Here is a 57671-nt window from a genome sequence, read left to right as displayed (position 1 = left end):
AAATGTTCCATTCTCACTCGCAATCCCTTTGCAAAATAACCCAAAGAGAGCTGCAACAGGTCACTTGCTCACAACCTGTCGTAGCCCTCCAACCCGCGTCCGAAGCGGCTTCAAGCCTATTTCTCCTCACCCTTAGCAATCGGGTTCTCTTCCCAACTGATCCAGTCGCTCCAGCTTCCGCTGTAGAGCTTCACGTTATCAAAGCCCGCTTCGCTGAGGCCCAGCACGTTCGGGCACGCCGTCACGCCCGAGCCGCAATAGACGATGATTTCATCAGCGTCACGCAGTGCGGCAAAATGCTGTTCCTGCTCCGCAGCTGACAACCAAGCGCCGTTCTCGCCGAGAACGCCTTTCCAGAAGAAGTTACGCGCGCCTGGGATGTGGCCAGCCACCGCATCGATTGGCTCTTCCAAGCCGAGGTAGCGACGCTCCTCGCGCGAATCGACAAGCACGGTGCCTGGGCGACCGAGCTTGTCCTTCACTTCGTCCATGCTCGCTAGCATGGACCGGTGCACCTTCGGTGAGAAGGTGCGCGGGAATACCGCAGGCACTTCAGCCGTGACCGGGTACCCCGCGGATTTCCATGCCGTGTATCCTTGATCCAAAACGTAGACCTCGGAGTGGCCGAGGAATTTCAACATCCACCACAAGCGTGATGCCATAGCTCCGCCTTGATCGTCATAAGCAACGACGGTCTTCGTGCCGTCAATGCCGAGACTGCCAACGAGGATCGAGAACGCACCTAGATCCGGAAGCGGATGTCGTCCGCCATGCGCCATCAACGCACCGGATAAGTCCTTTTCTAAATCGACATACACCGCTCCTTCAATATGACCCTGCTCATACTGTTCACGGCCTGATTCAGGCTTGCCCAGTGCAAAACGACAATCAACTATTACGATATTTGCATCCCCTATCTGCCCTAGCAGCCAACTCTGACTAACGATATTCTCCACGGTTTCTGCCACCTTCCCCAACCTACATTTAATCTCCCATCCCACTTGTGGGATTTGCGGAGTACGATTGCCAATTGCTTCGATCTCCACCCATTTTATCGTAAAATGCTTGCGCACGTAAGTTATCTTGTGCGGTTACCCACGATAAATTGGCATATCCGTGTCTAGCCGAGTATCCTTTACAAGCAGCAAAAAGCTTTGCCGCCGCACCATGTCCACGCTCCGCTTCTACAACAAACAAATCGTTCATCACCGCAACTTTGGAGGCACGCAGCGTGCTGAAGGTAAAATATAAGGTCGCAAAGCCAACCAACGCTCCTTCCTCGGTCTCAGCAACAAACTGAATGCCCACTTTCTGTTCGAGAAGTTCATGAATTAAAGCGTTCAGTTTCTCGTCATCAGGTTGTCGGTACTCATAAAAATCCACAATATAAGCGAGCATTAAAGTTTTGAGCTGGGGGATATCAGACATTACGGCTTCACGAATGGTCACTTGTGTCATCACGGGTGCCCTCCTTATTCTTTATTAGGTATGGTATAACTAAAATGGGAATCTGATCTTGAGTTATCAAACAATGGATACTTCATCGTTACACATACTTGCCTATAGAAAGGTTGCCCCTAATATGCCTCAACCTATTACCTTAACTTTACCATGGTACGTGGTTCCATTAACGGAAACAGCTTGTCAGGAGCTATGTACGTGGCGATATCCGGCTCCTTATGCCATTTACAACTGGCCATCTTGGGAAACCATGCTCGACAACCAATCGGAATTCGCTGATCCCCTTATCAGAGACGAGCAATATCGCGGTGTAGTGGATATAAACGGCACACTACTGGGATTCGTTCAATTCTTCCCGATCGTTGGCGTCACGCGGCTAGGCCTTGGGCTTCGACCGGATCTTTGCGGACAAGGCGGGGCTAACAAGCGTGGACTCGGTACGCAATTTGTTCAGCTGCTCGTAGCCGAGGCCCAACGCCGCTCCCCTGAGCAAGAAATCGACCTCGAGGTACTCGTCTGGAACGAGCGAGCGATACGCGCCTACCAGCGCGCTGGCTTCACCATGACAGACAACTACGAGAAATGGACACCAACTGGCCCCGCAGACTTCCACTGCATGGTCTATACCGGTCCAACCATCCTCTTAGCGCGTTAGCTGGGCATACGCCTGATCAAACTTCGCAGCGGTCCGAAAATCGAGTTCGGTCAAACCGCCAGCACTCCATGAGGTCAGGCGCAGCGTAACCATTTTATAATCAATCGCAATCATTGGATGGTGGTTCAAGGCTTCAGACAGTTGAGCGACTTCATTCACGAAAGCGATCGCTTGCAGAAAAGTTGCAAACCGATACTTCCGTACGATCCACTTGCTCTCCTCCGCTTCAAGGAACCACGTCCCCAAAGCGGCCAATTGCGTATCAATAGTCCCCCGCTCTAACTTATCCCTCTCCATCCGCTTCGCTCCCTCACTCGAACTCATACGCAACCGAGCCCATGTCACTCTCTCCCGCATACGTGCGAAGAAGCTCCAAGAACGGCTTCCCGTAGTTCCGGTATTTGACCTCACCGACCCCTTTGATGCGCAGCATTGCGGCTTCGGTCGTCGGGCAGCTCTCACTCATCTCACGCAGCGTGCTATCGGCGAAAATAATATAAGGCGGCACCTTTTCGCGCGCAGCCATTTCACGACGCAGCAGTCGCAGCTGCTCGAACAACGTATTGTCCATCGCAGCGACAGCGCGAACGGGTTGTTTGCGTACCTTTTGATTCACGGACAACTTCCCCTGTAGCACTTCTGCAGCAGGTTGCATTAACCGCACAACTGGATACTGCCCATCGGACAACTGCAAGAAACCTTCGGAAATCAGCACATTGATCAACTCGGCGATCTCTTTCTCAGGCAGGTTGCTCATAATGCCATGCGTCGGCAAGCGATCAAAGCGATATTCCATGATCTTCTTCGCCTTGGAGCCCTTCAAAACAGAAGCGACCATCGAAATCCCGAACCGCTCGTTCATGCGCCGGATACAGGAGAAAATCTTTTGCGCCTCAACGGTAATATCGACCGTTTCCCGATCGTCCTTGCAGGAGGAGCAGTTCCCGCAGGTGTCTTGAATATTTTGCTCATCAAAATAATGTAAAATGGCATTCCGCAAACAACGCGGCGAATAGCAGTAGTCGATCATGGTTTGGAGCTTCTTATACTCATTCGCTTTGCGCTCGGGCGAAAGCTGATTCTGCTCAATCAGGAATTTCTGCGTCATAATATCCTGCGCACTGAACAGCAGAATACACTCACTTGGCTCACCGTCACGCCCTGCACGACCGGCTTCCTGGTAATAAGCTTCCATATTTTTCGGCATATTGTAGTGAATTACGTACCGGACGTTCGATTTATCGATACCCATTCCAAAAGCGTTCGTCGCGATCATCACGCGAATATCATCGTAGAGAAACGCCTCCTGCATGTAGGAGCGCTCATCATCCGAAAGCCCAGCATGATACTTGCCGGCGGCGAAGCCTTTTTTACGCAACGTTTCGTATAAATCCTCAACATCCTTACGCGTTGCAGCGTAAATAATGCCAGGTTGATGCGTGTGTTCCTTCACGTAATTCTGTATGTAATCCCGCTTATTCTCACCGCGAAGAATGGTCAATTCCAAATTATCACGGGAGAAGCCATTGATGAAAATCCCGGCCCCATCCAAGTCCAACAGCCTAGCAATGTCCGCTGTCACCTCAGCGGTAGCCGTTGCCGTGAACGCCGCCACAATCGGCCGATTCGGCAGTTGACGAATAAACGGCGCAATCGAGACGTAGCTCGGTCGGAAATCATGTCCCCACTGCGAGACACAGTGCGCCTCATCAATCGCGACCAGAGGCAGATTCAACGCCGCCATCCGCGCACGAAACCGTTCCGATTCCAAGCGCTCAGGCGCTATATAAAGCAACTTATACTTACCTTGCATAGCTCCCTGCATGCGCTGTTCCACTTCTCTAGCTTCCAACGTACTATTAATGAATGTGGCAGAAACTCCGAGCGCACCAAGCGCATCCACCTGATCCTTCATTAAGGAGATGAGAGGGGAAATGACCAAAGTCACGCCCTCCATCAACATGGCTGGCACTTGGTAGCAGATCGATTTCCCACCGCCTGTTGGCATAATGCCTAAGGTGTCCTTCCCTTCGAGAAGGTTCGAAATAATATTTTTCTGGCCCTCTCGAAACTCGGGATACCCGTATACCTGTTGCAGAACCTTTCTTGCTCCATCCAACATAGCTTCTTTACACCTTTCTATATCACAGTTCTGCCTGTTTTAGACCAGATAGATGACCGAAACTAACTTTTCGCCATCATGTACCTTGAGCACGTGATTACCTGCATCATGTTTAACTGAACCCGCTCCAACCTGCATGACCGGTGAACTGCCTAGTCCATAGAATATATCGTCAGCCAGCGTACGCAGGCATTCTTCCTGTTCACTCGCATCAAGCTGCTGCCAGTCTTCTGCATTCATCTCCAGCAGCTCGTAGAATCCATTCACCATTTCGATCCCACGTACAAAATCAGTCACAATGTCCTTATATTCACGCCCAAATTTAATACCCACTCGCGCAGTCTCCCTTCAAGAAGCATTTCTTATAGCTTCACTTTATCATATTCTAGGTGAGAATGCAGGGTTAACCCCTTTCGGCACGGATTAAAAATATCACCTTTGGCATAAACTGTGGAAATGGGCAATTTCGGAAAAAATCTGTTACTATGGAAGAAGGAATGCGCCGCTCGGAGGGTAGGAACGATCACATGTTGAAACTTCAAATTCCCAAAAATCGAATGAACTACCTCATTAAGCAAATCCCGCTTCACTTCGACGCCACCCGTCTGGAGCAAGGCTGGGAGTATTATCATAAAGGCCGCGTGACCGAGGTTGATCTCAAAGGGCTTAGTGTTCTAGCCACCGTCGCAGGCAAGGTGATCCACACAGCAGAAGTTCATTTAGAAAATTTCGCAGCGAGTACCTGCACTTGCTCCTTTGAGGGCTTCTGTCAGCATATTGGTGCTGCATTTTTCAGCTTATACGCCACTTACGGCCGTCCAGAGCTAGTGTTACAACAGTTGAAACAACAAATCCATACACGGAAGAAACCAGCTCGCGGTGCCGCAGCCTCAGTTATTCAAGAACGCAAAGCGGCTGCACAGGCGAACGTGCCTTTGGAAGAGAGTATGCCTAGTGAATGGCATCGTTTTTTTGAAGGGAAATTCCACGGTTTCTCCATTTCTCATCAGCATTCCATTGAAACCTTTTATGAGTCCGCCTTGGAATCGCTGCCGCCTTTTGCAGCGAACTGGCGCGATACGACGCGTGAGCTCTACATGTTCCACATTGTGCTATTCATGATGCGGAAGATTGAACAATTTTATCAAGAAACGAAAAGCTCCTATCTGTCTTACTATCATGAAAATGGGTGCAAAATCGCCGCCAAAAACTGCGAAGATAAACTTGTCGTGTTCGTAGATCAAATCGATGTGAATCGTTCTTTCCTTGCGGAACCGAAAACCTGGCTTTCAACGATGAAGATGGTCGGAGAATCCGCCCTGCAAGGCAAGGATAGCCCTGTAGATTGGCTGTTTGTGTACCGTTTCATCTGGTGGAAGCTAACCGATCAGCTTAGCGCACAAAAAGAGGAAGTTACCCGTCTTGATAACCTTTTGGCCAAGAAGGAACTGCTTCCGAAGAAGAAAGATACGCTTATTGCGGCTAGGGCTCATTTTGATATTATGCAGGGGCATACCGAGCAAGCTTTCGAACGCCTTGGACAGCTGGCTCATCCGCAGGCGAAGGATTTTTTTCTTTATTTAAATAAATTTGCGAGTGATGGACAGTGGGATCAGATGCTGATCTGGCTGCGCCATCTATTCCCTTCGATTACGAATGCGAACCACGATGACTTCCGGACCTTCTGCCAATATTGGCTGGATACGACGAAGCACTTGGCGAACGACAGCGAATGGGTGCAAGTTATGGAGTCCCTACTGCCTCGTTCTTACTACTATTACACAGCTTATTTATTGCAAACGAAGCGCTACCGGCAGTGGGTGGATTTGCAGCTTGCGAATCGTATTTCGCCCCTAAATCTATATGGGATGGAGCTGAAAGCGATCGAGGAGCATGATTCCGCGCTGCTGCTTCCGCTCTATCATCAAGCAGCCGAACGGGCTGTTCTGGAGAAAAATAGGGCTTCTTACAAGACGGCAGTCCGTCTCCTTAAGAAGCTGCATAGCATTTATAAACACATCGGCCAGGATGACCGCTGGGAGCACTATATCTACCGCTTAGCGGATAAGTTCTCGCGTTTGCGTGCTTTCCAAGAAGAGCTCAAGAAAGGAAAATGGATTCGATGATCGAAACCAGCGCGCTGACCGTTCACGTTAGTTCCTTACCTAACGGGTCATTATTTCTATGGGGTTCCCGTGAAAACGGCGGTATTTGGGATGCTCTTGATTTAAAACATATGCTTTTCGCCTGGCATCGCGCCTCTTTCTTCGGCACCTTCATGGAACCGAGTGAATGGCAAAATCGGGAGGGCATCGAGCTGCAGCCACTGGAGGCTCTCGACTATTTCAGTGAACCGCAGCCGGTTCAGCACTTACAACTAAAGTGGCATGCTTCTAGCGCAGATGTGATTGCACTAGCTCCTGCTATTCGTGAGTCGCTGGCGACAGGCCGCTTCATGCCGGACTACGAGAAATGGAAGTCCGGCGAGATCGGCTGGAAATTGCAGCTGCCAGAAGAGCTGCAATTATTAGAGACGCCAGCGATATCCCGCTGGATTCATGCACTGATCCCGGAGTGGGTCGATGCCGACGGGATCATGAAGGACAATTTACGCAAGCTGGAGGCTGCGTATCCGCTCATACGCCGCGGCGATGTCAGCGGCGAGGTGTGGCTGGACGAGGAAGACTGGCTCGTCAGCATTGGTTGGCGTCAGGATCGGACGCCGATGCGGACGTGCCTGCAGCTCGTGGAGCCCGACCTGGCGCATGGCGCAGGCTGGCAGCTACGCGTGCTGCTGCAGGACCGGCTGGCGCCGGAGGTGCTGCGCACCGTGACGACCGTCGGCGAGCCGGTCGCTGGTGAACAGCCACTGCCGGAGGCGTGGCTGCCCGAGATTAGCCGTGTCGAGCGCGACACGGCGAAGTGGGTACGCATCCTGCCGTGGCTGGATGCGGGCGAAGGCGTCCTCCGTCAGTCGGTGACGGAGGAGGAGGCTTGGCGCTTCCTCGCAGAGGGAAGCGTCCGACTGGTTGAGGCAGGAACGAGCGTGTTCCTGCCAGCGTGGTGGGATCGCATCCGCAAGATGCGGCCGAAGCTGCGCGCGAAGATCAAGTCTTCCGTCGGTTCTGGACGGGAGACGATGTTCGGGCTAACCCAGCTGATGCAATTTGACTGGAAGCTGGCTGTTGGGGATTTGGAGCTGACGGAAGAGGAATTCCGTCAGCTGCTGGAGGAGAAGCGCAAGCTGATCCAGATTCGAGGCAACTGGATTCAACTCGACCCTCGTTTCATGGCGCAGGTCGAACAGATTATGAAGCAAGTACACAAGAAGCAGGGACTTTCGTTCCGCGATGTGCTGGAGCTGCATTTTGCTGGTGATGCAGGCGGATTATTACCTGCTGAGGATGATCCGGATGCTGCGCGCTACCTCGACATGGAAGTCGAGTTAAACGAACAACTTCGCCACATGATCGACCAGCTGACGCAAACCTCAGCGATTCCGACGATTGAGCCCCCGCCTAGCTTTCATGGCTCATTGCGCCATTATCAAGTGGATGGCATTTCGTGGCTGTTATTCTTACGTAGATTTGGTCTTGGCGGCTGCTTAGCCGATGACATGGGTCTCGGGAAAACGATCCAATGGATCACCTACTTACTAACGGTTATGGAGAATGAGAAGCCAGATACACCGTCCTTGCTCGTTTGTCCAACATCTGTGCTGGGGAACTGGCAGATGGAGCTGAAACGATTTGCGCCTTCACTGCGCGTCCATCTTCACTACGGACCTCAACGGTTAAAAGGGCCCGCGTTCAGCGAGAAAATCGTCGGCAACTACGATTTGGTACTGACCTCCTACACGCTTTCCCATCTGGATGAGAGTGAACTTGGCGCTATTGCGTGGAACTCGATCTGTTTGGACGAAGCTCAAAATATCAAGAACGCTTATACCAAGCAAGCTACGGCGATTCGCCGTTTAAATGGCTTTCATCGCATTGCCTTAACAGGAACGCCGATTGAGAATCGCTTAACGGAGCTGTGGTCGATTTTTGACTTCGCGAATCCGGGCTATCTCGGCACCGTGCGTGAATTCACACACCGCTATGTGAACGCCATTGAGAAGACGCGCGATGAAGCGACGATTGGCAAGGTTCAAAAGTTGATCCGACCGTTCTTGCTGCGGCGTGAAAAGAAGGATCCCGCTATTCAGCTGGATCTGCCGGAGAAAAATGAGTCCAAAACGTTCATCTCACTCACAGCGGAGCAAGGCTCGTTGTACGAAAACTACATCCAGGACATGTTCGATCGCCTGGATAAGCTTTCTGCGATGGAGCGGCGTGGGTTGATCCTTGCTGCTTTGACGAAGCTGAAGCAGGTGTGCAACCACCCTGCTTTATTGCTCAAAGAAGGGCTCGGCGCCCCATGGAGCGGACGCTCCAACAAGCTAGAGCGCTTGCTCGAGATGGTGCAGGAGCTGCGCCAAGAAGGCGACAAATGCTTGATCTTCACGCAATTTGTCGAGACCGGCAACCTGCTGCAGCATGTGCTTCAGCAGGAGCTTGGCGAAAAGGTGCTGTTCCTGCACGGCGGAACATCCAAGAATGGGCGCGATGAAATGATCGCGCACTTCCAAAACCCCGATGACCAGCCGGTCGACGAGCAGCGAAATGTGTTTATTCTTTCGCTGAAGGCCGGGGGCATCGGGCTCAACCTGACGGCGGCGAATCATGTGTTCCACTACGATCGCTGGTGGAATCCCGCCGTCGAGAATCAAGCGACGGACCGTGCCTTCCGGATTGGCCAGACGCGTCACGTGCAGGTGCACAAGTTCGTGACGCTTGGCACGTTAGAGGAGCGCATCGACGAGATGATCGAGCGCAAGCTCGGCCTCAGCCAGCAGATCGTCGGCTCTGGCGAGAACTGGATCACGGAGCTGTCGACCGACGAGCTGCGCGATCTGTTCTCGCTCCGCCGCGAGTGGGTCGAGGCGTAGGGTCTCGGCTTCAAACACAAAAGAGGTTATCCCAAGCTTCACCTGGGGTAACCTCTTTTGTGCTCCATGCGTATCCTTTATGTTCTCTCTTTAGCTAAGTTTTGTTTATCTCTGCCCAGCTATTTACTCTACTCTCTCCGCCTCATCTAACATGCTTGCTTCAAATTCTATCTACTCTTGTCCAATCCGCCGTCACACACTACATTTCTCCTCACCCTTTTGCGCTTACCGTGTCTAATTTCGGTTTTTAAGTAGCTAGCTCTTCAGCATCCTCTGTGCTCCCTCTGATGTACCTCCTGTATGCCAGCGCTGACTCTACGCCAGCTATCAAATTAACTGTAAAAACTACAGTTATTGACGTCGACATTTCGTGAATTTACCAACTAACTGGAAAAAATACATCTATTTTTATTGTTTTCGAAGATTTGGGGTGAAATGGCTGAAATTAACTGTAAGTTTTCCAGCTAAACGCATCAAAACGTCTTGTTCAGCAAAATTACCTGTAGGTTTTCCATCTATCCGTGCGGCAACCGGGTTGTGAGTCAGATTTGCGGTCTGCGGTCTGCGGTCTGCGGTCTGCGGTCTGCGGTCTGCGGTCTGCGGTCTGCGGTCTGCGGTCTGCGGTCTGCGGTCTGCGGTCTGCTGCTCTGTCATCTACTGGTCCGCCTTATGCTACTATGCCTTCTACTGCTCTGCCTTTGCTTCCCTGCCTTCACCTGCTCTGCCTTATGCTGCTCCGCCTTCTGCCACCAACACTACATCCATCCCCTGCCCCTCAGATCACCAAATCCAAAAACAAATAATACCCCTCACCCATCGCACAAGAGTAAGTCTGAATTTGGTGTGAGGTATCTAGGTCGGTGTAGACTTGGGAGAGAATCCCTTGCCTCTGCAGGTTCATCATGAGGATATTAGAGATGAAATAGGGCCGCCAGGTCCAGTTTGCTTGACGATAGCTCTCATCTTTGCTCCACCCTTCATCTGTACGGGCATAGTTGGATGAAGTCTGGTAGCCATCGCCCTGGCATATGTACATGCGGATGCAATTGTCCGTCACGTTGCCAATGATTTGTTCGATCACAGCGTCGGCCTCTTCGGCGTTTGCAATGTGAACGGAAGAATTGATGAGTGCTTCCAGTCTTTGATGGACACTCAAGAGATGTTGGTATCGTCCAAACTCATCTTGACCGAACGATTTGATTTCTTCTTCCAGCATGGCTTTATATGCATCCGGATGCTGTAGGTCAGGTTCAGCTTTTGAAAACAAAAAGCCCTGCACATATCGTGCTCCCACCTGTAAGGCGCTGCGCAATTCTTGCTTCGTTTCGACGCCTTCAACGAGTAATGAGGCACCAATTTGAGCTGAAACAATGGAGAAGGACTGCATGACTGCCTTGTAGCCATCGTGTACGATACTCTTTTTCAAAATATTCAGGTCAACCTTCAAGATCTTCGGCTGCAAGCTCGCAATGCGATCAAAATTACTAAAACCACTTCCCACATCATCAATGGCGATGGTACATCCGAATTTACGATAGAGCTCAACAATCCATGTCAGCTCCTGGAGCTTGCCTGTGAATTCCTCCTCCGTAATTTCAATCACAATTCGTGAGGGGTTTATCTGGTATTTTTTCAATAGTTCAATTGTGGGTAAGACACCTGTTCGCTTGTAGGTTCTATAAATCCAAGAAGGCTTTAAGTTGATAAAAAGCTCGCTTTCATCAGAAGAAGCTGCAATTCGTTCTATCGCCTGCTCTCGCAAATATCGATCAATCATCAGGTGCATATCCTCGGAAATATCAGGATCTTGGAAAAAGGGACCTAAGCTCTCCACACCGCTTTCACGAACCCGTCTCCCTAGTGTTTCATATCCAATGATTCGTTGGTTTTGTAAGGAGATAATCGGTTGGAAATATGGACGTACCTCATGACGCGGCGGAATCTTGATGTTTTTCACCAGCACAGTGCGCCTCCTTCTTAGAAACTTTTTATGTTATACGACTTAACATCCGTTCACTTGTTGACTCATATTTTAAACGACATTATCACTTTCCGCAATCTCTTATGGGAGAAAACATGACATAAGCGTTTTTTAAAGGAATTTGTTGAGGTTTGTCGAATTTCTATGGGATATTTCATTCTAATTAGAAGCTAGGTGAGCGATGGATATGAAAACCTTCACGAGATCACGCATCTCCATGTTATATGTCATTTTAATAGTTGTTTTACTAGCTTTCGTCAGTGTATATAACTACTTGGCTTCTCGAAATATGGAGAAAGAAAACAATGCGATCGTGAATCAGGCTATTCCGATTTTAACGACAGCGAATAGTTTGTTGACCAGTTTAATTAATCAGGAAACAGGGCTACGTGGTTACCAATTAGGTGGAAGCGAGCAGTTCCTTGAACCTTACACCACAGGAAGAGACCAGGTTGCTGCTGATTTAAATACTCTTTCAACCTACGGCAAGAAGTATCCCACACTGCAAATCATTATTGACACACAGGCAGTACCTGCCATTACCAATTTGCAAAGGTATTATGATACGACCTTAGAATTATTCCGTGCGGGTAAAATAGATGAAGCAAAAGCCCGTGTCGTTGGCGGTAAAACGCTGATGGATCGCTACCGGGTCATTCATACGAGTATTACAAATAATATTGAACAGATCACCTCAACGGCTTACGAGGCCTCTCAACAAGCTGGTCAAACCTCCCGTTTGATCACCCTTGTGGGCTTCATAATCGCACTTCTAGCAGGAGGTATGTCCATCATCATCTCCTTGCGTTCCTTCCAAGCGGAGAAGGAGCTGCGCAAGAGCGAAGAAACGTACCGGTACATGGCAGAGAGTCTTGAATCACAGAACGAGGAAATTATTGCCCAGCAAGAAGAGCAGCAGATCACTTTGGCCAAGCTATCAGAACGAGAACGGGATTTGGAACTCATTTCTTCCTATCAAGAAAAGCTTACCGGCTATGTGAAGTTGACTGATTTCTTGAAACATACGTTGCCTGCTCTATTAAATTCATTAGCTCATGATGCAGCTTTGGTCGTCCTCGAGAATCGCTCGGATGATGAAGCTGTCTCTTACGAGGTTATTCATTCCATTGGTTATCCCAAAGGGCAGATTCAAGCTTCCCGCAGTGAACTCTTTGGGCCGTCCAGACGTGTATTCGATGAAGGTGTGGCCATTACACATACCCGTGATGTAACAGGCAATGAGCAAGGCATACACAGCGGAGTGCTAAGAGCGATTGATCATTACATTCCCCTCACAGATGACAAACAAGAGGTCATTGGTTTTCTTTTACTAACCAGTTACCAATGCTCACTCTATCAAGATGATAATCAGCGTCTGACCAAAGGTTTAGTACGGCAATTCGGATTAGCCTTCTACGCGCAGCTTGTGAATGATCAGAAGTTGCAGCAAGCGGAGAGCTTAGCTACGCTGAATGATCAACTCACAACAGAGAAGTTGCTATTAGAAGGACAACACGATTTGATTCAAAATATTTTGGAATCCGCTCACGAAGGCATGATGATGTGTGATTCCCAAGGGACGATTCTCTTCTCCAATCACCGGATGAATCAATATTTCGGGCTAGATGAACGTGTCGGTCAGAACTTCGTTGATTGTAGCTTTAACATCGGAGCCCAAAACCCTAGCTTTCATGGGGTAGCAGCTTCAATTGAGGCTTTGATTGATCGCTCATTGTCCCATTTGACGCAACGTTTTAGTTTCCAGAGTGGCGAGCAGCTGCAACATGCAGAGCTCTACGCTACGGTTGTTAGCGAAGGTACGGAGCAGCAAGGCTACCTATTCGTGTTCCGTGACCGTACGGAAGAAGAGCGTGTTGATGAGATGAAAAATGAATTTATCTCCATTGTTTCACACGAGCTGCGGACTCCACTGGCCAGTGTGCTTGGATTTATCGAAATTTTATTGCATCGTGATCTTCCGAAAGAAAAGCAAAAGCGTTACATGGAAACCATTTATAACGAAGCGCAACGCTTGTCGAATTTAATTAATGATTTCTTGGATCTACAGCGGATGGAATCCGGTCGTCAATCGTACAACTTCGCACCGATTCATTTGCAGTCTATCGTCAGTGAAATTGCAGAGCAATGGCAGGATAAACAGCTTCATCACATTGTTCTTCATCAACAGCAAGAGCCTGAGCTATGGGTACGAGCAGATGTTGATCGTATTCGCCAAGTGTTCGACAACCTCATTAGCAATGCGATTAAGTACTCGCCAGCAGCTGATCAGATCGACATTTATCTGACAGCTCACGATGGTAAAATTACGATAGCTATTCAAGATTATGGATTAGGCATACCTCAGGAAGCGAATGAGCATATGTTCTCCAAATTTTTCCGGGTCGATAACTCGGACCGCCGCCAGATTGGCGGCACTGGTCTTGGACTGGCCATTGTTAAGGAAATCGTAGAGGGCCACAACGGACATATCTCCTATACGTCTGAAATGGGCCATGGCACCACGTTCCGTATTGAGCTTGATCAATATGAAATTTCTGGCCTAGACGGGAAAATCGTTATTTTCGAAGACGATGATAATCTAGCCAAATTAATTCAGGTCGCCTTGCATAAATTGAACCTTCCTTCTGTCCAGCTGCGTTCTGCCGAAGAAGGGATGATTGCGCTGCGGCGCTGTGAGGGCGAAGGCCCGATTTTGTTCATCGTAGATATTCATCTGGAGGGCGAGAAAACGGGCTGGGATTTCATCGCAGATTTGTACAAGCATCCGTTGCACGCGCAAACGCCTGTTATTGTTTCAACAGCGCTGGATCCGCCTCATGACTATCATGAAAAAGAGATTGAGAAATACATGAAAAAGCCGTTCACGATGGAACGACTCGTGCAGGTAGCCAAACGCTTGCTCGACAATAAGAGCAGCTTAGCTTATGTTTTTCCTTTTCAGGACAAAGAAACGCTCACCACGACCTTAATACGCAACGGAATTAATGTACTTAAGATGGAAGAGAATCAAGACATGATTGAAGTTGATCTCATTCGACCATCGGACAAGTAACCTTTCATTGATCTCTCCTACCTGAGCTTAGGTGGGGGAGATTTTATTATTCTTGTAAAGATAGAGGGATTTCTATATAGCATCGCTAATATAGTAAAGAAATAGAGGTAAGTGCAGAGAAAGGGTGTGCCCTAATGGCAAAGCTTGAATCCGCTTCCAGTCCGGTGCGAGGACGTAGTGTATGGGCGTTGTTTTTCTCCCTGCCTGTTTTCGCATGGGCGATGTATGATTTTGCAAATACCATTTTTTCTTCCAATATTGTAACTGTGTTTTATCCCTTTTACTTAAAAGAAACCCTGGGCAGCAGCGAGGAAATGAACCAGATTGCAAGTACTTTTATCACCTATTCCAATGCGTTATCCAGCTTATTCTTAGTGCTCTTATCTCCCTTATTCGGTGTCTGGATAGATCGTACCGGCAAAAAGAAAGCCTACCTCGTCCCCTTCACACTGATTGCGATTATTGCAACGCTTCTCATGGGAGCATCCGCCCTATGGGAAACAGATCAAGAATGGCTTGGACTCAATACGTCGATTCTTGGTGTTATTTTATGTTTCATGATTGCAAAATTTTTCTATAACTCCAGCCTAGTCTTCTATGATTCCATGATCTCCGATCTAGGTAATGAACGTGAAATTCCCTTGATCTCTGGGTTTGGTGTAGCGGTTGGTTATGTAGGTACGCTCGTCGGCCTTATTGCTTTCTTGTTCGTTCATGATAACCACTTTGAGAGTACATTCATCCCAAGTGCCGTCATGTTCCTCATCTTCTCACTGCCGATTATGTTGCTGTACAAGGAGAAACAGCAAAAGCCTGTGTCTAGTAACAAGTCATTGATTAGCGGCTATCGCGAGATTTGGGCAACGTTCAAGGAAGCGCGAAAATACCAAGCAGCCTTCACTTTCATGATCGCCTACTTCTTCTTTAACGATGCCATCGCTACAGCGATTGCGGTTATGGCCATTTATGCCAATACGGTCATGGGCTTCTCTACAGGGCAGTTCATTCTACTCTATCTTGTGTCCACGGTGAGCAGTGTAATTGGCTCCTTCCTATTCGGGTATGTCACGCGCAGTATTGGTCCTAAGAAGGCGGTAACCATCGTCGCTCTTATCCTGATTGTCGCCATCTCCCTCGCCGCCCTTGCGACGAGCCAAAGCATTTTTTGGGTAGCAGGCAGCCTGTATGGCGTCTCCATGGGTGCTATGTGGGTGACATCCCGCACATTGATTGTGCAGCTGACACCAGAAGAAAAGCGTGGTCAATTCTTCGGCCTATTCGCTTTCTCAGGAAAAGTGTCCTCCATTGTAGGGCCAGCCTTATACGGTTCGATTACTTGGGCTTTGGCATCCACTGGCAACTTAGCAAGCCGTGTAGCTTTGGGCTCCTTACTAGTCCTCGTTATCATTGGTCTTATCGTTCATATGCGAGTTCCGCAGAAATTGCAAAACCCCATTTAGTTCATGTACAATTACTTCTAACCAGAGGAAATCAGACACAGAAAACACTAGAGCATTCAAGGGCTTTAGTGTTTTTTTTGCAAACATCCAAGGTGCCCGCACTACACAACCTAGTCAGACACAACTTATCGTACAGGTGTTCTCATCAGAGAGAGGGGATATGGACATGGCTTTGCGATACAAACGAGTCCTCATTAAACTTAGTGGCGGGGCTGTAGCAGGCAACAGCTCATTTGGTTTCGATCCTACACAGCTGGATCATATCGCCAATGAAATTATGACCGTCGTGAATTTGGGTGTTGAAGTGTGCCTTGTGATTGGCGGGGGCAATATTTTCCGCGGCAATATGGGTGAAAGCTGGGGCATCGAGAAGGCCGAAGCAGATAATATAGGCACACTGGCGACTGTCATCAACAGCTTGATGCTGCGCGGTGTATTAAAAGCGAAGACTGACGCCGAAGTTCGCGTCATGACCGCGATTCCGATCGCTTCCGTAGCGGAACCCTTCATTCGTTTACGAGCCATTCACCACTTGGAAAAAGGGTACATCGTCATTTTCGCTGGCGGGAATGGGCAGCCTTTCGTTACGACGGATTACCCGTCCGTGCAGCGCGCCATTGAAGTGAATTGCGATGCCATTCTTGTGGCTAAGCAAGGCGTCGACGGTGTCTTTGACAAAGATCCGAAGCACCATCAGGAGGCACTCCAGTACAAATCCCTCCATTACAATGATGTCATACAACATAATTTGCAAGTGATGGATCAATCCGCTTTTATTCTAGCGCGGGACTACCATGTTCCGATTCATGTATTTAATTTTGACAAGCCTGGCTCGATGAAGGATATTTGCATGGGGCTGAATACAGGCACCATCATTAGCGGCTCTTCCGAGCTCGTTTACCATTAATACAGCGGCATAACCAAAAAGAAGGATAGCCAGCAGAAGTCCTGCTGCGCTATCCTTTTCTTTTAGCTTAGAAGAAGCACGTAGTAGTCTTGTGCATTTCTCGTTGCGAACCCGCAAGATTCATAGAGCCCGAGCGCCTTCTCATTTTCAACCGATACTTCCAGTTTGATATTCTCCGCCCTATCTCGTTGCTTTAGTTCAGTAATCGTCTGGCTCAAAATTTGGCGGCCATACCCTTTGCCTCTTACTTCAGGCAACACACAAAAACCATAGATAAACCCACTTACTCCCGGCTCCACCATCGCTCCAAGTTTTCCAATCGGCTCCTTGTTCTCACCAAGTTCCGCTATCCAGGTACGTTCCTTCTCACCCGTTATCGTCTGGCTTACATATTCACGTGTGTCCCCCTCCGTCATATCGAAGCCTGACATGTTCAGCTTTACCAATAACTCCGTGTCTGCAGTATCCGCTAAGCGAATGCTGACTTGCGTTTGGTCAGAGACGGGGGGAATGATTTGCTCTTTCAAATCCATCACATATTCAGAGAAAGAGTAGTACGCGCTCAGCTTCGTTAGAAAAGCCTTGCCGCTCTTGGATCTGTGTTCGTTGATAAAAATAAGCTTCGGAACCTCCCGTTTTCTACACTCTTCAATCGCTGACTGAACGAGACTTCCGAATATGCCTCTTCGTCGAGCCTCAGGATGCACCATACCGCTGATTTCCACTTCAGTGGAGAGAAAGCTATAGATCGCCAGAAAACCGATAATCCGGTCATTTTCGTAATAAACGAAATCATTGGTCACACCAACAGGACGGCTGGATAAGGTGCTCCAGTTTAATTTAATTTCAATACCTTCGTGCGTGTTACATATCTCCCATAAAGCTCTAACTTCCTCTAACTCTTCAGGGGTTAAGCCAGCTCTTGCATAGATGCCTTGTTTCATATGTTGTCCTCCATTAATCTTCTCATTCAAATGGACTTACCTGCTGTCATTATACATGTCTGAGCACTACGGTGGTAAGCTAATAAATCATTCAAAAAATATTTTCTTGGGGCAGTGAACGATCTTCACGAGCTGTTCGTACTATCTATGAAACCAGCAGAGAGGATGTTCAAACACTTGGAAGAGCACGAACTCATTCGTCGAGCCATGGTAGGCGACACCGCGGCTCTGTCTCAGCTACTCCAGCAGCATTATGCGTTTGTGTATAAATATCTGGTCAAAATCACACTGAATCCCGCCCAAGCCGAGGATCTCACGCAAGAAACAATGGCCCGATGTATTGAAAAAATAAAACTCTACAACGGGACTTCGAAGTTCTCGTCCTGGTTAATCACCATCGCAACTCGGTTGATGATCGATCAAGGGAGACGCCGCCTCTGGGAGCGCAAGTGGCAAGAGAAAGAGCAGCAGCAGACATTGCGCCAGCTGCAATGGCAGACAGCCCATCACACGGATGATGCTTGGCCTGAGGTGTTAGATGCTTTAGCTAAAATGCCGCGTGAGAGTCGCATTCCGCTCATTCTCAAGCATTACTACGGATACACCTATGAAGAAATTGGCGACATGCTCTCTCTTGCAGAAGGCACTGTGAAATCGAGAGTGCACCATGCACTGAAACAACTACGGAAGGAGCTTAATTAGATGGACGAAGAGTCGCAAAAGAGGCGGAAGCGTGAGATTGAGGCGTCGAGCAAAGGACCAAGCAAGGTGCAAGATGGAAGCGCGCAGCCTCAAGCTGGCCAGGGTCTAGATGATGAGGACATCGCTCGTCAATTGCGCGACGGGCTGGAAGTGCTCGATGACGCCATCCAGGTTCCAACCCCCCGTGCTGCTTGGTTTGATCAGCATATTGCCGCGACGCAAAGCAAGCAGAAATCCAAGCTAATCCGTGATCTAGTCATCCTATGGATCGGCGCAATGTTCTTGTTTTATGTCTTATATCTGACGGTAACAGCTCAGCCTGTTGCCTTCTTCTCCATCCAAGCTGCGGCGATATTCCTTCCGTTAGCTTGGCTCATCTTAAGAAAGCAGGTGGATTCTCATGACAACAACTGACTCCAAATTCGATCAACTTCCCCTTTGGGCATGGATCGGTATCGCATTGATTTTACTCGTACAAAGCACATGGCTGTACGTTGACTCCCGCAGACGTGGCGCTCGCCACCCTTGGTTTTGGGGCATTTGGGGCATTATTCAGGCCCCGGTTCCCACCATCGTGTACCTCTTTGCGGTTCGCAAGATCCACCGTAAGTAATCTGTATGTTTAGAAGCGGCTGCCTCCATGGCAGTCGTTTTTTTTCATGTCTAGATAGACACAAGTATTGGAAAAAATCAAAATCGTATTGACTTCCTTCGGTCGAGTGGGCTATGATTTGGTTGTTGTTTTACTAATTTAGTAAATTAGTAATTTAGTAAAAATTATTTTAAAGGAGTAAGACCTATGTTTAAAAATCGTTATGTGCGAACCATTCTCCTATCCCGTGTGCTCCTACAGCTCGGCATTTGGATCCGAAATTTCGCCATTCTCCTCTACATCTCGGATATTACCCACAATAATCCGCAGTATCTTTCCTTAATTTCCATTGTGGAGACGGCACCTATTTTCATCTTTGCCTTTATTGGCGGCACGTTTGCCGATCGCTGGCAGCCGAAACGGACCATGGTTTGGAGTGATCTTTTATCCGCTGCAACCGTATTTCTTGTCTTGTTGACCCTGTTATCTGGCTCTTGGTATGCCTTGCTCATCGGGACGTTCATTTCGGCGAGTTTATCGCAATTCTCACAGCCTTCTGCCATGAAGCTATACAAAAAGAATGTACCCGCGGAGCATCTACAAGGTGTTATGGCGATGTCTCAATCTCTCGTTGCGATTTTCATGGTTCTAGGTCCTGTGATGGGTACGTTCATTTATTTAAACTACGGCGTGGAAGCTTCTCTTATCCTCACCGGTGTGATGTTCTTCGGATCATCCATAGTCCTGATGTTCCTCCCAAAAGACGAGATGGAAGAAGCCGCTTCAGGAGCCCCACACTTCTTAAAAGAGCTGAAAGCCGGACTACACTATGTGTACACCAACCGTGCGCTCAGAACGCTTAGCCTTACTTTCGGAGTTACGGGATTAGCGGCAGGCTTGATTCAACCACTTGCCTTGTTCATCGCTGTGGAGAAATTAGAATTAAGCAAACAGTCTCTACAATGGTTTTTGATGGCTAACGGGGCGGCTATGCTCATCGGAGGTACTGTCATTATGGGGATTGCGAAAAAGGTGAACCCCCAGGTTTTACTTGCCACTGGCTTATTAGTAAGTGCAGTTTGCACCATCGGCGTCGGAGCTTCTACCCTTGTATCTGTGACACTAATCCTGCAAATCGTAAGTGGATTGTTTTATCCCTGTATCCATGTGGGTATTCAAACCCTGATTATGCGTAACACGGAAGGGCCATTCATAGGGCGAGTTGGCGGTGCGATTACACCGATTTTCATGGGGATGATGCTAGTGGGGATGTCCTTTTCTGGTTACTTGAAGGATATGACGTCTTTGTTGACGGTGTATGTGTTGAGTGGCGCGTTGCTGATAGCAGGCGTTGTGTTGTTAAACCCGCTTCTAGGGAGAAATCAACAGAAGGCCAACCAGCAAGCTATGTAATGAAGCATTGGATTGGCGAGGGCAAGGAAATCGCCTAATTTCTACAGCTAATTGCGCGGATTCGGGGTGAATTCTTGGAATAACTGGATTTCCGAGACTGTCGATTAACTGTTTATCCTGAATATCCTATAAACATTTGAAATTTAGAGAAACAAACGGGAATTTCTGCAACTCGAGATAACTTATAGTTTCCATGACATAGAGATGAATCTCATTTGCAAAATAGCGTTATGAAAACATCTTATTTATTAGTTTAGTAGAGAATACGGGAGAATAACGTTATAGAACAGCGTTATTTCACTCTAAATGGATAAATTTCACTCCATTTGGTCGAAATAGCGTTATTTAGTAATGCCATCTTTTCACAGAACATGTAGATGTAGCAAATAACGTTATGCCACACCTTTATTTGAAATCGCATGTGACCGTACCTTTGTAAGGAGAGACAACCTCGAGATTAATGGGATGTTTTCCAGTTATTTTAAGTCGTGAGTTGGGCGTGGTTTAGACATCGGAATTGGAGGCAACTAGATAGGATTGGGGCCTAGTCGCCCTTATCACTTTGTCTGCTTTCTTAGTGCGTATTCCTCCGGCGTTTGGCCGAGGATTGATTTAAAATCCTTAATAAAATGCGATTGATCATGATATCCGAGATCCATCGACAGCTTGGCCCAATTATGCGTATCATTACCATCGGTGGTCTCAGCTGCACTTTGGATACGAGCGATTTTGATTACCCACTTGGGGCTGACTCCCACATACTGATCGAAGAGGCGCTGCAAGGTGCGTATGTTCATTCGAAAATGCTCACAAATAGCGTCAACCTTGGTAATCTCAGGCTGTTCATACACATAGTCTACAATTTGATTAACCACTATCACTTGCTCATCCTGGGCAGGCAGCTTGGAGCGAATCATATTTTCAACCAGACTAACATTCCGTTCATCATCACTGTGACTGAATACTTTTTCTTCCAAGACACGCGGGTCAGTGTCGAAAACATCGCCAATACACAGTGCATTATTCAACATACTCGACACGTTTTCTTGAACGAAAGGGTAAAAGCCGCCGGGTTTAAATTTCACGCCAAACACGCTTCCCTGTCCTTCTAGGCGATGTCCATACTTCTCTTTCCCAGGACCGAAAATGGCCGTTTTCCCCTGTTCTACAACTAAGTTCACGCAAGGGTTAGGAATAACATGCTGTGTATACGGGTCTTCACCTGCCAAGTCCCACTTCACAACCCAATAATGACGAACGAAATAGGCTACATCCTCTGCCGGAGCATAGCGACAAAGCTGAAATTTGTGACCGCCTTGTTGAAAATTAATAATCCCCAAACTAGGCATGGGGGAATTGGAATTCGTATTTGTAGGCATATCAAACACTCCTTGTCGCGTTTTTACAATACATGGGAATACGTATGCCATATGATAGGTAGGATCACAGATGCGAAGGAGTGTATGGCTTATGGAACTGAGGTATGAGTTTTATATTGGCGCAAGTACGAAGGAAATCTGGGATATACTCATAACACCAGAGGGAACTCGACAAATTTTATTCGGTAGCGTGCTACATTCCACCTTTGAAATCGGCTCCGACTACTCCTATATTGGCCCCGGTCAAGATGGCGAGGAAACGGTGCACGTGTACGGCAAAATTTTGGCCTATGAACCTGAGAAACTTCTCAGTTGCACCGAGCATGCCGGTCCTTCCTATCGGGAGAACCATGCTGAATTTGAATCTCGTATGACGATTAGCTTAGAAACCGTAGGCAGTTGCACAAAATTGACACTCGTCAATGATCAATGGACGCCTAACCACCCTAGCTTTGAAACCACGAAAGCCAGTTGGTGGATGATTCTAAGCAACATCAAGACCCTCGCAGAAACGGGTAAAACGCTAGATTTCGGTTGGTAGACGGAACAACTAGCGGATGCGTATTATTATACAGGATGTGTATAATCTGAAGTCAACCGCATAGGCAAATAAAACAAGGTGTCTCCTGCCTTATGCAGGGAACACCTTGTTTTAGCTCTACAGATACTACAACTTACAATGGCAACAGCGCCAACGTCTCTTTCCCTTCCAATCCGTCAACCATCGCTTCCCAAGCTTGCGGCTTGTTCGCTAGCACTGCATAATACCGTCTCAGGAACTTCGCCACTAAGGCTGCACTAATCGCTGTCTCGTCTTCATCGGTCGGGAGGAAACAAAGATCCAGCTCCTCAACAGCTTCCCCATTGTTCTCCCAAGATGGATGCACATACGTAAAGTCAATCCGCTTATAACCGAGATGCGATAGCACCTCACGTCTCACGTAAGGATCCATCGGCTTTACACCACCGAAAGCGTGCCCCTCAACCCGGTACGGGTCGTAAATTTCAGCGAACATCCCTTTCATCGGTTTACCTGACTCCGAAGCCAAACGTTCCAAATCCTGCCACCGTTTTCTCGCAAGAAACCGCCCGATCCCCAGACCTGCCTGGCCAATAATCGTGAAGTCCGTCATCGCCACTTGGTCATCCTCATAATAGCGATACTCCGTCGTGCCGACTACCTTGCCTTCATGAACGGCCACAAACACACGAATCCCTGGATCTTCAAGAGGCTCCCTCCAAAGCGAATATTCAAGCACTTCCTCCGGTGGAAATACCTCTTTCATCAAATCGTGCATCGATCGAAACAACGGATCCTCAATACTCGTTATGCGTATGAATTCCATAAGGTCAACTCACTCCTATTTTTGATATGTAAAAGGGTTCCGCCACTCCATCAATAACGCATGATTCAGCGATTCCTCATCCTCCAAATACCCCGCAACCACACCTACTGGCGTCCGGCCGCATCGCAGCAAAAAAGTGATCACCGGGTCCTTCATCGTCCCCGCCATAACAACCGCCACATAGTCGTCGGCACTCATCGTCTCCGCTACCTTGTGGTAGCCAGGCATCCGCCCGCCTCCAAGTAAACGAGCCAGCCCTAGCTGCACGACAACTTCAAACATGGACTGCATAAGCCATTTGCCAAGTCCAAACTTACGGTACGCCGGCATGATACACACATCCACAATGTAGAGCGTGTCACCCTCGGGACAGTGTGTGCGGATAAAGCCCTCATCCGTGATCGCCGACCAGCTATGATCAGCTGCCCCAGCCATCTGTTCACTATCTACCCGCAAGCCTGTGATCGATCCCACGACCTGACCCGCCACCTCCACACACAGCGCACCCTCGGGAAACCGAGTCACATGCTCCGTTAGTTGCTCCTTAGTCCACCAAAGCTCCGAGGGGAAAGGTGGCGGAAAACTCAGCTGCTGAACGCGAATCAAGGCATCAAAGTCAGCTACACCGTACGTGCGTATGACCGCCTCAACAGGCGTGTCGCCATCAAACACATAAAGTTGTTTCCTCATCATCTCATGACCAATCCGTGTATAAATCAGTGCGGCGATCGCGCCAGGTGGTGACGGAGCCTTTTTCTCGAACGAGCGTCAACAACGAGAGGTCAAGATCAGCAGTGACAACCATATCACCGTTGATCTCCCCTTCGACAAGAATGCCTTTAGGCGGGAACGGCACATCATTTGGCGTAATGACTGCGGCTTGCCCGAAGTTCGCTCTCATGAAATCAACCGTAGGTAAGGCACCAACAGTCCCCGTGGTCACCACATAGATTTGATTCTCAATCGTCCGGGCATGACACGTATAACGAACCCGATGGAACCCATGCCGATCATCTGTACACGAAGGAGCGAATAGGACATCTGCCCCACGAGCTCTAGCCATCCGCACGATTTCTGGGAACTCCACATCATAACAAACCAGAATTGCAATTCTGCCTTTATCCGTATCAAAAACCTGCAGCGAATCCCCAGCGCCCATCCCCCATTCTTTCACTTCTGTTGGGGTAATGTGCAGCTTTTTCTGCTCGCCAATACGACCATCTGGATAGAACAGGAACGCTGTATTGAACAGCTTATCCCCCTCAGCCGTAATGTGCGTGCCACCAATTAAATGCATGCCCGTTTGCTGAGCAAGTCCCTGAAATAAGTCACGATAAGCCTCTGTAAAAGAGGGCAGTGCCTCGATTGGCAATGCTTTGCCATTGTCATCTCCAATTGACATCAGCTGTGTCGTGAACAACTCTGGAAAAAGCACAAAATCCGCCTCAAACTCCTGCGCCACCTTCACGTAATGCTCCACCTGTGCGGCGAACTCTTCGAAATTGCTAATGGTATGTAAATGATATTGAACGGCTGATACCCGCATTTTCACTGCACAATCCTCCTTATCCTTAAATGCATATACAGACATGTCACCGGATCTTTCGCTTATAACCGAACCAGCACTTTGCCTCTTACCTTGCCTTCCAACACAAGCTGTGCTGCGTCCGCGACCCCATCGAGCCTGACTTCCTTATACACCGTCTGCTCCAGCAGCCGGGGCTTCAGCTCCGCTGCCATCCGCTCCCAGAGCGTCTTCCGCACTTCTGTTGGACAGTAGACGGAATCAATGCCAAGTACATTCACACCCCGCAGGATAAAAGGATACACAGTCGCCACAACATCTGCGCCTCCCGTCAATCCACTCAACGCCACGGAGGCGCCGTATTTCATCCGACTGAGCACATAGGAGAGCGATGCGCCTCCGACAGGATCAACTGCGCCGGCCCAATACTCCTTGCCGATAGGCTTGCTTTCGGGCGGCGATAGCTCCTCGCGCGAAAGTATCCGCGTTGCGCCAAGCTCAAGCAAATACGCGTGATCAGCGGACTTCCCTGTGCTCGCCTCCACTTCGTAGCCGAGGGCGGCGAGCATCGAGACGCTGCTGCTGCCCACACCACCCGTTGCCCCGCGCACGAGCACGGGTCCCTGCTCCTTGCGCAGCCCATTCTGCTCCATTCGGTGAATGGACAGGGCTGCTGTCAATCCCGCCGTGCCGAGAATCATCGCTTCGCGATGCGTCAGTCCTTGCGGGAGTGGCACGACCCAATCGGCGGGAACGCGCGCATACGCGCTGAATCCGCCGAAATGCCCTGTGCCCAGCTCGTAGCTGGTCACGAGCACCTCATCCCCCTCGCGATAGCGGGGATCAGACGAGGCCACAACGGTGCCAGCCAAATCAATGCCCGGTACCATCGGGTATTGGCGAATCACTCGTCCGGTCGGGCTGCAGGCCAGTGCATCTTTATAATTAATCCCGGAGTAGGCGACGCGGATCGTAACGTCCCCAGCGGGCAGTTCCTCGATGCGGATCTCTTTCATTTCCAAAGAAAACTGATCCTGTATTCGCTCAACGACCAATGCACGAAAGCTATCCATGTCCGCTCCTCCTACCTCTTGCTATGACTTCACTTGATTCTATTAGTTTACTAAATTTTGTAACGCCATGCCATTCTCACCTGCATACAGACGCAATCGGATTTACGTGTCAACTCCCTATGACCGCAATGGCGGATGTGTTACCATTAAAACGACAAATTATCCAATAATCCTACAAATAATGGAGTGCGAACCATGGATCCAACGCTAACCATGTTCATTTCAATCGTCGCAACCTCGGGCGTTTTTACAACCTTTTTGTGTATGTATACCTTTATCAAACGCAAAGAAATACCCGGCGCCTATACGTTCGTCATCTATACAGCTACGCAGGCTATTTATATTTTTGCTCACGCATTTGAAATGGCCAGCGATAGCATAACTGAGGTAAAAATATGGACGATTTTTGAGTATGTTGGCATCGGAGCTGCACCTGCCATTGGCTTGCTCATTGTTATGCAATATATCGGTTTGAAGCTGACACGCAGAAAAGTAATAGCACTCCTCCTCATTCCGGCCATTACCTTCATTATGGTGATTACCAATGATTATCATCATTTCTTTTATAAAGATATCTATTTCCGCGAAAATGCTCCCTTTCCTACGACGGATGTTGTCATCGGACAATATTATATAATTCACGGAGCATATATATTCGGATGCATGCTGGCAGCGGTCGTATTGCTCTTGCGCAGATGGCGTCAAACCAAGAAGGCTTACCGGTTGCAGCTAGCGACTTTAATTATGGGGCAGTTCCTGCCGATGACAGGTGCGTTCGTTTACCTGATGGGGCTAACACCGTATGGCATTGATCCAGTGCCCATGATTCTTTGTATAACTTCTGCCATGTACATCTGGTCGATGGTGTCTACTAGAATGTTGACGGTTATTCCGATAGCGAAGGATCGTATTTTTGAAAGTATGCGTGAGGGTGCTGTTGTGCTGGATTCCGCCGATCGGCTTGTTGACTTCAATGGCGCCATTAGCTCCATGTTCCCAGGCTTAACGACGGACATGCTTGGATTAACACTGGATGAAGCCTGGATTCGGCTGTCAGGGACGCCATTTCCAGTGGAGCGCACGCAAGATGGCACCCAAGAAGAGTTTGTTTGGCGTGATGCGAGTGGCAACGAATTCTTCTATCAAACCCGTTCCTCGGTTGTCCTTGGAAGCAGTTCGGAGTCGATTGGGAGTCTGCTAATGCTAATCGATGTCACCGAGCAAAAGCTGCTCCAAGATCAATTAAAGCAGCTTGCCTACTACGACGGCTTGACGAAGCTGTTGAATCGTACGGAGTTTATCCGTCGCAGCAAGGTTGTGTTAGAAGAAGATCAGCTCGGTGAGCGATCGACATGTATCCTGCTTTTCGACATTGATCATTTCAAAAGCATAAATGACACCTATGGTCACGACGTTGGCGATATGGCCATTCAGCATGTGGTGGCGATTGCAAAGCGAGTTGAGGCCGATGTGCCTGGCGTACTTATTGCCCGTTATGGCGGTGAAGAGTTTGTCATCGCCTTACCTTCCTGCCTATTGGATTCGGCGATCTTGCTAGCCGAACAAATTCGAGCACAGTTTGCAGCGGAGCCTATTACCGGGAATCACGGCCCGATTACCGTGACGGCCAGCTTTGGATTAGCTCAGGCTACCCCTCACGCCGCTACCTTAGAGATGCTGCTGAAGAATGCCGACGTTGCCTTGTATCAGGCGAAACGAGCTGGGCGGAATCGCGTTTGTGTATTTGACCAGCGTCTAGAAGTATTGATCAATACTTAGCTCTCTGTGGGCATTAACTGGAAAAACTACAGGTAAAATCGACTTATCTCGGTGATTTCCGAGTTTAGATGGAAAAACTACAGCTAATTCCGACAGATCAGGGCATTTCGGCGGAAATGCTGGGAATTAGCTGTAGGAAATCCATCTAATCGGCGCGAACGGGAAAAGTGAGCTGAATTAAATGGAGAAAATCCATTTAATTGGCTGATGGGATTGGCGTTGACGGAAGTGCCGGCCTGATAGAGGCACGGTGGTGAGTGTGCTGGTGTTGGTGTGGTGGCGGAATCGCGTAGCCGCGTACGAAGGAGACAAGTTTGTGCTACACCAACAAACAAAAGGGAGTTCCCCCTTACGGGAACTCCCTATCTATTTCCAACCGAAAGTCAAAGCGAACTAGCCTCGCTGAATTGGTTGGCATACAAATCATAATAATGCCCGCGACGAGCTAACAGCTCCTCGTGCGTACCGCGCTCCACGATCTCGCCGCCGTGGATGACCAGTATGGCACTCGCTTCGCGGATCGTGCTGAGCCGGTGGGCGATCACGAAGCTCGTTCGCCCTTTCATCAACACACCCATCGCCTGCTGAATGTGCAGCTCGGTACGCGTGTCGACGGAGCTCGTCGCCTCGTCGAGCACAAGAATCGCGGGGTCGGCGAGTATCGCCCTCGCGATCGTCAGCAGCTGCCTCTGGCCTTGACTCAAGTTGCCGCCCCCGGCGGTCAACTTGGCGTCATAGCCGCTCGGCAGCTTGCGAATGAATCCGTCCGCGCCACCCAGCTTCGCGGCGGCTTCCACCTCTTCGTCCGTCGCGTCCAAGCGGCCGAACCGGATATTTTCTCGGATCGTATCCGAGAAAAGGTACACATCCTGCAACACGATGCCGAGCTGGCTGCGTAGACTGTCTTTTTGCATATCGCGAATATCCTGTCCATCTATCGTAATACGGCCCTCATTTACCTCATAGAAGCGAGTCAACAGATTGATGATCGTCGTCTTCCCTGCCCCCGTAGGCCCAACTAAGGCAATCAAATCACCGGGTTCCGCGGTAAAGGAAACTCCTCGCAGTGTAGGTACATCATCGGTGTAAGCGAAGGAAACATTTTGAAAAACAACCTCACCTTTGACATCCGTTAGTTGGGAAGCGCCCTCATTTGAATCGTATTCCGTCTCATTATCCATCACTTCAAAAACACGCTCAGCCCCCGCAATACCTGACTGAATCATATTATACTGATTAGCGAGGTCATTGATCGGACGGCTGAATTGTTTCGAATAGTTCAGGAAGCTAATGATGACACCAACCATTGTCCATCCCTTCAGCACCATCCAACCCCCAATGGCAGCCAGTAGAATGAAGCTAAAATGATTGATCATATTCATGCTCGGCCCCATCATGCCTGAGAGTTGCTGAGCACCGGTACCAGCAGCGCGGAGCTGCTTGTTGATCACAGCGAGTTGATCGACGGCTGCGGCTTCGCGACGGAATGTTTTTACAACCTTTTGCCCCGAAATCGTCTCCTCAATTAACCCATTCAGTTCACCTAGTCGCTGCTGCTGCTCTTTGAATAAGCGCTGTGTATGCTTCGTGATTTGCTTCGTTGTCAAAAGAACGATCGGAACCGTAATTAATGCAATCAACGTAAGCCATATATTCAATATCAACATCATGATCAAAGATCCAACAATCATAATGATACTGGCCATAATTTGCGTTAAATTTTGACTGAGCGTGGTCGCTACGTTATCGACATCATTGGTCGTACGGCTCATGAGTTCCCCGTGGGAAGTTTTATCAAAGTAGCTAATTGGCAGCTTGTGCAAGTGGCGAAAAAGATCCTGCCTCATTTGCCAGACGGTCCGCTGGGAAACCCCAGCAATCAGATAGGATTGGATCCATGATGCAGCCCCGCTGATGACGTAACAACTGAGCAATAGGAGGCAAAGGCCCAACAGCCCATTCTTGTCTCGAGGGATAATGTAATCGTCAATGGCCCTGCCTATTAAATAAGGCCCGACTAGCGCGAGACCGCTGCCGAGAACTGTCAAGATCGCAACAGTAAGCAGCCCAGCACGTTGCAGTCGGAGGTAACCCCACATACGGAGAAGGGTGGCTCCGATATTTTTGGCACGTGGTTTCGGCTTATTAGCCATGCAGGGCAGCCTCCTTCCCTTGCTGGGAGTGGTAAATATCTTGGTACAGCGCGCTTGTTGCCAGTAGCTCCTCATGTGTTCCGCGCGCTGCGATGCGCCCCTCTTCCAAGACGAGAATCTGATCGGCCTGTAGGACCGAAGAAACGCGCTGTGCGATAATGATGCGCGTGCTGCCTGCCATCAACTCTTGCAAGGAACGCTGGATGCGCTTCTCCGTCCCGAGATCAATGGCGCTCGTGCTGTCATCCAGCACAAGCAACGGCGAGCGCAAAAGCAAAGCCCTCGCTATCGCGATTCGCTGCTTTTGACCTCCAGAGAGATTGACGCCCCGCTGTCCCAGCTTGGCTTCATAACCCTCTGGCAGCTTGCGGATAAAGCTGTCCGCTTCAGCTGCTTTGGCGACGGCCTCCATCTCTGCATCCGATGCCTCCGGCTTGCCGAAGAGAATGTTATCGCGAATCGTACCGCTAAACAAAATAGACTGCTGCAGCACAATCCCAATCTGACTGCGCAGCTGCTCTGCCGGGAGATCTTTCACATCCACCCCATTGAGACGAATATGCCCGCTGGACGCCTCGTAAAGTCGAGGAATCAAGCTAACGAGTGTGGATTTGCCGGACCCTGTTGCACCAAGAATGCCAATCGTTTGGCCTGGGAGAGCTTTGAACGAAATATCCTGGAGAATTGGCTGATCAGGAGCCGTTTCATAGACGAAAGAAACCCGATCAAATTCTAATTCACACCCTACGGTAGTTGGCGAAGGATTTTCTAGATCAACAGCCAATACCTCCGTTTTAGTCTGAGTAGACTCATTCGGATCCATCTTCGTTTCGAGCACTTCCCGAATACGTTCGGCTGAAACTTGTGCACGGGAAATGTTCATCAATGTATTACTGATAGACACCAGCGAAAACAACACTTGGCTAATATAGATAATGAAGGCAGCTAAATCACCAATAGCCATCGACCCGCTCCACGTTTGAGCGCCGCCAAACCAGAGAACAGCTACAATGCTCACGTTCAAAATCAACGTCATCAGTGGCCCGCTTGTCGCCAATGCACGAGCTGAGCTAAGGCTGGCATTCAGCAGGTCCGTGTTCGCTTTGCCGAAACGCGTGCGCTCGAAAGTGGCACGTACGAAAGCTTTGATTACCCGGATACCTGTCGTGCTCTCTTGCATAACCGTATTCACGCGGTCGATCTTGGTCTGCATCTGGCGAAAGAGCGGTGTAGATCGTTTCATTAATAGATATAAGATGAGGAATTGAATCGGTACGACAGCTAGTAGAATTAAGGATAGTCGTGGTGAAATGACCACAGCCATAATCACACTACCAATAAGCAGTGAGGCTTCACGTACGAATTGGCGCAGTAGGATTTGCAGGATATTCAGCATTTGCATCACATCGCTAGTCAAACGAGTAATCAACGAGCCCGTCGAAAAGGTATCCAACTGACGGAACGATAAGGACTGGACCTTCTCGAATACACTTAACCTCAGGTCGGCGCCAAAGTTCTGGGAAGCTCTCACTGCGAAAAATGTACAACCCGCTCCACCAACAAGACCCACAAATGCGACGCCTAGCATATGTAAGCCTGTCGTCCATACCAGCGTCAGATTGCCATCGGCAACTCCGTGATTCACGATGGTCGCCATGAGACGAGGCTGCGATAAATCCATACATACCTCCATCACCATCAGCAGGGGAGCAAGGAGCGTAATGAACCAATACGGTTTAACAAACGATCGTAATTTCCACATGGCATGAGATCCTTTCTTTTTGTTTGTCAGCTAACTAATTTACTCCTCTTTGGGACGGAGATTATCTTTCATTTGAAGCAGAAGACGGCGAAACAACAACACTTCCTCCGGTAAAAAATGCGAAAAGATCATCTCATCCGCCGTCTTTATCGCTTCTTTGACATGCACGGTGACTTCCTTCCCCTTCTCAGTCAAGTAGACGCGTGTAACCCGTTGATCATTCTCGTCAGGGCGGCGCTCGACAAGGCCTGTTTTCTCCATACGGTCCACCATCACGGACAAAGTGGCGCGTTTATTGTGGATGCGAGCCGCAAGCTCGCTATGGCTAAGTCCGTCTTCTAAAGACAAAGCAAGCAATAACGGGGGCTGACCCGGGTAAACATCATAGGGATGGATGATTTGATCGATCGTATGTCGATGCATTTTTAGCAAATGCGACATCAAATGGGTAAGCGATTCTGGATTATGGTGACGCGACAATGGAATCTCTCCTTTTAGTTAGTCGGCTAATTAATATTTTAGGGAGCATGACTCGTCCTGTCAATATGAAATTGACCATTTCTGCTTGCGTGTGGATGTACTTAGGCGTGAGGCTGGGTGGGAAAATGCTTCTGGTGGTAGGTGGTGGTTATGGTGAGTTGAAGTAGCTTGTTTGATTGGAGAGTCAGACTGGTGGGATTGTGCTTCTGGTGGTAGGTGGTGGTTATGGTGAGTTAGAGTAGCCAACCAACCGAATAGATGGAAAATCTCCATCTATTCCATCCCTTTTTCAATCAATTTTCCATTTAAATGGATTTTTTACATGTAATTCCCCGCATTCAGCAACAAACGGGTGATTTCAGAGAAATTAACTGTATATTTTCCAGTTAAACCCCAAATTTGTCTACTCCCTTCAAAATTAGATGTACTTTTTCCAGTTATTCAATCACCCTAACGGGCGCGTCCCTAGCGCCGCGCGCCACAACGCGGCACCAACGCAAAAAAAATCCCTGGTCCACCGACCAGGGATCTCGCACTATCCTACTGCTGCGCGAAGCCCACCGCAGCCAAAAACCGTCCGAACGCCGCTTGCCCGGCGTCGTCTCTTTTGAAGACGCCTGCATCGAGCAGGACGTCCATGAACTTGCTGCCGACTTCCGTCTGCAGCACCGCATTCGCCGCGTCGACCGTCAGCGACGCACCATGCTTCGCAAGCAGCGCCGCGATCCAATCCGCATGCTTGTGCAGCGGATGCCCGGTATCGCTAAGCGCCTCGCGGCTGAGCTCGGCTTCGCCGGTCAAGAGCTTGGCGATGTCCGCCAGCTCTTCTTGCAGGCGGCCTGGCAGCACTGCCAGCCCCATAACCTCAATCAAGCCGATGTTTTCCTTCTTGATGTGGTGCAAGTGCTGATGCGGATGGAAAATCCCATCCGGATGCTCAGCGCTGGTGCGGTTGTTCCGCAGCACCAGGTCAAGCTCGTACTCGCCCCGCGCATTGTTGCGGGCGATCGGCGTGATCGTGTTATGCGGGATCCGCTGTCCGTCCTTCTCGCTGAACGCGAGGACCTCCGCTTCCGCATCACTATAGGCACGCCAGTCTTCGAGCAACTTGCTTGCCAGCTTGTACAGCTGCTGCTTGTTGTGCCCGCTCAGGCGGAGCACGGACATCGGCCACTTCACAATCGCGGCCTTGACGCCTTCAAAGTCCGCATGTGAGAATGATTTCTCACTTGGTGCCTTCTCCATCGGGAACTTGTGACGTCCGCCTTGGAAATGATCGTGGTTCAGAATGGAACCACCAACGATCGGCAGATCAGCATTAGACCCGATGAAATAGTGCGGGAATTGCTCAATGAAATCCAGCAAACGGTAGAATGTATTGGCCGTTGTTTTCATCGGAATATGCTTCTCATGGAAGATGATGCTATGCTCGTTGTAATATACGTAAGGTGAATACTGCAGGTACCATTTCTCGCTATCCAATTCAAGCGGAATGACGCGCAGATTCTGTCTAGCCGGGTGATTCACACGGCCTGCATAACCTAGATTGTCTACACAGAGTAGACATAGCGGGTAGCTGCTTTGTGGCAGCGTTTTGAGCAGCGCAATTTCCTTCGGATCCTTCTCCGGTTTGGACAGGTTGATCGTAATTTCCAAATCGCCGTAAGCCGTCTCCGCGAGCCAGTAAGCATTCTTCGCAATTCGATCCATCCGAATGTAGTTCGAGTCGATAGATTGCTTATAAAAGTAGGCCGTTGCCGCCTCCACATTCTGTGTTTTGGCTAGCGTCCAGAATTGGCGCACGACTTCGGAAGGACGTGGCATCATGAGACCCATAATGCGCGCATCCAGCAAGTCACGGTAAGTTGTCGTGTTCTCTTCCAGAAGTCCCGCTTCCCAAGCAGCATCGAGCAGCTCTTCCAGTAAGCCAACTGGACTGCTCAATTGCTCCGCCGGTACTTCCCCTTGGAAAGGCTCCGACAGTCTGAATAAATCCAACAAAGCATTGCGTGAGGTATACACATCCAGCTGTTCAATCAACCCATTCTGGGTAGCGAATTGCAATAGTCTTTCTATCGTTAAAGCCGCAGATTGCGGTGTTTGTTGCGTGCGTTCCATCATGCCACTCCCCTTACTTATAAGAAAGCCTCCACCAAAAGCCTGCAAATGTACATCCTTTTTACCTGCAAATCGCACAATTAGAAAGAATAGCTGCAAAAATACATCTTTTCAAGCCATATTCGCGCAAAACGCTTCATTTTTCGCCAAATGCATGCACTTTTGCATCAATTTCCACAAATGCGAGTCAAATCTCCGGAAAAACTGCACTTTTGCAGGAATTTGGGGGCTTGAGTTCAGTTTCCTAAATTAAGCCTTAACTTCCGCTGCATACCCCTTCGGGTGCTTCTGGTGCCAGTTCCACGCGCTCTCGATGATCGCTTCCAAAGAATCTAAAGCTGGCTTCCAGCCAAGCTCCGCTCTTGCGCGCTCTGACGATGCGATTAGCGTTGCTGGGTCGCCAGCTCTACGAGGCTCAACAACCGCAGGGATCGTATGGCCTGTGACTTTGCGTGCGATATCGATCACTTGTTTCACCGAGAATCCTGTGCCGTTGCCAAGGTTGTAGATGTTGCTGTCCGCACCACCGCGCAGCTTCTCTACCGCAAGCACGTGTGCGCTCGCTAGATCGCTGACGTGGATGTAGTCACGGACACAAGTTCCGTCTTCGGTTGCGTAATCTTCACCGAAGATCGAGATATGCGCGCGTTGGCCCAACGCTACTTGCAAAATAATCGGAATCAGATGCGTTTCCGGGCTGTGGTCTTCACCGATTTTGCCGCCTGCATGCGCGCCAGCTGCATTGAAGTACCTTAATGATACATATTTGATACCATGCGCAGTATCGAACCATTTCATCATTTTTTCCATCGCCAGCTTCGTCTCGCCATACGTATTGGTCGGCAAGGTACGATCGCTTTCAAGGATCGGGATATTCTCAGGCTCGCCATACGTAGCAGCCGTCGAGGAGAATACGATGCGTTTTACGCCGTATTGCGTCATTTTTTCAAGTAAACAAAGGGTTCCATACACGTTATTATGGTAGTATTTTGCCGGATTGGTCATGCTCTCACCAACGAGTGAATTCGCTGCAAAGTGAATGATGGCATCAATTTTATTTTCAGTAAAAACCGTATCCATGAACTCGCTGTCGCGTAGATCGCCAACATAAAGTTTGCCGCCAAGCACCGCGTCCTTGTGACCTTGCTGCAAGTTATCGACGATGACAACTTCCTCGCCTTTGGCCAGAAGCTCTGCTACCGCATGCGATCCAATATAGCCCGCTCCACCTGTAACTAGAATTGCCATTTACAACGCCTCCTCAAGTTGCTCTACACCGTTGCCAATATCACACACGTAGAAGCTTGGTGTAAGCCCTGTAATTCCCGTATATTCCGCGCCTACTTGATCGATAAATGTTTGAACGCTGTCTTCATGCACCAAGGAAACTGTACAACCACCGAAGCCTGCACCCGTCATCCGCGCCCCAAGCACACCTGGTACTTTCAACGCTGCTGCAACCATGGTATCCAACTCCAAGCCCGTTACTTCATACAGGTCACGAAGGGAATCGTGAGAGGCGATCATCAGCTTGCCAAAGGATTCAAGGTCGTTCTTTTCAAGCACTTCGATAGATTTCAAAACGCGGTCAATCTCTTCCACAACATGCTCCGCTCTGCGGCGAACGGTTTCGTCTGGGATAAGGTGTTTATATTCGTTAAACTGCTCTAGGTTCAGTTGACCAAGCAGCGTGATGTCTGGGAATTGCTTTTGCAAATAGGTAACGGCCTGCTCACATTGGCTTCTTCTTTCATTGTAAGCAGAGTCGACGAGACCTCTACGTTTATTCGTGTTACCGATCACAAGCTTATAGTTGCCGCTTTGAAAAGGAACATGACGATACTCGAGCGTATCGCACATCAAGAGGATCGCGTTATCTTTCTTACCATTCGCTACAGCGAATTGGTCCATGATGCCGCAATTTACGCCAACGAATTGGTTCTCTGTTTCTTGTGCGAGCAGCGCGATTTTGACTGTATCCACCGGATATTTCTCAAGTGTCAGTAAGCTGAAAGCTGTCACAACTTCGATGGAAGCCGAGGAGGAAAGCCCTGCACCATTCGGAATTTCACCGTGGAACAAAAGGTCATAGCCTTGTGTCACTGGAAAGCCTGCCTTCGCCAAGTGAACAAAGATTCCTTTCGGATAATTAATCCAATCATCCTCTTCTTGGTAGGACAAGTCGTCTATGGAAATTTGTTTGCGAAGTGCCAAGTTGGTAGACGCAAAGCCGATTACACGATCTTGTCTTGGACGAATGAGCAAGGTCGTTCCGAACGTCAAAGCTGCCGGAAAAACATAACCACCGTTATAATCCGTATGCTCGCCGATCAAATTCACGCGACCTGGAGCGTGAAATGCTGATATTTTCGGGGCTGTTTCTCCGTAAATTTCAATAAACGTGTCTTTTAGAGCTTGCAAATCTGCCATGTGTGGCACCGCCTTTAAAGGTATTGGTAAAAGTTTTAATTGAGCTTTCTCATAGTTTAAGTATAAAAGATACGCCGGTGATTGGCTATGGAGGCATGTTATTTCCACATGGAAAAATGTGATTTACAAATTCCGTTTTATGTGGATTTTATGATACAGTGAAAGGAACGAAAGACACGAACGGAGATGTGGATACGAGATGGGTAGGAACTATAGCTATTACGTTGTATCGAACCCTTTACCAGCTGGGAACAGCGACTTTACGGTATTATTTGCAGGGGAAAGTCAGACTAAGCCTGAACATCGACTAGGACCGAAAGTTTATGACTACCACTTAATTCATTATGTCATATCGGGTCGCGGTGTATTCTCCTCACATGGTGAAGAGTATGCCATTGGCGCTGGCGACAGCTTTGTCATTGAACCGGAGCAACTCATTAGCTACGTCTCGGATGAGCTCGATCCTTGGCATTATTGCTGGATCGCCTTTACGGGCACCCAAGCAGCGAAGCTCGTCAGTGAGGCGGGCCTCACGCCTGCCAACCCGATCATCCATATCTCGCGCAACCGGCATATGCCTGTGCTTTATCGTCAGATTCAACAGGCGCTCAAATCCAAGAAAAGCAACGCGCAGCTCAAGGCAACCGGGTACCTCAGCTTATTGCTCGGTGAATACTGCGAAGCTCTATCTGCCCCCACGATTGCAGGACTCATCACAGAAGATGAAAGCGACCGCATCGTGCAGCAAGCGATTCACTATTTATCCACCCAATATGCGGAACCCATCACGATTGAAATGCTCGCCGAAAGTTTGGGTTATAATCGTGCGTATTTATCGCGGATGTTCAAAAAACATACCCAAGTGACGCCTGTCACGTTTTTGCTCAAACTGCGTGTGGATAAAGCGCGTTTGCTGCTGCGAGAACGACTGGAGCTCACGATCGAGCAGATCGCTGCTTCCGTCGGATTCTATGATCCCTTATACTTCTCCAAGCAGTTTAAGCGTTGGTACGGGGTCTCGCCGAGCGAGTATCGAAATCATATCAAATCACTCTGATTCAGGAAGATAAACGCAACAAAAACAGCGGTAGCTAAGGACTTTATTTGCTCATCCTTAGTCACCGCTGTTTGTGAAGTTAGCGTTAGTCTAGTTCGTTATTTGTCGAGAGCTTTCGCTGCCAAATAGGTTTCAATGGCCTGATTAACCTGGTGCAGCCTACCCTCTGCCGTTACCATAAGCCCCTCCAACACGCCAACAGAACCTTGATGAATGTTGGTCTGAAGCTCATCCGCGGTATGACTGAGCGGGGTTGCTCCGATGTTAGAAGCCACGCCTTTCAACGTATGAGCAAGCATCAACGCTTCAGGAAAGTCTTCTTTTGTAATCGCTTCTCGAATCCCCTCTATCGCGTTCGCGTGATTCGCAACAAACTTATGCAATATCCGCTCGTAGAGGTTGCTATTTTGTCCTAGGCGCTGAAGGGCCTCCGCCGCGTTCAAGGCAGGCATCTCCTCGATTTGCTTCGCCGCTGCGACTTCAGCATAACTTTTTCCGCGCGAGCTCTGAATCATTCGCTGCAAAACACTGAACAATTGAATAGGTTCAAAAGGCTTCGAAATATAGGCATCCATGCCGGCTGCCATGACCTGCTCTTTGATTCCTTGCATGGCGTCAGCCGTCATCGCAATAATCGGTGTCTCTTGATCGTAATCTCGAATATTTCTCGTTGCCTCAAAACCATCCATCAAAGGCATCTGCAAATCCATCAATATGGCGTCGTATTGCTTCGTCGCCGTCCGTTTCAATGCTTCGACGCCATTCTCTGCTAAATCTACATGAATGTCCATTTCCTGAAGAATAGCCTGCGCTACTTGCTGATTAATTTCGTTATCTTCTACTAACAAAACCTCCGTGTTCCGGAGGATATGCAGTTTTTTGCTTTCATTCTCACGTTGTGGCGATGCGGACTTTATCTGCATTTGCTCTTGGAATAGGTTCGTAATTTGGTTATACAGCTGTGATTGGCTCATTGGGTAATAGAGGACCTTTTTCACTGATGTCGACTGTGACTTCAGTTGAAGCTCGGACTCATGATAGGAACTGATAAGTACGATGACTTGGACAGGTGTCGCGTACTCTAGTTTGATTCGCTCCGCCAAGGCGTGCGCTTTCTCATCTTGAAGCTTCCAATCGATGATAACTAAATCATAGCGACCATTGGTGCTGATTCGTTCAATCGCACTTTGAGCCGAATCCACGTCATTGACGATAAATTGGAACTGCTCCAGCTGATTCTTCAGCACAAGACGCATCTCCTGGTCATCACAGATGAGAAGAACACGCAGGAACTTCAAATATGAGGCTATTGGAGCGCTGAATAAGTGCTCTGAACCCACATCGAATTTCACCGTAAAAAAGAAGGAGCTTCCTCTGCCCAACTTGCTCTCTACATGGATCTCCCCTTGCATTAACTCTACGATACTCTTGCTGATGACTAGCCCAAGGCCTGTCCCCCCGTATTTACGAGTTGTTGACATGTCGGCTTGTGTGAAGCCATGGAACAATAACGCTTGCTGCGCGGGTGTCATCCCAATCCCTGTATCCCTTACTTCAAATCGCAGTGAAACTCCGCTAGCATCTTGTGATGCAACATCTACCGAAATGGCAATTTCGCCTTCATCTGTAAATTTCAAAGCGTTATTCACCAAATTGAGCAGGACTTGATTCAACCGGAACGGATCGCCGTTCAAGACTTGAGGTACTTCATGATGAATGGAGAAGTGAAGCTTTAACCCTTTTTCATACAACGAAAATCCGATAATATTCGAAATATTGCTCATAATTTCATATAAATCAAAATCAATGCGCTCGAGCACAATCTTCTTCGCCTCTATTTTCGAGAAATCAAGAATATCGCTGATGATCGTCAGCAAGCTTTTGGCTGAAAGCACCGTCTTTTCGACGTAATCCTTCTGCCTCTCTGTTAAATCCGTTTGTTGCAATAAATAATTCAGTCCGATAATTGCGTTCATCGGTGTTCGAATTTCATGACTCATATTAGCAAGGAATTCACTCTTCGCACGATTAGCAGATTCAGCGGATTCTTTGGCATCCGCGAGCAAGAGATTCTTGCTTTCCAGTTCGGATGTACGTTCTTCCACCAATACTTCAAGATGCTCTTTGTACTGATTCAGCGTCTCTTCGGCTTGCTTGCGTTCCGTAATATCCACACCCGCAAGAATCACTCCACCAATTTCTCCTGTCTCTTTCCAAATCAAGTTATTATTCCATCCAAGAAGACGTTCTTCTCCTGAGCTAATGGTGATCGCTAACTCGTAGTAATCCCTCGCCGGTACACCGTCCATGATGCTTTGATAATATCGCTTCCGCTCTTCCCAATGATGCTTGGGTACACAAATCTCAAACCAATTCTTACCGATGATATCGGCTTCTTCATAGCCCAACATGGCGCAGCCTTTTCGATTCAACAGTTCAATCTTGCAGTCTCGGTCCAGCACCACAATCATGACATCGACGAGATCGAGATAGCTTTGGGCTTTCTCTTTCTCTTTCATCAGCCTCTGCTCGCCTTTCCTTCGCACCTCTCGTGTCTGCAACGAAAGAGCCATCCCGATCGCAATTGCTACCAGTGTAAAAATACTCGCCATCCAAAGAACCAATTCGCGCTGATTCGAGGTTCGATCTACATCCCGCTGTGTTCCCGTCAAATTATACGTGATCCACTGCTGCAAACTGGCATCTGCTTGCTCTCTATTCGGTGTAAGCTTGTCCAACAAGCTTTTCCCCCTAGCATAATCACCAGATTGAACGGCATCGATGATAAGTTGCCCTTTTTGCAGATAGTCTACAGCCTTATCTCCGACTTCCTTGTAAATTCGTCTCTCATCCTCAGAATTTATGAAAGAACTATAGTTAAGATATTTCTCATCAAACTGTCTCTTGGCTTCCATGTAAGAGGTAATCACTGTGAAAAGTACATCTTTGTCGGTTTCAAGCAACAACTTATGCAAAAGAATTCTTTCCTGTGTGATGATGTCCTGCATCTCTACAATTCTCGCAATACTCGGCATCCAATTCGTCTTAACATGATCAATCGTCCCCTTCAGAGCAAACATCTGATAGAAGTTCGTTCCTATAACGGCTATTAGCACAGCAATGATGATGATAAAAGTCCATATCGACCCCATCCACGTAACCGCTTTCATCAATATTCACCCCTCATCACCGATTATAGCATAATGATCTCCTTTCTAGTTGAAAAAGGCCAATCAGAATTTCCTGATTGACCCTCTAATTTACTTAACATTCATTACCTATTACTGTTCATAAAAGGTATACGATTAGCGCGTTTTAAACCGCGAAAGTGATTCTTGCAATTCCTGCGCCATATGACTTAAATCTTCTGCAGAAGCAGATATTTCTTCCATAGCCGCCAGCTGTTTCTCGGAGCCTTGCGAGATGCCTTGACCATGCTCGTGAGAAGCTTTCGTCATCGAGACAATTTCGCTCATGGATGCGGATACTTCTTCGGTTCCAGCCGACATTTCCTGCGAAGCTGCAGACACCTCTTGGATTTGGTCAGAGATTTCTTGGAACGCAACGGTCACCCGATTAAAGACTTGACCTGCTTCATCAATCAACTCGGATCCTTTCTCTACATCCTTCACACCACTGTTCATCGCTTGTACCGCTCGCGTTGTCGATGATTGGACTTCGCGAATCAGCTCTGAAATATCTTTCGCCGACGAGGATGACTGCTCAGCGAGCTTCTTCACTTCATTTGCAACGACGGCAAAGCCGCGCCCCTGCTCTCCGGCACGAGCGGCCTCGATCGACGCATTCAGCGATAAGAGCTGCGTTTGATTGGCAATCTCGGTGATGACCGAGACGATTTCGCCAATTTTTTGCGAATAGGCTTCAAGTACTCTCATATCTTCTGCCGATTTGCCAACGGAGTCATTAATGAACTTCATTTGTTCAACAGCCTGATGAATAGCAATGCTCCCTTGCTGTACTTCCATCATGGATGTATGCGAAGCTTCTGTCACAACCGCCGAAGATTCCGCAATCCGCTGAACGCCTACTGCCATTTCGCCCATCGCGATCGACGTTTGCTCAGCCCCCATCAGTTGACCTTCACTCGCATTGAACACCTCTTGCATCGATTCCACGATACGATTGGAAATACCGACGGACTCTGTTGCTGCAGCGGTTAGCTCTTCCGATGAGGCTCCTAGTTGCTCCGCGGTTAAACTGGCTTTGCCTACGATCTCCGAGAACGAGTCTAGCATCTGATTCATATTCGTGCCAAGTTGGCCTAGTTCATCACTGCGTTTGATTGTCAGACGTGGTGTTAGATCACCCTGTGCCATCTTCTTCACAGCTTCTGTAATCGCTAGAATTGGTTTCGTGGTCGCTGTAGAAACTAGCAAGGCAATGGCAGCTACAACAATCGTTGTGATCACAGCCAGCCAAATGGATACTTCCTTCGCCGTTTCTACCGCGCCATAGACTTCGGAATCTACCATGTTGGTGACCAAGCGCCAACCTGTGGATGGGATCGTATCGAAGCTGATTCCTCGGGCAATACCATCATCACCTTTGAAGCTAAAGGTTCCACTCTTTTCTTTCAACACCGTCTCTTGCAATTTCGCTACTTCCGACTTTGGAAGCACATCTGCAATGTTTTTTCCTGCATGCTCTTTACCCGGATAGGTTAAAAGTCCACCGCTCGGCGACATTAAGTAGCCGTACCCTGTAGCTCCAATTTGTATCGTATTGGTATACACATTCAGATTACCCGTAGACAGCGGAGTGAACATCCCGCCAATAAAATTCTGCTTATCATCCAGCATCGGGACAAATAGAACTACAATGTTATTCCCTGTTGACTTACTGACGATGAGATCCGTGCTCACCGGCTTTTTCGTTTCTTTAGCTTGTTTGATGTAATCACGATCAGATACAGGAATTTTCTGTCCGGCTGAGGTCAGCGCGATTTCATCTTTGTTCACATAGACGTACTGTTCGACGTCTTTGTTAGCTTGTTCGAATTTGAGTAGAATTTTTACAATTTCCTTTTCATTCCCACTCTTGATCTCTTCATATTTCATCATTTCTTTCAGAATAGCGATTTGACGCTCAATTGAATAGTCGATAGCCGTCACATTTGCCTTCAGGATACTCTCTTCCTTGGAGTGAACTTCATCTTTCACCACACTCTTCAAATAGTAGGATGAAAAGATAGTACTAAATAACATCGGTACCAACGCGATAACTAAAAACAAAATCGTCATTCTTGTTCTGAACGAAGTAAAAGAGAGAGACTTTATCCACTCTTTTACATTCCTTCCTTTTTCCATTTTCATTTTCTCTTACTCCTCCTACATGCTAGTTGCTTTTCTCTATTTGTGTATACTATGGCTGACTAAATTAGAAATTCAGACTCATTTCGACATTTTCCTTCAAAAAGCGACATTAGCAGGTTATCCATTTCTCTTGATACACACCTGTCCGACTATTAACACTCTAGAATTCTAGTAAATAGCTGGAAAAGCTCCATCTATTTCTTTAGTAATTCACTCCAAAATTAATATAAATGGAAAATATGTAGTTAATTATGCAATTTAAGTTACATTTGCGTATATTGTTCAGAATTAGATGTACATTTTACATTTAATCAGAAAAAAGTGAGTATTTAAGCTAAATTAGCTGTATAATTTCCAGTTATTCGCTTGGTGGCGGGTATTCGGGGTAGTCAGGGTGGTGTTCAAGTGTTCAAGAAAGAACTGCTCATCAACCTGCTCTTATAGACAAAAAAAACACCACCACAGGATCACACTCCCATGATGGTGCTCTTTAATTCATCGATCTATCTCTTACCTGGATCGTACGGCTCACCAAGTGCTGACGGTGCTTTCGCACGGCCCACGGCCCCCGCCAATACAAGGATTGTCAGTACGTAAGGCAACATGTAAAGGAATTCCTGCGGAATGTCTTTGGAGAAATCGAACAATCGCATAAAATTGTTGAGCGCTTGCGCCATTCCGAAGAATACCGCGGCGCCCAGCGCGCCAAATGGATGCCATTTGCCGAAAATCATCGCCGCCATGGCAATAAAGCCTTGACCCGAGATCGTGTTATGCGAAAACGCGCTTGTAGTCGTTAAGGTAATCGTTGCTCCGCCAAGTCCCGCTAGAAGACCACTGATCAAAACAGCGAAATAACGGATGCGTTTCACTTTAATCCCAACGGTATCAGCGGCACTCGGATGCTCACCAACAGCTCGTAGGCGCAGACCGAACGGTGTTTTGAACAACACATACCATGTTACGAAAACCAGTATTAACGCGATATACGTCGTTGGATACGCCGTAAAGAATGCATAGCCGATATATGGAATCTTGGATAGCAGCGGAATTTCCCATTTGGAGAATACATCATTCAAGGTTTCAGTTTGACCCGCACCATTGAACAATACTTTCACCAAGTACAACGTTACGCCAGCTGCCAAGAAGTTGATAACCACGCCGCTGATCACTTGATTCGCTTTGAACGAAATCGTCGCAACCGCATGGATCAAGGCGAAGATCAGTGCGAATAGGAATGCACACAAGAGTCCAATCCACGGAGACCAGATACCCATGTTCGCTTCTTCCGCATAGTAAGTACCTACCGCCGAAGCGAATGCCCCGGAAACCATCAGACCCTCGATACCGATATTAACGATACCAGATCGCTCCGAGTAAATACCACCTAAGGCTCCAAAGATAAGCGCTGTGGAATACACCAGCGTTGTATTAATAAGTTCACTGAATTTCGTGAAGAACGCATTAAGTATACTGAGCAGGTCCATATTACGAAGCCCTCTCTTTCTTGCGTTTGCCGTAGAACGGGATCAGTACCCATTTGACTATACCTTGGGTAGCTACAAAGAATATCACCGATCCGATGACAATACGGATAATTTCTGGTGGTACATCCGCACCAAAGCTCATCCCCGCAGAACCGTATGATAAGCCACCGAACAGGATAGCACCAAGCACGACACCTATCGGATTGTTGGCCCCGAGCAAGGACACCGCGATACCGTCGAACCCATATCCTGTCGTACCTGCCGCAACCACTTGATAATGGAATACACCGAGAACCTCGAACACACCAGCAAGTCCAGCAAATACCCCGGAGATAAACATCGCTTTGATGATGTTCTTATTCACGTTCATGCCCGCGTATTTAGCAGCATCGATATTATGCCCTACAGCACGCAGCTCGTAACCTTGCTTCGTTTTCCACAGAATCAAGTAAAAGACGACCGCTGCCAGAATGGCAATCAATGTTCCCCAGTGGAGCCTCGCGTGGTTCATCGCATCTGACAACCAACCGATGCTTAGAGACGCGGAGTCTTGAATCATATAGGAACGCTGTTGCTTCGGCTCAAGAAGGAAGGTGTTCACGATATAGTTGGATAGGAACAACGAGATCCAGTTCAACATGATCGTGGTGATAACTTCGTTAACGCCGCGTTTCGCTTTCAAATAACCGGCAATGGCGCCCCAAAGTCCGCCAACCAAAGCTCCAACGATAACCGCAAGTGGAGCATGAATGATCCACGGCAGGCCGTGGATTTTGACACCAATAAAGGTAGCCCCCGTCATCCCCATCACGAACTGCCCTTCCGCACCAATATTGAACAACCCTGTACGAAAGGCGAAAGCGACGGATAAACCCGTAAGAATCAAGGGCGTAATTGCCCGTATCGACTCACCGATATCATATGGACTTCCTAAAATACGTGAGAACAATGCCCCATACGCAGCAATCGGATTATAACCACCAGCCAGCATGACAAGCGCTCCGAATAGCAGCCCCAGCACAATCGCCACAAGGGGGTTGACCGCTGACTCACTTGTAAATATGCGAACCACTTTATTCATGAGGGGCTCCTTTCTGAGCAGACTTGCTGCCTGCCATCAGCAGACCGATCTCCTGATCGTTCGTATCCTGCGGCATCACTTCGCCCACAATCTGTCCTTCGTAGATAACCGCAATACGGTCGGAAACATTCATAATTTCATCCAGCTCAAAAGAAATCAACAGAACGGCCTTACCTTTGTTCCGCTGCTCAATCAGCATACGATGAACGAATTCAATCGCACCCACATCCAAACCACGCGTCGGCTGTGCCGCGATCAACAGGTTCGGGTTCTTGTGTATTTCCCTCGCGATAATCGCCTTTTGTTGATTACCGCCGGACAAGGAGCGCGCCTTGTTATAAATACTCGGTGTGCGCACGTCAAATTGCTTAATCAGCGCTTCTGCATGCTTATCAATGGCATCATAGCTCAGGAAACCGCCTTTGTTATACGCAGGATGGAAATACGTTTCGAGTACCATATTTTCACTCATTGTAAAATCAAGCACGAGCCCGTGTTTATGACGATCCTCCGGAATATGCGATAGCCCGGCTTCTGAAATCTCACGCGGTGTCTGATTTGTAATATCGCTGCCCATGAGCAGCACTTTGCCGCCATCTACAGCACGCAAGCCCGTCAATGCCTCGATCAGTTCACTCTGACCGTTGCCATCTACACCTGCGATACCCAGAATTTCGCCAGCTTTCACTTCAAAATTAAGCCCTTTGAGTGAAGCTAATCCTTGCTGATTGCGCACCATCAAATCTTGAACCTGGAGAACAGGCTCACCCAGTTTCGCAGCTTCCTTACTCACTTTAAAAGAGACGTCGCGCCCGACCATTTTCTCGGCTAGAATTTGTGGATTCGCTTGGGCGCGTGCCAAAGAATCAATCACTTTTCCGCGACGAATAATCGTCACCGTATCGGCAATCTCCATAATTTCTTTCAACTTATGTGTAATGAGAATAATGGACTTGCCCTCTTTCACAAGGTTACGCATAATGACCATCAATTCACTAATTTCTTGCGGCGTTAGTACAGCTGTAGGCTCATCAAAAATTAAAATATCGGCGCCGCGATACAGCGTTTTCAATATCTCGACACGCTGCTGCATACCGACCGAAATGTCTTCAACTTTGGCTTTTGGATCCACACGTAAACCATATTGCTCAGATAGCTTGCGCACTTTATCTTGTGCTGTTCGAATATCCACATTCATACCACGTTTGGGTTCCATCCCCAAAATGATATTTTCAGTTACTGTAAACGGTTGTACCAATTTAAAATGTTGATGGACCATCCCGATGCCGAGCTCGATCGCTCGATTCGGACTGTCGATATAAACCTCATTACCTTGTACAAAAATACTACCTTCATCCGGCTGATATAGACCGAACACAATATTCATTAGTGTTGATTTTCCAGCACCATTCTCGCCAAGCAAGGCATGAATTTCGCCTTTTTTAAGCTTCAAGCTGATAGCATCATTAGCAACAATGCCTGGAAATCGTTTCGTTATGCCACGAAGTTCAACAACTGGGACTGCTTCACTCATCAGATCACCCTAAGGATCAATTTTTTATTATTCCATACCCATTAAAACTAAAGAACAAGGCTAGTTAGTATAACTAGCCTTGTTTGTACAGAAGCAAACCTATCGTTCTTACCAATAACGTCAGCTTGACGCTTATGGTTTTTCAGGAACTTTGATTTCGCCGCTAATAATTTTGGCTTTGTACTCGTCAACTTTTTTCAAGATGTCAGCGGAAACGTTCTTCTTGGATGTTTCAGGAAGGCCAACACCATCATCTTTCAGACCCAAAGTAACAACTTTACCACCTTGGAATTTGCCTGAAACTACATCTTTGGATACACGAAGTACCGCAGAGTCAACACGTTTCAACATGGATGTTAGTGTAACTTCATCACCAAACTCTAGGGATTGGTCTTTATCTACACCGATAACCCATACTTTTTTACCGTTTTTCGCGCGATCTTTCGCTTCGTTGAACACACCGTTACCAGTGGATCCAGCCGCGTGGAAAATGATATCAGCGCCATCATTGTAGATCGTTGCTGCAGCTGCTTTACCAAGATCAGGCTTGTCGAAAGCACCTGTGTAGTTGATTTGAATTTTCGCATCTGGTTTTACTGCTTTAACGCCAGCTACGAAACCAGCTTCAAAACGTTTGATAACCGGGATATCGATACCGCCAACGAAACCAATTTTATTCGTTTTAGTTGTTAGACCTGCTACCACACCAACAAGGTAAGAACCTTCTTGCTCGGAGAAAGTAACGGATTCAACGTTCGGAGCTTCTACTACGTTATCAATAATCGCAAGTTTCGCGTTCGGGTTTTGCGTTGCTACTGTTTTAACAGCGTCACCCATCAAGAAACCAATACCCCAAGTCAGGTTGTAACCATCTTTAACGAATTGATTCAAGTTAGGCGTATAGTCAGCGTCACTTTTACTTTCAAGATTTTTCACGTTTGCGCTAGTTTGTTTCTTAAGTAGATTCAAGCCTTCCCAAGCGCTTTGGTTAAAGGATTTGTCGTTTACGCCACCGATATCTGTAACCATACCGATTTTGAAGTCTTTACCTGTGTTGTCACTTGCTACTGCACTTGCTGCAGGTGATGCGGATGAACCTGTCTCTTCTTTTTTGGCACAACCGGAAATCACTAGTGCAGAAACCGTTACAGCCATCAGAACTGTTGAAAACATCTTCTTCATCGATTTTACCCCCATCGTATCATCATTTAATTGAAACTATGAAGCCCACATTCTAGGGTGACCAGTTCCAGTTAAATTATGTAAGTTGACTCCAAATTAAGTGTATCACTTCGGTTCCTAACAGAAAAGCGAATCTTGTATTGATTACACATAATTCGTCATGTCACACAAGTTAACATCTTCGTTTTGTTTTCCCCGACAATATAGGTTACAAGCCCCAATTATTGATTATACAACCAGTGGTTAATAAAATCTAGATTGCTCTATGTTAATTTTATGACACTCTCGTGTCATAAAATATTAGATCAGTAAGTTGAAAAGTTTCGGATCCTTATTGATCTCGATATAACCATAATCCTTGCGGGAAAGACGCTCAATAAGTCCTTCATAATCGTCTTTATTTTTCAGCTCGATCCCTACCAAAGCAGGCGCATCGTCCCGATTATTCTTCTTTGTATATTCGAAACGTGTGATATCATCCGAAGGTCCTAGTACTTCTTCTAAAAATTCACGCAGTGCTCCTGCGCGTTGTGGGAAATTCAAGATGAAATAATGTTTTAATCCTTCGTATACCAGGGATCTCTCTTTAATTTGCTGCATCCGGTCAATATCATTGTTTCCGCCGCTGATAATACACACGACGTTCTTCCCGCGGATTTGTTCGCGATAAGCATCCAGTGCGGCCACTGGAAGCGCTCCGGCTGGCTCAATAACAATCGCGTTGCTATTGTAGAGCTCTAGAATGGTTGTACATTCTTTGCCAGAAGGAATGATGACGATGTCTTCTAACTTTTCTTTACAAATGTCATATGTCATCTCGCCTACCTGCGCAACGGCTGCACCATCAACAAACTTCTCAATGGATGGTAGTTTTACGACGCCTCCCTGCTTCAGTGCTTCCGTCATGCTCGCTGCACCTTCAGGTTCTGCACCGATAATGCGCGTGCGAGGGGACACGCTCTTCACATACGTCGCAACTCCGGCAGCTAGTCCACCTCCACCGATCGTTGCAAAGATGAAATCTGGTGTTTCCGGCATCTGATTCATAATCTCTAGGCCAACCGTCCCTTGCCCAGCGATCGTACGAACATCATCAAACGGATGGATGAACACCTTATTTTCTTTCAGACAGTATGCTTTCGCCTGGGTCGAAGAATCATCGAAGGAGTCGCCAACAAGGATGACTTCCACGAACGAGCCTCCGAACAGCTTCACTTGCGAAATCTTCTGCCGCGGCGTCGTCGTTGGCATGAAGATCTTGCCCTCGATGCCCAACTGCTTACAAGAATAAGCTACGCCTTGCGCATGATTGCCTGCACTCGCGCACACAACCCCTGCTGCACGTTCCTCTTCGGTTAAGCTCTGAATCACATTGTAAGCTCCGCGAATCTTGAACGAACGCACGATTTGCATATCTTCACGTTTGAGGTACACGTTACATTCATACTGGCTAGAGAGCAGCTCATTGCGTTGCAGCGGCGATGGTTCGATCACCTTGCTGAGCACATGATTGGCTCTAATAATATCTTCCAAACCTACTTTACCAGAAACAACCATTTTCTCGAACACCCTTTCTTTGTTGAAGCTTCCATTAAGTTTTAACATGTATTGTAACATATGTGATGCGTTCTGTACGTAAATATCGCAGAGAGTACGACCTGCTTTCACGTTCGTGATATGCCTCACGAACAAAAGCCGCCCCTCGCAGTCAAATGACCTTGAGGAACGGCTCCTGGATACGTCCAACCCTAGTGATTAATGACCAACCATCATTGGAATTTCAGCTGTATTCCCAGACTCGCCTTCAATTTTCTTAGGCTTCTGCAACATCAAACCAAGCAGACCGCCAACAATAGCGATACCTAGCAAAATGAGGAACGTATGTCCGAAAGCAGAAGCGTATAAGCCTACATCCGGTTGTTGTTTGCCTGACTCTACCATCAAATCTTTAAATTTCGTACTGAAGATTGTCATCAAGATGGCAATAGCGAAGGACATCATAACTTGCTGTGCCGCGTTCGTCAAAGACGTTACACGACCAACCAAATTCTGTGGTGCCGATTGAATCAAGTGATTGTTCAGCGGCATCATGAATAGTCCCATACCCGCTCCCAGAAGCGTAAGTGGCAGCATAACTGTACCTACACCGGAATCACCCGAAATATTGGAAAGCAACAATGCCGAAATCGTTGTAAGAACCATCCCCGCAATAACGAGCGGACGAGCACCGAAACGGTCGGACAGCTTACCGCCAATTGGCATGAACAAACCGGAAGCCAAGGCTTGCGGAAGCATGATCAATCCCGTTTTCAATGGGCTGTACCCATGTGCTTGCTGTAAGAAAAGGGGTACAAGGAACATCGTACCGAACATCGCAATTTGTGAAATCCACTGCACGACAATTCCTTTCGTAAAGTTGCCAGAACGAAATACGCGAAGCTCCAAAAGCGGGTTCTTCTGTTTCAATTCAACAATAATGAATAGGACTAGTGCAATGACACCAACGCCAGACCCAATCAGCGTATCTGCATCTGTCCATGTGGATTTACCCGTAATCGGATCAATACCACCGTTGGAAACACCATATACAAGCGCTGCGAAAGCTAAAGGCCCTAACAACATACCCAACAAATCTAGAGAAGCAACGCTTTGACGCTGCATATTTGGCAATGTACGAATACCTAAAATAATACCAATAACACCAATCGGCAAATTAATAAGGAAAATCCACTGCCAGCTGTGATACTCAACTAACCAACCTGCAACGACAGGACCAAGTGCTGGACCCAGTAGGATCGGAATCCCCATCATCCCCATCACAGTCCCTACTTTACCTGGAGGAGATAGACGATAAATGAACGCCATCGCAATCGGCACGACGACACCGCCGCCTAAGCCTTGAATGATACGGAAAGTAATGAGCATTTCAACCGAGTTCGCCAGCGCACATAGACCAGAGCCTATTGTGAAAAGACCTACGGAAATTAGGAAGATTTTCTTAGCGCCAAAACGATCCGATAACCAACCTGCCAACGGGATAACCGCGGCTTGTGCCAGTGCGTAACCAATAACCGTCCACTGAACGAGTGATAAGTTCAACAAATTGAATTCTTCTTGCAGCTTAGGAAGAGCAACGTTTACTGCTGTTCCATCCAAGATAACCATAAAGATACCTACGACAATCGCTAACAGCGGCCCCAAAATGCTGCGCATTGAAAACGGGGCTTCTGTTTCTTTCGATGTTGCTTGTGAAGACATGTAATCCCTCCATCCGATTAATTTCTCTCTCTTTGTCTGTCGTTGACCGTATATCATCTACACGTTACAATAGTGACAGTTATGAAATTCGTGGTGTCTATTGTTGCAAACGGACAGATGTCCGTTTACAGTAATGATGCTACCCAACTTTGCTTTGTTTGTCAATACGAACAACTTAACATTTACTTCTACGAGGTGGTTACAGAATGTCCATTCGTCACGAACGCAAGGACGCCATGGAAAATCGCCAATTAATTCTACAAACGGCCAATCAACTCTTTCATGAGCACGGTGTTCAATCAGTTAGCATGCATCAAATTGCCAAAACAGCAGGCATCGGACAAGCAACGTTATACCGCAGGTATGCCCATAAGGGAGACCTCTGCTTTGATGTCCTCCAGCATTATGGAAGACAGTTCATTCAAGAGATTACAGAGTATTTGGACAAACATAAACAAGCCGCTCCTATAGATCGACTCTCTGGTATCTTGGGATTTTGGATTGATGCCATTGAAACGAATGCAGAACTCATTGTTGAAATGTCATCCAAAATGAATTTCAACTGTGATGATAATCAATCCAATTTCTTCTTATCTCCTATGTACCGTACCATTCGTGACCAATTATCCGAGCTTATCCAAGAAACCATTGAGACCGATCCTGAGCAGCAACCAGAGCCTGATCTAGCCGCACATACCATCATCTGTTCGATCTCACCTATCGGCTACTTCCATATCAAAAATGAGAAGAACTATACGAAAGAACATATGAAGGAGCACTATCGCCGATTGTGTGTCTTATTTTTCAAAAAAGCCTAGCGTACCACTTCCTATAAAAAAAACTAAGACCTCTCCAAATTAATTGCGAGAGGTCTTTGCGTCTGTTAGCCCTATTTCGTTTAACTATTAATAGTAGTACCGCGGCTTCTCCTGCAGTTCGGATCTCTTTTGCAAGAAACGGTAGAACGCGGTGGCTGCCTGTGCTTTCGTCACTTCTGCCTGAGGTGCAAAGTTACCATCGTTAAGCGACATAATGTTCAGTCCAACAACGATAGCCGCATCGCCCACGTTCGTCAGTTTATCAGCATCTGCGAATTGATTGTTAAATACACCATCGAACTTCGTCAGACTGTGATACCCCAGCGCTTTCACGATCAATTGCGCCATTGCTTCACGATCCATCGTAGCTTCCGGATTGAACTCTTTTCCTACGTCAAGCAGCCCGCGATCAACCGCATTTTCCACATAGGCAAAATATTTAGAGCCATTGCTCACATCAGCAAAGGAAGCCGCGCGTTCTGCGCCATAATAGATGCCGCCGTTGCCGCCATTCATGGCGATGACAAGCATTTTGACCAGCTCTCCGCGCTTGATCGTTTGATCTGGATTTACTTTACCGTCCTTCACATCCAAGGCTTGATAATCAAGCATGAGTTGAAGTTCATTTTGCGCCCAGTGCTTATCAATGTCACTTACAACAACCTTATCCAAGGAAATAACCTCGCCAGATTGTGCACTGCGCCATTGACCGGACGCCGCATCTAGAAGGAAACCGCCATCGCGATTCGGATTTTTAGAAATGAGAGAATAGACGAGCTTCGCTTTCGATTCTCCTTTGCCATTCGCTGCCGCTGACATAGGAATCTCCCCTGCTGCCATCATTACGCGGTATTTCTCAATCGGCATAGGGCCATAGAATCCGTTACCTTCCAATACATAGCCAAGCTTCACATCGAACTGTGACAACCATAGTTCCTTCGCTTTGTCGATCGAAATAACCTCAGGCTTTTGAGTAGGATACGCCACATCGCTTAGGTTGACATAGTAGCTCGAGATGCTTCCCGTTACACGGTCGATGCTTACGCGTACCTCTTCATTACCCACAATAACGCCGTCAATGACACGTTTGTAGCTAATTTCCCAAGTACGCATCTGTTTCAACGTTTCTTCGGAGTACTCTTTTTGAACGCTCAGCACAAGCTGATCTGTAGAGGCAGGAAGCTGCGCTTTAACGAAGTCTGTGCTTTTCGCAATCGCATCATCCAAAGAAACTTTCCCCTCGATCGGCTTGTCGGTTTCACTGTTATAAGGCACATAGAAGTTAAAATTAATGATAGCCCCGGTTTTACTATTTACAGTCGCCCAAACATTATTTCCCGCAATCATTTTCCCACTAGCTGTTGCATCCGTCGTTGACTTGTTCCAGCTCATATTCCAGCTCGAGGTCGTCTCGCCCGTTTCAGGATTCTTCGATTCATTATAATTGGCTTCTTGCAGCTTGAAGTCAGCGGATAGATTAAACGTCGATACCACTTTCTTAACCGCTTCTTCTTTCGTCAAATTCAAATTAGCTGGTGGATTCGCTCCCAGGGGTTTATCAGTTAAAGGCTTATTCCCACCGCTTAAGCTAGGAGTCGGATTCCATACTTCCCCTGTTGCCGCATCCAAAGCAAAGCCGTTCATCAAGTACGCAATAATCGGAATTCTCTTCCCTTGCGCGTTATACGGGATTTGATATTGCAAGGACAGTTCCGTCTTGGCACGGAATTGTTCAATTGCCTTCTCCTTCGTAATCGGTGTACTTGTTGTATCAAAAGTTACCTTATCATCCCAGTTGTACCCATAGCCCGTAATTTGACCGTCACCATTGACGTTGACATTGAGACCATTAGCTGAGAAAGGAACTCCACCTACAGATCGATCATAGCGGATATTGTATTGATAATTACCGTCAAGTGGTGTGCGGAAGGCTTTTTCTACGGAGTCATCGTAGATAAGCTCCTTTTGCTTCGTAGGATTTACTTTCGCCACGAAGGCTGCTGCCAAATCTTTCGCACCTTGAAAATCCACCTTAGGCGGGTACGTCGGCTTATGATCAGGATCATTGTCATTCAGGGAATAGGAAGTTAACGTTCCGTCTAGGGCATTAATTGAAATATTAGCGGAGCCATAGAAGCGTTCTTTCACCTTTTTCGAATAGCTAATATTCCATGTAGGAATGTTTTGGCCATTCATGCCATAATACGCATTTAAACTGATCGATTGGAAGGTATAGTCAGCAGGCAGTGTTATGTAAGCTTTCGCGTGTTCTAGTGCTTGTTCTTTGGTTATTTTGGCTTCGAGTGCCGAGGTATCGATTTGGCCTGGGAAAGCTGGGGATGTCATGGCGTTCGTTACTGCAGCAGTGGCATTATCCGCCCACACCCCAGTCGGGGCAACTGTCAACAGCAGTGTCGATGCCAGTACCATCGTGCTTGCTTGTTTTAATAATTTCAATGTCATCTTCCTCCTTAAGTGTTCTCCATACAACATGTGGATTCACATACCGAGCAGCTGCTTGGACGTGTCCTATTGCTATATATAACTTGACGGTGAATTTTGGAAAAAGGTTGCGTAAGCGCTATATAATTTCTTAACAATTTATTAATAATATAAAAAAACACATGCTCGAACATCCGTTAGACGAATGATCCTGCATGTGTTTGTGAGTACGGCTTTTCGGCATCAAATTACCGTTCGGATTTCGCATTTTCATGACTCAGTGTCTGCATTAAATCCTTCAACTCGCCTTGTGTCAAATCTCGCCATTTGCCTACTTTCAAATTCCCCAAATGTATATGCATAATCCGAACACGATAGAGTCGCACTACCCGGTATCCAAATGCTTCGCACATTCTACGAATTTGACGATTTAGACCTTGCGTAAGAATGATGCGAAAAACACGTTCATTCACTTGTACAATTTCACAAGGTTTCGTCATCGTGCCCAAAATACGCACACCGCTTGCCATTCCCCGCAGAAACATCTGCGTGATTGGACGATTAACTGTGACAATATATTCTTTGTCATGATTGTTCTCTGCACGGAGAATCTGATTCACGATATCCCCGTTATTCGTCAACAGGATGAGCCCTTCCGAGTCCTTGTCCAATCTACCGATAGGAAAAATGCGCTCCGAATGCCCCACGAAATCCACGATATTCCCTTGAATATGCGCTTCCGTTGTGCTGGTAATCCCTACAGGTTTGTTGAGGGCAATATAGACATGCTCCTTCTTCTCTCCGATCGCTCGACCATCTACCTTTACTTCATCGCCTGGTCCCACTACACTACCCAATCCAGCGATTTCACCATTGATCGTCACACGCCGCGCTTCAACCCACTTGTCAGCCTCACGCCTGGAACACACGCCGGTTTCACTAATAAACTTATTAATTCTCATGCCCGCGAAATTCCCTTCTATGCCGTCTTCATTTAATCTCAATACCTTCTATTATGCTGGATTCGATGCGTCGGTTCAAGTCGCTGCGGCAAACCGTCTGAGGCACGCACCTATTAGCCCGTAATCTCTCTACTACAAATTGATATGAATGAACTGGTAGATTCATCCACGCAGAATCTATTAATCTAGCATTTATTAGAAATAGAAGGAGGGATGACCAATGAGCGTAAAAAAAGCAAGAATCGTGAAAGCTTTTTCCACACCCAAACAAGCGAATCGTAAAACAGATTTAGGCAACGGCTTCCAACGTTTCTTTTTTAATCGTACCATCTCACCCAACACTTACTTCACCTTCACATTCAGAGGCGGAGCTTACAAACCTGTAAGCGGTGGATTCTTCATTTCCAATCAAAACTCCTTGCCCGCTTATGCAACAAGTTTCTACAACCAAACCGACACCGTTTATGTTATCACGGTTTACAACCCTACTGTTTTCACACGTGCGATCTCATTTACGTTCGTAGCTAAGCTGTAATCGAAGTTAGAGAAGGCAAACAACCCCCTCGCACCTATAAAGGTTGCTGGGGGTTTCTACATCCTACACTTTGTTTGTTATACTGTGGGAAGAGATTACATACCGAAGGAGCACAAGGATGCACTTTTTACTATTAGGAGCAACGGGCCGCGTTGGGCGGCGCATACTCGACCAAGCTTTGCAGGATGGCCATACGGTCACCGCCATCGTACGCAATACCGAGAAAGTCACGCTGCGCCCTGATCGACTCACCTTGCTGCAAGGTGATGCTTGTTCCGCAGCGGATCTAGAGCGTGCTATGCCCGGCGTGGACATCGTCGTGAGCTGCTTGGGCACCGACGGCGGCACGGTGCTGACCGAGGCGACGCCCCTGCTCATCGGGGCGATGAAGGCCGCCGGCGTAAGCCGCGTGGTTACCGTCGGCACAGCCGGCATCCTGCAGAGCCGGGAACACCCGGGTCTGCTTCGGTTTGAAGCGCCGGATACACGGCGCTCCTCGACCCGCGCGGCCGAGGAGCACCGCCAGGCGTGGGCGCTGCTCGCAGCATCGGGTCTACGTTGGACTGTCGTGTGTCCAACGTATTTGCCCGACGGCGAGGCGCAAGGTCAGTTCCGCGCGGAGCGCGACTTTTTGCCGGACGGCGGCACGTCCATCTCCGTCGGCGACACCGCGGCGTTCACCTACCGCGTCGCGGTAGATGGCACGTACGTGGGGTGTCGCGTGGGGCTGGCGTATTAGTCTGACGAGGCTGGACGGCATGTGCGTTATGCGATAACGCTATTCCACTCTATTGAACGAGCGATTGCACAATAACGTTATGACATAACGTTAACTAGCTTCAACATCGAAGTTTCCGGTGTTTTTCATCACATTAGCGTTATCGCATCACTTTATTACCAATGAAAATGCGAAAAATCCCGAGATAAGATGATGCGATCCACTAGCGTTGCAAAAATGCTAACATGGTTCATGATAAATACTGCATGTAAAAATTTTACAGGTTAATTTTTTGCATACGAGCCAAAAAGTCTAGAGCATCAGAAAATAGACGCGTTATCCAATTTTTGGATATTACACAGTTTTACTATTTGCCTTTTTTCTTCAAACTACTTGGCTTCATGATTCCTACTGTCGTAAGTAACCGCGGGGATTCTTTATCCATCGGTGAAGCTCGTTGCTGTCGCCCTCGTGATTTGCGAGTGGGTAGTAGATAAAGTTCATTTTCTAGAATATTCCAGGTCTTATACCAACAAGATCGAAGCGACTGCAGTACGTCCCACAAACTCAGCTTTGTTCCGCTTTCAAGCTGAATATGCATTGCGATTGCGTATGTGATCAGGGCTAGAAAAATCTGATTCCATACACCTTGCGGTTCGTAGCTGTACAGTTTGACCAGACGCAAATGTTGCTTCATCCACTTAAAGAACAATTCGATTAACCAACGTTGGCGATAAATTTCCGCAACCTCAGTCGCATCTAGATCTAAACAAGACGTTGCCAGTCGGTATTTACGCCCTTGGTCGTCGAGAAATTCAACAAGTCTTAGTGGCTTTTCCGTTTGACGAAATGTGCTGCCGAGTTGGACAATTGCATCGCGGACGATGTTGGTATTTGCAGGCACTGGCAATTCTTTCTC

Annotated in this window: 47 protein-coding genes; 17 read left to right on the top strand and 30 right to left on the bottom strand. The window is 47.8% G+C overall.

Annotation, left to right across the window (positions count from 1 at the left end; translation table 11 throughout):
• Window positions 1-116 precede the first annotated feature (116 nt).
• Both J2736_RS27840 and J2736_RS27835 read right to left on the bottom strand, forming a co-directional pair.
• Window positions 117-956, bottom strand: coding sequence for a sulfurtransferase (locus J2736_RS27840; protein WP_310501905.1), 840 nt, complete (start codon window positions 954-956; stop codon window positions 117-119).
• A gap of 28 nt (window positions 957-984) precedes the next feature.
• Window positions 985-1458 (bottom strand): GNAT family N-acetyltransferase, encoded by a 474-nt coding sequence (locus J2736_RS27835; protein ID WP_310501845.1) that lies wholly within the window; start codon window positions 1456-1458, stop codon window positions 985-987.
• 124 nt (window positions 1459-1582) lie between these two features.
• Between J2736_RS27835 and J2736_RS27830 the strand changes: the two genes are divergently transcribed.
• The gene (locus tag J2736_RS27830; RefSeq protein ID WP_310501844.1) at window positions 1583-2116 is read left to right on the top strand and encodes a GNAT family N-acetyltransferase; all 534 of its coding nucleotides are present in this window, start codon (window positions 1583-1585) and stop codon (window positions 2114-2116) included.
• On the opposite strand, the gene J2736_RS27825 is transcribed toward J2736_RS27830, so the two are convergent.
• From J2736_RS27825 to J2736_RS27815, 3 genes are read right to left on the bottom strand one after another with little or no spacing between them, the layout of a single operon-like run.
• Entirely contained in the window at window positions 2105-2440 is a 336-nt protein-coding gene (locus J2736_RS27825; protein WP_310501843.1) for a 4a-hydroxytetrahydrobiopterin dehydratase, read from the bottom strand. The genes J2736_RS27830 and J2736_RS27825 overlap by 12 nt on opposite strands.
• Window positions 2427-4238 carry a DNA helicase RecQ gene (gene recQ, locus J2736_RS27820; RefSeq protein WP_310501842.1) on the bottom strand — a complete coding sequence of 604 codons (1812 nt, stop codon included), beginning with the start codon at window positions 4236-4238 and terminating at the stop codon, window positions 2427-2429. Before recQ ends, J2736_RS27825 begins: the two co-directional genes overlap by 14 nt.
• A gap of 39 nt (window positions 4239-4277) precedes the next feature.
• The gene (locus J2736_RS27815) at window positions 4278-4571 is read right to left on the bottom strand and encodes a hypothetical protein (protein ID WP_310501841.1); all 294 of its coding nucleotides are present in this window, start codon (window positions 4569-4571) and stop codon (window positions 4278-4280) included.
• A gap of 152 nt (window positions 4572-4723) precedes the next feature.
• Between J2736_RS27815 and J2736_RS27810 the strand changes: the two genes are divergently transcribed.
• Together J2736_RS27810 and J2736_RS27805 are read left to right on the top strand one after the other, a co-directional pair.
• Window positions 4724-6364, top strand: coding sequence for an SWIM zinc finger family protein (locus J2736_RS27810; RefSeq protein WP_310501840.1), 1641 nt, complete (start codon window positions 4724-4726; stop codon window positions 6362-6364).
• Window positions 6352-9228 carry a DEAD/DEAH box helicase gene (locus tag J2736_RS27805; protein WP_397341765.1) on the top strand — a complete coding sequence of 959 codons (2877 nt, stop codon included), beginning with the start codon at window positions 6352-6354 and terminating at the stop codon, window positions 9226-9228. The genes J2736_RS27810 and J2736_RS27805 overlap by 13 nt, the downstream gene beginning before the upstream one ends.
• A gap of 408 nt (window positions 9229-9636) precedes the next feature.
• Here the strand turns inward: J2736_RS27805 and J2736_RS27800 are convergent, their stop codons facing one another.
• Window positions 9637-9882: a hypothetical protein gene (locus J2736_RS27800; protein WP_310501838.1), complete on the bottom strand. Its 246-nt coding sequence runs from the start codon at window positions 9880-9882 to the stop codon at window positions 9637-9639.
• Between the two features lie 121 nt (window positions 9883-10003).
• A complete protein-coding gene (locus tag J2736_RS27795) occupies window positions 10004-11185 on the bottom strand; it encodes an EAL domain-containing protein (protein ID WP_310501837.1) in 1182 nt (393 codons plus the stop codon).
• Between the two features lie 205 nt (window positions 11186-11390).
• On the opposite strand from J2736_RS27795, the gene J2736_RS27790 reads away from it, so the two are divergent.
• The 3 genes from J2736_RS27790 (at window position 11391) to pyrH (ending at window position 16649) form a co-directional block, all read left to right on the top strand.
• A complete protein-coding gene (locus tag J2736_RS27790) occupies window positions 11391-14282 on the top strand; it encodes an ATP-binding protein (RefSeq protein ID WP_310501836.1) in 2892 nt (963 codons plus the stop codon).
• Between the two features lie 134 nt (window positions 14283-14416).
• Window positions 14417-15742, top strand: a complete 1326-nt coding sequence (locus J2736_RS27785; protein WP_310501835.1) for an MFS transporter — start codon at window positions 14417-14419, stop codon at window positions 15740-15742.
• A gap of 166 nt (window positions 15743-15908) precedes the next feature.
• Entirely contained in the window at window positions 15909-16649 is a 741-nt protein-coding gene (gene pyrH / locus J2736_RS27780) for a UMP kinase (RefSeq protein WP_397341761.1), read from the top strand.
• 62 nt (window positions 16650-16711) lie between these two features.
• Here pyrH and J2736_RS27775 read toward each other — a convergent pair whose 3' ends face one another.
• Complete coding sequence (locus J2736_RS27775; RefSeq protein ID WP_310501834.1) at window positions 16712-17593, bottom strand: GNAT family N-acetyltransferase; 882 nt, start codon at window positions 17591-17593, stop codon at window positions 16712-16714.
• A gap of 147 nt (window positions 17594-17740) precedes the next feature.
• Between J2736_RS27775 and sigY the strand changes: the two genes are divergently transcribed.
• The 4 genes from sigY (at window position 17741) to J2736_RS27755 (ending at window position 20300) form a co-directional block, all read left to right on the top strand.
• Window positions 17741-18295 carry an RNA polymerase sigma factor SigY gene (sigY, locus tag J2736_RS27770; RefSeq protein ID WP_310501833.1) on the top strand — a complete coding sequence of 185 codons (555 nt, stop codon included), beginning with the start codon at window positions 17741-17743 and terminating at the stop codon, window positions 18293-18295.
• A complete protein-coding gene (locus tag J2736_RS27765) occupies window positions 18296-18709 on the top strand; it encodes a YxlC family protein (protein ID WP_310501832.1) in 414 nt (137 codons plus the stop codon).
• A complete protein-coding gene (locus tag J2736_RS27760; RefSeq protein WP_310501831.1) occupies window positions 18696-18908 on the top strand; it encodes a sigmaY antisigma factor component in 213 nt (70 codons plus the stop codon). Before J2736_RS27765 ends, J2736_RS27760 begins: the two co-directional genes overlap by 14 nt.
• Before the next feature lie 186 nt (window positions 18909-19094).
• Window positions 19095-20300, top strand: a complete 1206-nt coding sequence (locus J2736_RS27755; RefSeq protein WP_310501830.1) for an MFS transporter — start codon at window positions 19095-19097, stop codon at window positions 20298-20300.
• A gap of 557 nt (window positions 20301-20857) precedes the next feature.
• Here the strand turns inward: J2736_RS27755 and J2736_RS27750 are convergent.
• Window positions 20858-21679, bottom strand: a complete 822-nt coding sequence (locus tag J2736_RS27750) for an AraC family transcriptional regulator (protein ID WP_310501829.1) — start codon at window positions 21677-21679, stop codon at window positions 20858-20860.
• 91 nt (window positions 21680-21770) lie between these two features.
• On the opposite strand from J2736_RS27750, the gene J2736_RS27745 reads away from it, so the two are divergent.
• Window positions 21771-22220 carry an SRPBCC domain-containing protein gene (locus tag J2736_RS27745; RefSeq protein ID WP_310501828.1) on the top strand — a complete coding sequence of 150 codons (450 nt, stop codon included), beginning with the start codon at window positions 21771-21773 and terminating at the stop codon, window positions 22218-22220.
• A gap of 133 nt (window positions 22221-22353) precedes the next feature.
• Here the strand turns inward: J2736_RS27745 and J2736_RS27740 are convergent, their stop codons facing one another.
• The 4 genes from J2736_RS27740 to J2736_RS27725 are packed head-to-tail and all read right to left on the bottom strand — an operon-like array spanning window position 22354 to window position 25623.
• Entirely contained in the window at window positions 22354-23025 is a 672-nt protein-coding gene (locus J2736_RS27740) for a GNAT family N-acetyltransferase (protein ID WP_310501827.1), read from the bottom strand.
• 15 nt (window positions 23026-23040) lie between these two features.
• Window positions 23041-23718, bottom strand: a complete 678-nt coding sequence (locus J2736_RS27735; protein WP_310501826.1) for a GNAT family N-acetyltransferase — start codon at window positions 23716-23718, stop codon at window positions 23041-23043.
• A gap of 1 nt (window position 23719) precedes the next feature.
• A complete protein-coding gene (locus J2736_RS27730) occupies window positions 23720-24577 on the bottom strand; it encodes a carbon-nitrogen hydrolase family protein (RefSeq protein ID WP_310501825.1) in 858 nt (285 codons plus the stop codon).
• Window positions 24578-24633: 56 nt separating this feature from the next.
• Window positions 24634-25623, bottom strand: a complete 990-nt coding sequence (locus J2736_RS27725; protein ID WP_310501824.1) for an acrylyl-CoA reductase family protein — start codon at window positions 25621-25623, stop codon at window positions 24634-24636.
• 195 nt (window positions 25624-25818) lie between these two features.
• On the opposite strand from J2736_RS27725, the gene J2736_RS27720 reads away from it, so the two are divergent.
• Window positions 25819-27402 carry a histidine kinase N-terminal 7TM domain-containing diguanylate cyclase gene (locus J2736_RS27720; protein ID WP_310501823.1) on the top strand — a complete coding sequence of 528 codons (1584 nt, stop codon included), beginning with the start codon at window positions 25819-25821 and terminating at the stop codon, window positions 27400-27402.
• Window positions 27403-27785: 383 nt separating this feature from the next.
• On the opposite strand, the gene J2736_RS27715 is transcribed toward J2736_RS27720, so the two are convergent.
• From J2736_RS27715 to J2736_RS27690, 6 genes are all read right to left on the bottom strand, one after another.
• Window positions 27786-29555 (bottom strand): ABC transporter ATP-binding protein, encoded by a 1770-nt coding sequence (locus J2736_RS27715; protein WP_310501822.1) that lies wholly within the window; start codon window positions 29553-29555, stop codon window positions 27786-27788.
• Window positions 29548-31317, bottom strand: coding sequence for an ABC transporter ATP-binding protein (locus J2736_RS27710; protein WP_310501821.1), 1770 nt, complete (start codon window positions 31315-31317; stop codon window positions 29548-29550). The genes J2736_RS27715 and J2736_RS27710 overlap by 8 nt, the downstream gene beginning before the upstream one ends.
• A 39-nt stretch (window positions 31318-31356) precedes the next feature.
• A complete protein-coding gene (locus J2736_RS27705) occupies window positions 31357-31797 on the bottom strand; it encodes a MarR family winged helix-turn-helix transcriptional regulator (protein ID WP_310501820.1) in 441 nt (146 codons plus the stop codon).
• Window positions 31798-32337: 540 nt separating this feature from the next.
• Window positions 32338-33915 carry a UDP-glucose--hexose-1-phosphate uridylyltransferase gene (locus J2736_RS27700; protein WP_310501903.1) on the bottom strand — a complete coding sequence of 526 codons (1578 nt, stop codon included), beginning with the start codon at window positions 33913-33915 and terminating at the stop codon, window positions 32338-32340.
• Between the two features lie 249 nt (window positions 33916-34164).
• The gene (gene galE, locus J2736_RS27695) at window positions 34165-35163 is read right to left on the bottom strand and encodes a UDP-glucose 4-epimerase GalE (protein WP_310501819.1); all 999 of its coding nucleotides are present in this window, start codon (window positions 35161-35163) and stop codon (window positions 34165-34167) included.
• Entirely contained in the window at window positions 35164-36345 is a 1182-nt protein-coding gene (locus J2736_RS27690) for a galactokinase (RefSeq protein ID WP_310501818.1), read from the bottom strand.
• Between the two features lie 199 nt (window positions 36346-36544).
• Between J2736_RS27690 and J2736_RS27685 the strand changes: the two genes are divergently transcribed.
• Window positions 36545-37402: an AraC family transcriptional regulator gene (locus J2736_RS27685; RefSeq protein ID WP_310501817.1), complete on the top strand. Its 858-nt coding sequence runs from the start codon at window positions 36545-36547 to the stop codon at window positions 37400-37402.
• A gap of 98 nt (window positions 37403-37500) precedes the next feature.
• On the opposite strand, the gene J2736_RS27680 is transcribed toward J2736_RS27685, so the two are convergent.
• The 8 genes from J2736_RS27680 to J2736_RS27645 form a co-directional block, all read right to left on the bottom strand.
• Window positions 37501-40572, bottom strand: a complete 3072-nt coding sequence (locus J2736_RS27680; RefSeq protein ID WP_310501816.1) for a response regulator — start codon at window positions 40570-40572, stop codon at window positions 37501-37503.
• Window positions 40573-40707: 135 nt separating this feature from the next.
• Window positions 40708-42735, bottom strand: coding sequence for a methyl-accepting chemotaxis protein (locus J2736_RS27675; RefSeq protein WP_310501815.1), 2028 nt, complete (start codon window positions 42733-42735; stop codon window positions 40708-40710).
• A 503-nt stretch (window positions 42736-43238) separates the two neighbouring features.
• Window positions 43239-44222, bottom strand: a complete 984-nt coding sequence (locus J2736_RS27670) for an ABC transporter permease (protein WP_310501814.1) — start codon at window positions 44220-44222, stop codon at window positions 43239-43241.
• 1 nt (window position 44223) lies between these two features.
• Complete coding sequence (locus J2736_RS27665) at window positions 44224-45303, bottom strand: ABC transporter permease (RefSeq protein ID WP_310501813.1); 1080 nt, start codon at window positions 45301-45303, stop codon at window positions 44224-44226.
• Window positions 45296-46837, bottom strand: a complete 1542-nt coding sequence (locus J2736_RS27660) for an ABC transporter ATP-binding protein (protein WP_310501812.1) — start codon at window positions 46835-46837, stop codon at window positions 45296-45298. The genes J2736_RS27665 and J2736_RS27660 overlap by 8 nt, the downstream gene beginning before the upstream one ends.
• A 132-nt stretch (window positions 46838-46969) precedes the next feature.
• Window positions 46970-48019 carry a BMP family lipoprotein gene (locus tag J2736_RS27655; RefSeq protein ID WP_310501811.1) on the bottom strand — a complete coding sequence of 350 codons (1050 nt, stop codon included), beginning with the start codon at window positions 48017-48019 and terminating at the stop codon, window positions 46970-46972.
• 300 nt (window positions 48020-48319) lie between these two features.
• On the bottom strand, window positions 48320-49576 hold the full coding sequence (ilvA, locus tag J2736_RS27650; RefSeq protein WP_310501902.1) for a threonine ammonia-lyase IlvA: 1257 nt from the start codon (window positions 49574-49576) through the stop codon (window positions 48320-48322).
• Between the two features lie 198 nt (window positions 49577-49774).
• Window positions 49775-51277 carry an MDR family MFS transporter gene (locus tag J2736_RS27645; RefSeq protein ID WP_310501810.1) on the bottom strand — a complete coding sequence of 501 codons (1503 nt, stop codon included), beginning with the start codon at window positions 51275-51277 and terminating at the stop codon, window positions 49775-49777.
• Window positions 51278-51483: 206 nt separating this feature from the next.
• On the opposite strand from J2736_RS27645, the gene J2736_RS27640 reads away from it, so the two are divergent.
• Window positions 51484-52095, top strand: a complete 612-nt coding sequence (locus J2736_RS27640; RefSeq protein ID WP_310501809.1) for a TetR/AcrR family transcriptional regulator — start codon at window positions 51484-51486, stop codon at window positions 52093-52095.
• Between the two features lie 87 nt (window positions 52096-52182).
• Here the strand turns inward: J2736_RS27640 and J2736_RS27635 are convergent, their stop codons facing one another.
• Together J2736_RS27635 and rluF are read right to left on the bottom strand one after the other, a co-directional pair.
• Window positions 52183-54552 (bottom strand): S-layer homology domain-containing protein, encoded by a 2370-nt coding sequence (locus J2736_RS27635; protein WP_310501808.1) that lies wholly within the window; start codon window positions 54550-54552, stop codon window positions 52183-52185.
• A 233-nt stretch (window positions 54553-54785) separates the two neighbouring features.
• The gene (rluF, locus tag J2736_RS27630) at window positions 54786-55499 is read right to left on the bottom strand and encodes a 23S rRNA pseudouridine(2604) synthase RluF (RefSeq protein ID WP_310501807.1); all 714 of its coding nucleotides are present in this window, start codon (window positions 55497-55499) and stop codon (window positions 54786-54788) included.
• On the opposite strand from rluF, the gene J2736_RS27625 reads away from it, so the two are divergent.
• The 3 genes from J2736_RS27625 (at window position 55498) to J2736_RS27615 (ending at window position 56773) form a co-directional block, all read left to right on the top strand.
• A complete protein-coding gene (locus tag J2736_RS27625; protein WP_310501806.1) occupies window positions 55498-55623 on the top strand; it encodes a hypothetical protein in 126 nt (41 codons plus the stop codon). The genes rluF and J2736_RS27625 overlap by 2 nt on opposite strands.
• Window positions 55624-55719: 96 nt before the next feature.
• Window positions 55720-56034, top strand: a complete 315-nt coding sequence (locus tag J2736_RS27620; protein ID WP_310501805.1) for a hypothetical protein — start codon at window positions 55720-55722, stop codon at window positions 56032-56034.
• Between the two features lie 118 nt (window positions 56035-56152).
• Window positions 56153-56773 (top strand): NAD(P)-dependent oxidoreductase, encoded by a 621-nt coding sequence (locus J2736_RS27615; protein WP_310501804.1) that lies wholly within the window; start codon window positions 56153-56155, stop codon window positions 56771-56773.
• 346 nt (window positions 56774-57119) lie between these two features.
• On the opposite strand, the gene J2736_RS27610 is transcribed toward J2736_RS27615, so the two are convergent.
• Window positions 57120-57671 (bottom strand): transposase (locus J2736_RS27610; RefSeq protein ID WP_310501803.1); only part of this gene is annotated, 552 nt, incomplete at its 5' end.

The organism is Paenibacillus qinlingensis (assembly GCF_031455095.1).
GTDB classification, from domain to species: domain Bacteria; phylum Bacillota; class Bacilli; order Paenibacillales; family NBRC-103111; genus Paenibacillus_E; species Paenibacillus_E qinlingensis_A.
This window is presented reverse-complemented; position numbering and strand designations above follow the sequence as displayed.

What these genes read in the sequence shown, in the direction of transcription:
- J2736_RS27835 (WP_310501845.1), bottom strand. Translation starts at nt 1,458, where the DNA reads ATGACACAAGTGACCATTCGTGAAGCCGTAATGTCTGATATCCCCCAG.
- J2736_RS27830 (WP_310501844.1), top strand. Translation starts at nt 1,583, where the DNA reads ATGCCTCAACCTATTACCTTAACTTTACCATGGTACGTGGTTCCATTA.
- J2736_RS27825 (WP_310501843.1), bottom strand. Translation starts at nt 2,440, where the DNA reads ATGAGTTCGAGTGAGGGAGCGAAGCGGATGGAGAGGGATAAGTTAGAG.
- recQ (WP_310501842.1), bottom strand. Translation starts at nt 4,238, where the DNA reads ATGTTGGATGGAGCAAGAAAGGTTCTGCAACAGGTATACGGGTATCCC.
- J2736_RS27810 (WP_310501840.1), top strand. Translation starts at nt 4,724, where the DNA reads ATGGAAGAAGGAATGCGCCGCTCGGAGGGTAGGAACGATCACATGTTG.
- J2736_RS27805 (WP_397341765.1), top strand. Translation starts at nt 6,352, where the DNA reads ATGGATTCGATGATCGAAACCAGCGCGCTGACCGTTCACGTTAGTTCC.
- J2736_RS27800 (WP_310501838.1), bottom strand. Translation starts at nt 9,882, where the DNA reads ATGACAGAGCAGCAGACCGCAGACCGCAGACCGCAGACCGCAGACCGC.
- J2736_RS27790 (WP_310501836.1), top strand. Translation starts at nt 11,391, where the DNA reads ATGGATATGAAAACCTTCACGAGATCACGCATCTCCATGTTATATGTC.
- J2736_RS27785 (WP_310501835.1), top strand. Translation starts at nt 14,417, where the DNA reads ATGGCAAAGCTTGAATCCGCTTCCAGTCCGGTGCGAGGACGTAGTGTA.
- pyrH (WP_397341761.1), top strand. Translation starts at nt 15,909, where the DNA reads ATGGCTTTGCGATACAAACGAGTCCTCATTAAACTTAGTGGCGGGGCT.
- J2736_RS27775 (WP_310501834.1), bottom strand. Translation starts at nt 17,593, where the DNA reads ATGAAACAAGGCATCTATGCAAGAGCTGGCTTAACCCCTGAAGAGTTA.
- sigY (WP_310501833.1), top strand. Translation starts at nt 17,741, where the DNA reads ATGAAACCAGCAGAGAGGATGTTCAAACACTTGGAAGAGCACGAACTC.
- J2736_RS27765 (WP_310501832.1), top strand. Translation starts at nt 18,296, where the DNA reads ATGGACGAAGAGTCGCAAAAGAGGCGGAAGCGTGAGATTGAGGCGTCG.
- J2736_RS27760 (WP_310501831.1), top strand. Translation starts at nt 18,696, where the DNA reads ATGACAACAACTGACTCCAAATTCGATCAACTTCCCCTTTGGGCATGG.
- J2736_RS27755 (WP_310501830.1), top strand. Translation starts at nt 19,095, where the DNA reads ATGTTTAAAAATCGTTATGTGCGAACCATTCTCCTATCCCGTGTGCTC.
- J2736_RS27750 (WP_310501829.1), bottom strand. Translation starts at nt 21,679, where the DNA reads ATGCCTACAAATACGAATTCCAATTCCCCCATGCCTAGTTTGGGGATT.
- J2736_RS27745 (WP_310501828.1), top strand. Translation starts at nt 21,771, where the DNA reads ATGGAACTGAGGTATGAGTTTTATATTGGCGCAAGTACGAAGGAAATC.
- J2736_RS27740 (WP_310501827.1), bottom strand. Translation starts at nt 23,025, where the DNA reads ATGGAATTCATACGCATAACGAGTATTGAGGATCCGTTGTTTCGATCG.
- J2736_RS27735 (WP_310501826.1), bottom strand. Translation starts at nt 23,718, where the DNA reads ATGATGAGGAAACAACTTTATGTGTTTGATGGCGACACGCCTGTTGAG.
- J2736_RS27725 (WP_310501824.1), bottom strand. Translation starts at nt 25,623, where the DNA reads ATGGATAGCTTTCGTGCATTGGTCGTTGAGCGAATACAGGATCAGTTT.
- J2736_RS27720 (WP_310501823.1), top strand. Translation starts at nt 25,819, where the DNA reads ATGGATCCAACGCTAACCATGTTCATTTCAATCGTCGCAACCTCGGGC.
- J2736_RS27715 (WP_310501822.1), bottom strand. Translation starts at nt 29,555, where the DNA reads ATGGCTAATAAGCCGAAACCACGTGCCAAAAATATCGGAGCCACCCTT.
- J2736_RS27710 (WP_310501821.1), bottom strand. Translation starts at nt 31,317, where the DNA reads ATGTGGAAATTACGATCGTTTGTTAAACCGTATTGGTTCATTACGCTC.
- J2736_RS27700 (WP_310501903.1), bottom strand. Translation starts at nt 33,915, where the DNA reads ATGGAACGCACGCAACAAACACCGCAATCTGCGGCTTTAACGATAGAA.
- galE (WP_310501819.1), bottom strand. Translation starts at nt 35,163, where the DNA reads ATGGCAATTCTAGTTACAGGTGGAGCGGGCTATATTGGATCGCATGCG.
- J2736_RS27690 (WP_310501818.1), bottom strand. Translation starts at nt 36,345, where the DNA reads ATGGCAGATTTGCAAGCTCTAAAAGACACGTTTATTGAAATTTACGGA.
- J2736_RS27685 (WP_310501817.1), top strand. Translation starts at nt 36,545, where the DNA reads ATGGGTAGGAACTATAGCTATTACGTTGTATCGAACCCTTTACCAGCT.
- J2736_RS27680 (WP_310501816.1), bottom strand. Translation starts at nt 40,572, where the DNA reads ATGAAAGCGGTTACGTGGATGGGGTCGATATGGACTTTTATCATCATC.
- J2736_RS27675 (WP_310501815.1), bottom strand. Translation starts at nt 42,735, where the DNA reads ATGAAAATGGAAAAAGGAAGGAATGTAAAAGAGTGGATAAAGTCTCTC.
- J2736_RS27670 (WP_310501814.1), bottom strand. Translation starts at nt 44,222, where the DNA reads ATGGACCTGCTCAGTATACTTAATGCGTTCTTCACGAAATTCAGTGAA.
- J2736_RS27665 (WP_310501813.1), bottom strand. Translation starts at nt 45,303, where the DNA reads ATGAATAAAGTGGTTCGCATATTTACAAGTGAGTCAGCGGTCAACCCC.
- J2736_RS27660 (WP_310501812.1), bottom strand. Translation starts at nt 46,837, where the DNA reads ATGAGTGAAGCAGTCCCAGTTGTTGAACTTCGTGGCATAACGAAACGA.
- J2736_RS27655 (WP_310501811.1), bottom strand. Translation starts at nt 48,019, where the DNA reads ATGAAGAAGATGTTTTCAACAGTTCTGATGGCTGTAACGGTTTCTGCA.
- ilvA (WP_310501902.1), bottom strand. Translation starts at nt 49,576, where the DNA reads ATGGTTGTTTCTGGTAAAGTAGGTTTGGAAGATATTATTAGAGCCAAT.
- J2736_RS27645 (WP_310501810.1), bottom strand. Translation starts at nt 51,277, where the DNA reads ATGTCTTCACAAGCAACATCGAAAGAAACAGAAGCCCCGTTTTCAATG.
- J2736_RS27640 (WP_310501809.1), top strand. Translation starts at nt 51,484, where the DNA reads ATGTCCATTCGTCACGAACGCAAGGACGCCATGGAAAATCGCCAATTA.
- J2736_RS27625 (WP_310501806.1), top strand. Translation starts at nt 55,498, where the DNA reads ATGCCCGCGAAATTCCCTTCTATGCCGTCTTCATTTAATCTCAATACC.
- rluF (WP_310501807.1), bottom strand. Translation starts at nt 55,499, where the DNA reads ATGAGAATTAATAAGTTTATTAGTGAAACCGGCGTGTGTTCCAGGCGT.
- J2736_RS27620 (WP_310501805.1), top strand. Translation starts at nt 55,720, where the DNA reads ATGAGCGTAAAAAAAGCAAGAATCGTGAAAGCTTTTTCCACACCCAAA.
- J2736_RS27615 (WP_310501804.1), top strand. Translation starts at nt 56,153, where the DNA reads ATGCACTTTTTACTATTAGGAGCAACGGGCCGCGTTGGGCGGCGCATA.